Origin of the sequence: Cellulosimicrobium composti (genome assembly GCF_010287905.1) — a bacterium.
Lineage (GTDB): Bacteria > Actinomycetota > Actinomycetes > Actinomycetales > Cellulomonadaceae > Cellulosimicrobium > Cellulosimicrobium composti.
On sequence record NZ_JAAFAN010000019.1, the window covers coordinates 1 to 55,950 of the forward strand.

52 protein-coding genes (1 of these 52 only partly in view) are annotated in these 55,950 nt (G+C 74.7%); 26 read left to right on the forward strand and 26 right to left on the reverse strand.

Annotation, left to right across the window (positions count from 1 at the left end; genetic code table 11):
• The first annotated feature begins 180 nt into the window (after positions 1–180).
• Positions 181–486, forward strand: a complete 306-nt coding sequence (locus GYH36_RS07465) for a DUF6221 family protein (RefSeq protein ID WP_024839778.1) — start codon at positions 181–183, stop codon at positions 484–486.
• Between the two features lie 189 nt (positions 487–675).
• Positions 676–891, forward strand: coding sequence for a hypothetical protein (locus GYH36_RS07470; protein WP_024839779.1), 216 nt, complete (start codon positions 676–678; stop codon positions 889–891).
• 133 nt (positions 892–1,024) lie between these two features.
• On the opposite strand, the gene GYH36_RS07475 is transcribed toward GYH36_RS07470, so the two are convergent.
• The 5 genes from GYH36_RS07475 to GYH36_RS07495 all read right to left on the reverse strand — a co-directional run bounded on the left by GYH36_RS07475 (position 1,025) and on the right by GYH36_RS07495 (position 7,203).
• Positions 1,025–2,401, reverse strand: coding sequence for a site-specific integrase (locus tag GYH36_RS07475; protein WP_024839780.1), 1,377 nt, complete (start codon positions 2,399–2,401; stop codon positions 1,025–1,027).
• A 37-nt stretch (positions 2,402–2,438) separates the two neighbouring features.
• Positions 2,439–2,765, reverse strand: a complete 327-nt coding sequence (locus GYH36_RS07480) for a helix-turn-helix domain-containing protein (protein WP_024839781.1) — start codon at positions 2,763–2,765, stop codon at positions 2,439–2,441.
• Positions 2,762–3,850, reverse strand: a complete 1,089-nt coding sequence (locus tag GYH36_RS07485) for a tyrosine-type recombinase/integrase (protein WP_312028548.1) — start codon at positions 3,848–3,850, stop codon at positions 2,762–2,764. The genes GYH36_RS07480 and GYH36_RS07485 overlap by 4 nt, the downstream gene beginning before the upstream one ends.
• A 334-nt stretch (positions 3,851–4,184) precedes the next feature.
• On the reverse strand, positions 4,185–6,266 hold the full coding sequence (locus GYH36_RS07490) for an elongation factor G (protein ID WP_312028549.1): 2,082 nt from the start codon (positions 6,264–6,266) through the stop codon (positions 4,185–4,187).
• A 103-nt stretch (positions 6,267–6,369) separates the two neighbouring features.
• Positions 6,370–7,203, reverse strand: a complete 834-nt coding sequence (locus GYH36_RS07495) for a MerR family transcriptional regulator (RefSeq protein WP_162289528.1) — start codon at positions 7,201–7,203, stop codon at positions 6,370–6,372.
• Positions 7,204–7,389: 186 nt separating this feature from the next.
• Here GYH36_RS07495 and GYH36_RS07500 point away from each other — a divergent pair, with 186 nt between their 5' ends.
• Complete coding sequence (locus GYH36_RS07500; RefSeq protein WP_162289529.1) at positions 7,390–8,175, forward strand: SAM-dependent methyltransferase; 786 nt, start codon at positions 7,390–7,392, stop codon at positions 8,173–8,175.
• A 19-nt stretch (positions 8,176–8,194) separates the two neighbouring features.
• On the opposite strand, the gene GYH36_RS07505 is transcribed toward GYH36_RS07500, so the two are convergent.
• From GYH36_RS07505 to GYH36_RS07520, 4 genes are all read right to left on the reverse strand, one after another.
• The gene (locus GYH36_RS07505) at positions 8,195–8,743 is read right to left on the reverse strand and encodes an HAD family hydrolase (protein ID WP_312028552.1); all 549 of its coding nucleotides are present in this window, start codon (positions 8,741–8,743) and stop codon (positions 8,195–8,197) included.
• 184 nt (positions 8,744–8,927) lie between these two features.
• Positions 8,928–9,458 carry a DinB family protein gene (locus GYH36_RS07510; protein ID WP_051471512.1) on the reverse strand — a complete coding sequence of 177 codons (531 nt, stop codon included), beginning with the start codon at positions 9,456–9,458 and terminating at the stop codon, positions 8,928–8,930.
• A gap of 107 nt (positions 9,459–9,565) precedes the next feature.
• Positions 9,566–9,967 (reverse strand): four-helix bundle copper-binding protein, encoded by a 402-nt coding sequence (locus GYH36_RS07515; RefSeq protein WP_115941770.1) that lies wholly within the window; start codon positions 9,965–9,967, stop codon positions 9,566–9,568.
• Positions 9,968–10,050: 83 nt separating this feature from the next.
• Positions 10,051–10,824, reverse strand: coding sequence for a YwiC-like family protein (locus GYH36_RS07520; protein WP_312028550.1), 774 nt, complete (start codon positions 10,822–10,824; stop codon positions 10,051–10,053).
• 254 nt (positions 10,825–11,078) lie between these two features.
• Between GYH36_RS07520 and nrdD the strand changes: the two genes are divergently transcribed.
• The 3 genes from nrdD (at position 11,079) to GYH36_RS07535 (ending at position 15,003) form a co-directional block, all read left to right on the forward strand.
• Positions 11,079–13,280, forward strand: a complete 2,202-nt coding sequence (gene nrdD, locus GYH36_RS07525; protein WP_162289530.1) for an anaerobic ribonucleoside-triphosphate reductase — start codon at positions 11,079–11,081, stop codon at positions 13,278–13,280.
• A gap of 2 nt (positions 13,281–13,282) precedes the next feature.
• Complete coding sequence (gene nrdG, locus GYH36_RS07530) at positions 13,283–13,855, forward strand: anaerobic ribonucleoside-triphosphate reductase activating protein (protein WP_162289531.1); 573 nt, start codon at positions 13,283–13,285, stop codon at positions 13,853–13,855.
• A gap of 128 nt (positions 13,856–13,983) precedes the next feature.
• Positions 13,984–15,003 (forward strand): Abi family protein, encoded by a 1,020-nt coding sequence (locus GYH36_RS07535; protein ID WP_162289532.1) that lies wholly within the window; start codon positions 13,984–13,986, stop codon positions 15,001–15,003.
• A gap of 170 nt (positions 15,004–15,173) precedes the next feature.
• Here GYH36_RS07535 and GYH36_RS07540 read toward each other — a convergent pair whose 3' ends face one another.
• On the reverse strand, positions 15,174–16,037 hold the full coding sequence (locus GYH36_RS07540; RefSeq protein WP_115941767.1) for an ABC transporter permease: 864 nt from the start codon (positions 16,035–16,037) through the stop codon (positions 15,174–15,176).
• Positions 16,034–17,059, reverse strand: coding sequence for an ABC transporter ATP-binding protein (locus GYH36_RS07545; protein ID WP_115943489.1), 1,026 nt, complete (start codon positions 17,057–17,059; stop codon positions 16,034–16,036). Before GYH36_RS07545 ends, GYH36_RS07540 begins: the two co-directional genes overlap by 4 nt.
• A gap of 111 nt (positions 17,060–17,170) precedes the next feature.
• Between GYH36_RS07545 and GYH36_RS07550 the strand changes: the two genes are divergently transcribed.
• On the forward strand, positions 17,171–18,118 hold the full coding sequence (locus tag GYH36_RS07550) for a TetR/AcrR family transcriptional regulator (RefSeq protein WP_155098639.1): 948 nt from the start codon (positions 17,171–17,173) through the stop codon (positions 18,116–18,118).
• 33 nt (positions 18,119–18,151) lie between these two features.
• A complete protein-coding gene (pgm, locus tag GYH36_RS07555; protein WP_162289533.1) occupies positions 18,152–19,846 on the forward strand; it encodes a phosphoglucomutase (alpha-D-glucose-1,6-bisphosphate-dependent) in 1,695 nt (564 codons plus the stop codon).
• A gap of 105 nt (positions 19,847–19,951) precedes the next feature.
• Here the strand turns inward: pgm and GYH36_RS07560 are convergent, their stop codons facing one another.
• Positions 19,952–21,367, reverse strand: a complete 1,416-nt coding sequence (locus GYH36_RS07560) for an MFS transporter (protein ID WP_115941764.1) — start codon at positions 21,365–21,367, stop codon at positions 19,952–19,954.
• A gap of 117 nt (positions 21,368–21,484) precedes the next feature.
• Between GYH36_RS07560 and soxR the strand changes: the two genes are divergently transcribed.
• A complete protein-coding gene (soxR, locus tag GYH36_RS07565) occupies positions 21,485–21,925 on the forward strand; it encodes a redox-sensitive transcriptional activator SoxR (protein WP_115941763.1) in 441 nt (146 codons plus the stop codon).
• Positions 21,926–22,007: 82 nt separating this feature from the next.
• Here soxR and GYH36_RS07570 read toward each other — a convergent pair whose 3' ends face one another.
• Together GYH36_RS07570 and GYH36_RS07575 are read right to left on the reverse strand one after the other, a co-directional pair.
• Complete coding sequence (locus tag GYH36_RS07570) at positions 22,008–22,865, reverse strand: 2Fe-2S iron-sulfur cluster-binding protein (protein ID WP_115941762.1); 858 nt, start codon at positions 22,863–22,865, stop codon at positions 22,008–22,010.
• On the reverse strand, positions 22,862–24,739 hold the full coding sequence (locus GYH36_RS07575; protein ID WP_162289534.1) for an FAD-binding protein: 1,878 nt from the start codon (positions 24,737–24,739) through the stop codon (positions 22,862–22,864). The genes GYH36_RS07570 and GYH36_RS07575 overlap by 4 nt, the downstream gene beginning before the upstream one ends.
• 232 nt (positions 24,740–24,971) lie before the next feature.
• Between GYH36_RS07575 and GYH36_RS07580 the strand changes: the two genes are divergently transcribed.
• On the forward strand, positions 24,972–25,703 hold the full coding sequence (locus GYH36_RS07580) for a hypothetical protein (protein ID WP_162289535.1): 732 nt from the start codon (positions 24,972–24,974) through the stop codon (positions 25,701–25,703).
• Between the two features lie 55 nt (positions 25,704–25,758).
• Here the strand turns inward: GYH36_RS07580 and GYH36_RS07585 are convergent, their stop codons facing one another.
• Entirely contained in the window at positions 25,759–26,064 is a 306-nt protein-coding gene (locus GYH36_RS07585; protein ID WP_115941759.1) for a GNAT family N-acetyltransferase, read from the reverse strand.
• Positions 26,065–26,182: 118 nt separating this feature from the next.
• Between GYH36_RS07585 and GYH36_RS07590 the strand changes: the two genes are divergently transcribed.
• Complete coding sequence (locus tag GYH36_RS07590; protein ID WP_376739812.1) at positions 26,183–27,502, forward strand: MFS transporter; 1,320 nt, start codon at positions 26,183–26,185, stop codon at positions 27,500–27,502.
• A 54-nt stretch (positions 27,503–27,556) separates the two neighbouring features.
• Here GYH36_RS07590 and GYH36_RS07595 read toward each other — a convergent pair whose 3' ends face one another.
• Positions 27,557–28,132: a helix-turn-helix domain-containing protein gene (locus GYH36_RS07595; protein WP_162289536.1), complete on the reverse strand. Its 576-nt coding sequence runs from the start codon at positions 28,130–28,132 to the stop codon at positions 27,557–27,559.
• Positions 28,133–28,179: 47 nt separating this feature from the next.
• Here GYH36_RS07595 and GYH36_RS07600 point away from each other — a divergent pair, with 47 nt between their 5' ends.
• From GYH36_RS07600 to GYH36_RS07625, 6 genes are all read left to right on the forward strand, one after another.
• Positions 28,180–29,067 (forward strand): class I SAM-dependent methyltransferase, encoded by an 888-nt coding sequence (locus tag GYH36_RS07600; RefSeq protein WP_162289537.1) that lies wholly within the window; start codon positions 28,180–28,182, stop codon positions 29,065–29,067.
• Between the two features lie 27 nt (positions 29,068–29,094).
• Positions 29,095–30,090: an NAD(P)/FAD-dependent oxidoreductase gene (locus tag GYH36_RS07605; RefSeq protein WP_162289538.1), complete on the forward strand. Its 996-nt coding sequence runs from the start codon at positions 29,095–29,097 to the stop codon at positions 30,088–30,090.
• Between the two features lie 154 nt (positions 30,091–30,244).
• Positions 30,245–32,053 carry a pyruvate dehydrogenase gene (locus GYH36_RS07610; RefSeq protein WP_162289539.1) on the forward strand — a complete coding sequence of 603 codons (1,809 nt, stop codon included), beginning with the start codon at positions 30,245–30,247 and terminating at the stop codon, positions 32,051–32,053.
• Positions 32,050–33,660: a RecQ family ATP-dependent DNA helicase gene (locus GYH36_RS07615; RefSeq protein ID WP_115941756.1), complete on the forward strand. Its 1,611-nt coding sequence runs from the start codon at positions 32,050–32,052 to the stop codon at positions 33,658–33,660. Before GYH36_RS07610 ends, GYH36_RS07615 begins: the two co-directional genes overlap by 4 nt.
• A gap of 191 nt (positions 33,661–33,851) precedes the next feature.
• Positions 33,852–34,322 carry an NfeD family protein gene (locus GYH36_RS07620; RefSeq protein WP_024839808.1) on the forward strand — a complete coding sequence of 157 codons (471 nt, stop codon included), beginning with the start codon at positions 33,852–33,854 and terminating at the stop codon, positions 34,320–34,322.
• Positions 34,323–34,492: 170 nt separating this feature from the next.
• Positions 34,493–35,962: a flotillin family protein gene (locus GYH36_RS07625; protein ID WP_162289540.1), complete on the forward strand. Its 1,470-nt coding sequence runs from the start codon at positions 34,493–34,495 to the stop codon at positions 35,960–35,962.
• 85 nt (positions 35,963–36,047) lie between these two features.
• Here the strand turns inward: GYH36_RS07625 and GYH36_RS07630 are convergent, their stop codons facing one another.
• Entirely contained in the window at positions 36,048–36,941 is an 894-nt protein-coding gene (locus GYH36_RS07630) for a GAP family protein (protein WP_162289541.1), read from the reverse strand.
• Between the two features lie 149 nt (positions 36,942–37,090).
• On the opposite strand from GYH36_RS07630, the gene GYH36_RS20305 reads away from it, so the two are divergent.
• The gene (locus GYH36_RS20305) at positions 37,091–38,425 is read left to right on the forward strand and encodes a sensor histidine kinase (RefSeq protein WP_162289542.1); all 1,335 of its coding nucleotides are present in this window, start codon (positions 37,091–37,093) and stop codon (positions 38,423–38,425) included.
• Positions 38,422–39,135 carry a response regulator gene (locus tag GYH36_RS07640; RefSeq protein WP_162289543.1) on the forward strand — a complete coding sequence of 238 codons (714 nt, stop codon included), beginning with the start codon at positions 38,422–38,424 and terminating at the stop codon, positions 39,133–39,135. Before GYH36_RS20305 ends, GYH36_RS07640 begins: the two co-directional genes overlap by 4 nt.
• 33 nt (positions 39,136–39,168) lie before the next feature.
• On the opposite strand, the gene GYH36_RS07645 is transcribed toward GYH36_RS07640, so the two are convergent.
• Positions 39,169–39,762 carry a TetR/AcrR family transcriptional regulator gene (locus tag GYH36_RS07645; protein WP_115941751.1) on the reverse strand — a complete coding sequence of 198 codons (594 nt, stop codon included), beginning with the start codon at positions 39,760–39,762 and terminating at the stop codon, positions 39,169–39,171.
• Between the two features lie 89 nt (positions 39,763–39,851).
• Between GYH36_RS07645 and GYH36_RS07650 the strand changes: the two genes are divergently transcribed.
• Positions 39,852–40,922 carry a hypothetical protein gene (locus GYH36_RS07650; RefSeq protein WP_162289544.1) on the forward strand — a complete coding sequence of 357 codons (1,071 nt, stop codon included), beginning with the start codon at positions 39,852–39,854 and terminating at the stop codon, positions 40,920–40,922.
• Between the two features lie 10 nt (positions 40,923–40,932).
• Here GYH36_RS07650 and GYH36_RS07655 read toward each other — a convergent pair whose 3' ends face one another.
• The 4 genes from GYH36_RS07655 to GYH36_RS07670 are packed head-to-tail and all read right to left on the reverse strand — an operon-like array spanning position 40,933 to position 44,401.
• Complete coding sequence (locus GYH36_RS07655; protein WP_162289545.1) at positions 40,933–41,829, reverse strand: carbohydrate kinase family protein; 897 nt, start codon at positions 41,827–41,829, stop codon at positions 40,933–40,935.
• A gap of 44 nt (positions 41,830–41,873) precedes the next feature.
• Positions 41,874–42,539 (reverse strand): pentapeptide repeat-containing protein, encoded by a 666-nt coding sequence (locus GYH36_RS20310; protein WP_162289546.1) that lies wholly within the window; start codon positions 42,537–42,539, stop codon positions 41,874–41,876.
• A 9-nt stretch (positions 42,540–42,548) separates the two neighbouring features.
• Positions 42,549–43,493 (reverse strand): NAD(P)-dependent oxidoreductase, encoded by a 945-nt coding sequence (locus tag GYH36_RS07665; protein WP_162289547.1) that lies wholly within the window; start codon positions 43,491–43,493, stop codon positions 42,549–42,551.
• The gene (locus GYH36_RS07670; protein ID WP_162289548.1) at positions 43,490–44,401 is read right to left on the reverse strand and encodes an NAD(P)-dependent oxidoreductase; all 912 of its coding nucleotides are present in this window, start codon (positions 44,399–44,401) and stop codon (positions 43,490–43,492) included. The genes GYH36_RS07665 and GYH36_RS07670 overlap by 4 nt, the downstream gene beginning before the upstream one ends.
• Before the next feature lie 204 nt (positions 44,402–44,605).
• On the opposite strand from GYH36_RS07670, the gene GYH36_RS07675 reads away from it, so the two are divergent.
• Positions 44,606–45,001, forward strand: a complete 396-nt coding sequence (locus GYH36_RS07675) for a winged helix-turn-helix transcriptional regulator (protein ID WP_162289549.1) — start codon at positions 44,606–44,608, stop codon at positions 44,999–45,001.
• Positions 45,002–45,041: 40 nt separating this feature from the next.
• Here GYH36_RS07675 and GYH36_RS07680 read toward each other — a convergent pair whose 3' ends face one another.
• Positions 45,042–46,361, reverse strand: a complete 1,320-nt coding sequence (locus GYH36_RS07680) for an MFS transporter (protein ID WP_115941746.1) — start codon at positions 46,359–46,361, stop codon at positions 45,042–45,044.
• A 28-nt stretch (positions 46,362–46,389) separates the two neighbouring features.
• Complete coding sequence (locus GYH36_RS07685) at positions 46,390–47,340, reverse strand: sugar phosphate isomerase/epimerase family protein (RefSeq protein ID WP_162289550.1); 951 nt, start codon at positions 47,338–47,340, stop codon at positions 46,390–46,392.
• 87 nt (positions 47,341–47,427) lie between these two features.
• Here GYH36_RS07685 and GYH36_RS07690 point away from each other — a divergent pair, with 87 nt between their 5' ends.
• The 3 genes from GYH36_RS07690 to GYH36_RS07700 all read left to right on the forward strand — a co-directional run bounded on the left by GYH36_RS07690 (position 47,428) and on the right by GYH36_RS07700 (position 51,437).
• Positions 47,428–48,333, forward strand: a complete 906-nt coding sequence (locus tag GYH36_RS07690) for a pyruvate, water dikinase regulatory protein (RefSeq protein ID WP_115941745.1) — start codon at positions 47,428–47,430, stop codon at positions 48,331–48,333.
• Positions 48,330–51,071, forward strand: a complete 2,742-nt coding sequence (gene ppdK, locus GYH36_RS07695) for a pyruvate, phosphate dikinase (protein WP_162289551.1) — start codon at positions 48,330–48,332, stop codon at positions 51,069–51,071. Before GYH36_RS07690 ends, ppdK begins: the two co-directional genes overlap by 4 nt.
• 96 nt (positions 51,072–51,167) lie before the next feature.
• Entirely contained in the window at positions 51,168–51,437 is a 270-nt protein-coding gene (locus tag GYH36_RS07700; RefSeq protein WP_115941743.1) for an HPr family phosphocarrier protein, read from the forward strand.
• 85 nt (positions 51,438–51,522) lie between these two features.
• Here the strand turns inward: GYH36_RS07700 and ptsP are convergent, their stop codons facing one another.
• Both ptsP and GYH36_RS07710 read right to left on the reverse strand, forming a co-directional pair.
• Positions 51,523–53,202, reverse strand: coding sequence for a phosphoenolpyruvate--protein phosphotransferase (gene ptsP, locus GYH36_RS07705; RefSeq protein ID WP_162289557.1), 1,680 nt, complete (start codon positions 53,200–53,202; stop codon positions 51,523–51,525).
• Between the two features lie 50 nt (positions 53,203–53,252).
• Positions 53,253–54,653, reverse strand: a complete 1,401-nt coding sequence (locus tag GYH36_RS07710; protein WP_162289552.1) for a PTS transporter subunit EIIC — start codon at positions 54,651–54,653, stop codon at positions 53,253–53,255.
• 368 nt (positions 54,654–55,021) lie between these two features.
• Between GYH36_RS07710 and GYH36_RS07715 the strand changes: the two genes are divergently transcribed.
• Together GYH36_RS07715 and GYH36_RS07720 are read left to right on the forward strand one after the other, a co-directional pair.
• Positions 55,022–55,876, forward strand: a complete 855-nt coding sequence (locus tag GYH36_RS07715; protein ID WP_162289553.1) for a GntR family transcriptional regulator — start codon at positions 55,022–55,024, stop codon at positions 55,874–55,876.
• A protein-coding gene (locus tag GYH36_RS07720) for a PTS sugar transporter subunit IIB (protein ID WP_024839826.1) crosses the window boundary here: on the forward strand, positions 55,873–55,950 show its 5' end (the start). Its footprint extends 168 nt past the window's final position; only the first 78 of its 246 coding nucleotides appear in the window; the start codon lies at positions 55,873–55,875; its stop codon lies beyond the right edge, outside the window. The genes GYH36_RS07715 and GYH36_RS07720 overlap by 4 nt, the downstream gene beginning before the upstream one ends.

The following is a 55,950-nucleotide window of genomic DNA, read 5'->3' on the forward strand; positions in this document are numbered from 1 at the left end:
TCCCATCGCGCGCCCGAGGTGTCCTCGTCCGGGGCATCCATCTCGCCCGGCGTCCGAGAGCCATCTCGATCGGCGTCACGTGGGCCGATCCGGCGATCAACCACACTTCGACACTACACCGGCAAGGGTTGCTCGCAGCGTGCGCCAGGGTCGTCGAGCAGCGGGTGGGAGGATGGGCCGATGGCGCTGACCGAGTTCCTGCTCGCCCGGATCGACGAGGACGAAGCAGCGTGCGCGAGCCTCGAGGACGAGTCGGGACCACCGACGCCGTGGTCACGGTCGCGGCTGCTGACCGAGTGCGCGGTGAAACGGCGCATCATCACCCTCGCGTACGAGGCCACCGGGTACGACATGACCGCCGACCTCGAGCGGGACAGCAACGACCGCGCCGAGAGCGGCATCGCCTTCGTCGGCGACCGCATCCTGCGGGCACTCGCCACGCCCTACGCCCAGCACCCGGACTTCGACCCTGCCTGGCGCACCTGACGACTCACCCACCGACCCCGACCCCCTTCGCGTGGCGAGCGGGCCCCGCACGGCGCATCGTCGGTAGCGCGGCCACGTGTCGCGGGGAATGCCGGTCGTGAAGCAGCCCGCTACCGGCGTGCCTCCCGACCCGGACGACGTACCGCGACCGCCAAGGGTCGAGAAGACAAGCCGAGAGCGTGGTCCGCCATGACCGTCATCGAGAAGTGGATCACCGTCTACTGCCCAGGCTGCGGCGGCCCCGCTCGCGCCCGCGTGCTGCACATCGTCGCCTGGGGCTCGATCCCGGGAACCCGGATCCCGCACCGGGTCAGCATCCTGTGCCAGTACCACTGCTCGGTCACGCGTGACGAGGCAGCATCGGCCGTGCTGGTCTGCCCCGAGTGTCGGTCGCACGTCGCCTAGATCTCCCCGCAGCCGGGCGCTGGTGAGGTCGAGAGCGCGGGGGTGCGATCCTGTCGCGCCGCTCAGTGCTGGCCGCCACAGACCAGGTCCATACGGACATACAGGTAGCAGTACGTATCGCGTTGGTGCGAGTTCATCGTTCTGGGGGGTAGGCAGCCCAGATGGTGCCAGCGTCGCGCGCGTGGCGTTCGGTGGTGGTGTAGGCGTAGCCGAGGGTGTCTGCGGCGATGGCTGGTGGCATGTCGAGGACGAGTTGTCGTAGGGCTGCGTTGCGTGCGCCGCGGAGGTCGATGCCGGCGCCGCGGAGTTTGCCCATGAGGTAGTTCGGGTCCAGGGGACGTGCGGGGCGGTAGCCGACGAAGATCCAGGGTGAGTTCTTACCGGTCGTGGTGTGGGTGTTGGGGCGGTCGGCGAGGTGCTCGCGGGCGAGGGCTGCGACGGGGCCGGGCAGGATGGCGGGGTCGTCGCCGAAGGTGATGGTGGGCGGGTCCGCTTCGAGGTCGACGTCGCCGGTGGTGAGCTGGGTGATGCGGGCGATGGGCTGGGCGTAGAGGAGCAGCAGGACGGCTGCGAGGCGGACCGTGGTCGACCTGGTGGTGTCGTGCAGGTCCCGGGCGAGCAGGGTGAGGCGTTCGTCCTGGGTCAGCACGGGCGCGGTCTTGGCGAGGCGGCGGGGAAAGTCCAGGTCGGGCATGTGGTGGTTGCGGATCGCCCAGTGGGCGAAGTTGCGCGCGACGTATCGGGTGCTGGGGCCGGGCGCGAGCCAGGTATCGATGTGACCTTGCGTCGCTTCGGGCAGGGTCGCGCCGTGGTCGGCGAGGTGGGCGAGGAACTGTGCGGCGACGGTGATCTCCTGCTTGGCGCTGTTCGCCGCGCCCGGCTTGAGGGTTCCGGTGTTGGCTCGCTGGCGCATGCGTCGCAGGTGGTGCCAGGTCGCGAAGCGTTCCAGGAGCTGGGTGTGCTCGGGCGGGTAGGCAGGGAGCCGGGTCGCGAGCCAGCGCTCGAACGTGGCGATCGTGGTGTCGCGTTCGGGCAGGATGTGCAGCTGCGTCAGGAGCGCGTCGAGGTGGTTCGCGGTCGCGCGGACGGGCTCGGCGTCCAGGCTGGCGTGCGACAAGGCCGTGGTGCCGTCGGCGAGGGCTCGCAGGATGCGTGTCACGTCGGGGTTGCGCAGCCAGATGAAGGCGTTGCGGGGCCGGTCCTGGGAGCACAGGGCGTCGATCAGCGGGACGAGCTCGGTACGGGGTTGTCCGGTGCCGTCGTCGAGCAGGGTGGTGAGGTCGTCACGCAGGACGCAGCGTGCGCACTGGTGGTCGCGGCGGTGCTCGTCCTCGGCGCCGCACCGGGTGCAGGTGAAGTCGTAGTCGATGCCGGCGCAGGGCGCGCAGACGGGATCGCCATCGCGCAGGCCGGGCAGAAGGCGTTCGGTGTGGCAGGCGGGGCAGGTTCCGTGGTGGCGGGTGGCACGTTGGAAGCAGCGGCGGCAGACGAACCCTTCGGGCCAGCGCATCCCTCGAGGAGAGCCGGTGCGCTGGCAGCGTGCGCACTCAGGCATCGGGGCGTATCCGTGCCCGGCGTGGGCGTCCGACGGCGGCCATGTCGAGCACGGGCGCGCCGACGGCGACCTGTTCGGTGCGGGTCTGGACGTCGGTGGGGATGAGGTCGGCGGGGGTGCACTCGAGGATGTCGCACAGTGCGGCCAGGACGGTGAGGTTGAGCCGTTCGGGGGTCTGGGTGACCAGGCGGTGCACCTGGGACGCGGAGAGTTCGATGCCGCGCTCGGTCAGCAGCGGCACGAGTGCGGTGGTGGTGAACAGGCCGTGGGCGGCCATGAGCTCGCGCAGGCGCCAGCGGTAGGTCGGCACGCGGGTCATCGTTCCTCCAGGGTCGAGGGCAGCTGGTCCAGTGTCTTGGTCAGCGCCCTGGTCAGGGTACGAGTGCGGAAGTCCGAGGAGACGCAGGTGTAGAGCGAGGTCGTGGAGGCGTGCTCGTGCCCGACCTGCTGCTGCACGAACAGAGCGTCGAAGCCCGACTCGATCAGGTGGGTCACGTACGACCGGCGCAGGGAGTGCATGTCCAGCCCGTCGGACAGGCCCAGTTCGCGACGGTAGCGGGCGAAAGTGCGGTTCAGCCCGGACAAGCCGATGCGTTCGCCGCGCTCGGACGGGAACAGCGCCCGGTCCCGCGGACCGGGGCGGTATGCGGGGCGGATCTCGTGGATCCACTCGGCCAGTACCTCGCTCGTCCAGTCCCACACCGTCAGCACGCTGCGCCGCTTGGGCGGGGCGCCGCGCATCGCCTTGCCGTGCCGGACATAGGCCACACCGAACGCCCCGAAGCCGGGGCCGTGCGGGTTCGCCCCGAAATCGGTGACGTCGAGCATCCGGACCTCGTTGCGTCGCAGACCGTAGGAGTAGGCGATCTTGAACACGACCGCGTCCCGGTAGGCAGCGAGCCACCCCTTGCGGCCCAGCGTCTGGGCGCGCAGCACCTGCTCGTCCGCGTGGTCCAGGAAGTCCTGCAGCTCGGCGTGGGTGAACGCGCGCTTGGTAGGCCGCGACTCGTTCGCCTGCACGTGTGCCACCGCGTTCGCCTCGGTCACGACCTGCACCGGGTGCGTCCCGAACCGCGCCTCGCACTCTGCCGCCCAGCCGTAGGTCGGGTCGGTGACGTACCAGCAGAACTGGCGCAGAGCACCCTGCACCGACCGCAGCGTCGAGTGCGCCACCCGGCGGTGTACCCGCAAGTCCGTGAACCACTCATCCGCCAGCACCATCGTCCACACCCACGGCCACTCGTTGCAGTACCCCTGAAATCGGCGCACCACCTGCTCACGCGCCGAGATCGTCGAGAACGCCAACCCACGCGCCAGCTGCTGCGACCGCCACCCGTCCAGCATCGCCTCGAACGTCGTCAACGCCGGATCGCGCACCACACGACCGGCCACTACCGGCAGCACGACGACGTTCCCACCCGGCCCCATCCGACCTCCACGACTCGCACCTGTCGCGAGATACTCGCATCAGATGCGATGAGAGGCAAGAGTCTGCAGGTCACAGGGTTGCGCGCCGCACACTCTGCCAACCCATCTGTGCGCCGTGCGACCCCATCGCGATGCGCGAGTCGTGCCGTTGCCGCAAGTCAAGCGGCAGAATTGGGCCTCGCGACCGGGGAAGTCCCAGCAGGGAAGAATGTCGCATCTGATGCGATACGCACTGCTTACTGTGACATAAGGTATCTTATCGGCGCAGAACTGGTGATGGTCGCACCGCGACTCGCCGAGGTGAACACCCCTAGCGACTCGCCCCGACGCCGCCGGGCAGGACCTCGTAGCGGTCGGGGACGGCCGTGAACGACCCGCGCCCGCCGGTGAGGGAGCGCAGGTCGAGGACGTAGCGCGTGAGCTCGGCCTCGGGGACGAGCGCGTCGACGCGCACGCGGCCGTCGGGCAGGGAGTCGGTCGCGGTGATGTGGCCGCGGCGTGCGGAGAGGTCGCCCATGACGTCGCCCTGCGCGTCGGGAGGGACGGTCACGGACACCGCGGAGACGGGTTCGAGCACGACGGTCCCTGCCGCGGCGAGGGCCTCGCGCACGCCGAGGCCGCCTGCGGTGCGGAACGCCATGTCGGACGAGTCGACGGAGTGCGCCTTGCCGTCGAGGACCTCGACGCGCAGGTCGACGACGGGGTAGCCGTGGGGCCCGCCGTGCTCCATGGCCTCGCGCGCCCCGCGCTCGACGGCGGGCAGGTACTGGCGCGGCACCGAGCCTCCGACGACGGAGCTGACGAACGCGAACCCTTCGCCGCGCGGGAGCGGGGAGACGCGGAGCTGCACGACGGCGAACTGCCCGTGACCGCCGGACTGCTTCTTCACGCGGCCCTCGACCTCGACGGCGCGCGTGATCGTCTCCCGGTAGGCGACCTGGACGGGCTCCGTCGTGACGCGCACGCCGAACGACCGTTCGAGCCGCTCGACGGCGACGGCGAGGTGCGTGTCGCCGAGGCCGCCGAGCACGGCCTGGGAGCCGTTGAGGTCGACGTGCAGCGTCGGGTCCTCGACGCGCAGGCGCGCGAGCGCGGCGGAGAGCTTGTCGTCGTCGGACTGCGAGACGGGCCGCAGCGCGAGCGCGTAGACGGGTGGCCGCGCGGGCAGGTCGGGCGCCGCCACGGGCGTGCGCCGCCCGGCGAGCAGGGTCCCGGTCGCGGCGGCGGAGAGCTTCGCGACGGCGGCGACGTCGCCCGCCACGACGCGCTCGACCGCGACGTGCTCGCGCCCGCGCAGGCGGAACAGCGCGTGCACGCGGTCCTCGGCGCCGGTCGTGGTGCTCACGAGCCGGTCGCCCGTCGCGACGGTGCCGGACAGCACCTTGAACACGGACACCTGCCCGACGAACGGGTCGACGACGGTGCGGAACACGTGCAGCAGCGCGTCCCCCGCCGGGTCCGCGACGACCTCGGACGTCGCGGCGTCGGCCCCCGAGCCGTCGGGCAGCACGAGGACGGCCGGGCGGTCCGCGGGCGACGGCCCGAGCTCGCACACGAGGTCGAGCACGCGGTCCACGCCCACGCCCGTGACGGCGGACGCGAGCAGCACCGGCACGGCCTCGCTCGTGAGGACCTCGTGCGCGAGCGTGCGCTCGAGGTCGGCCGCGCCGGGCTCGTCGCCCGCGAGGTACGCCTCGAGCTGGTCGTCGTCGTGCGTGACGATCTCCTCGACGACCTCGTCGTGCAGCGCGTGCTCCTCGTCGCGCACGTCCTCGGGGACGTCGTCGTCGTGGCCCTTCCCGTCGCCGTCGTACTCCCGCGCGCGCTCCGTCAGGACGTCGGCCACGCCGTGCAGGGCCTGCTCCTCGCCGAGCGGGAGCTCGAGCGGCACGAACGGCGCGTCGAGGGTCTCGCGCAGCGCGCCGAGGACGGTGCGGAAGCTGGCTCGCGCGCGGTCCTCCTGGGAGACGACGACGAGACGGGGGATCCCCGCCTCGTCGCAGCGTCGCCAGACCTCGAGCGTGCCCGCCTGCACCCCGTCGACGGCGCTCACCACCACCACCGCGAGGTCGGCGACGGCGAGCGCCGCGTCGACGCATCCCGCGAAGTCCGGGGAGCCGGGGGTGTCGAGCAGCGTCACCTGGTACGTCGTGCCGTCCGGCGCGCGCCAGTCGAGGTGTGCGACGCCGAGGCCCACAGAGATGCCGCGCGCCACCTCCTCGGGCTCGTGGTCGCACACGGTCGTGCCCTCGGCCACGGAGCCGGCCCGCGGGATCGCGCCCGCGCGATGGAGGAACGCCTCCGCGAGCGTGGTCTTGCCCGACCCGCTGTGCCCCACGAGGGCGACGTTGCGGGTCGTGGCCGGGCCGGTGGACGACGACGTCATGGCCATGGCTGCCTCCTGGCACGCGGCGGGGCGCCGTGTCCCGCCACGGTCCAGGCTAGTGACGTCGCGCGGTTCGTGCCCGGGCCGGAGGTCCCGGCCCGGGCACCGACTACAGGTGGGCGTCCGCGTAGGCGCGCAGGGCGTCGCGCACGAACGTGGCGCCCTCGACCCCGCCGTAGCTCTTCGCGAACCGCTCGTCCGCGACGTACATCTCGCCGAGGCCGACGACGTACTCCTTGACCGGAGCCGCGCCGGCACCCGGCGTGCCGGGGATGCCGCCGAGCCACTCGACGTGGCGACGCGCCAGCGCCTGCGCCTCCTCGGACTCCGGGGCGACCCCCCGGGCGGCCGCGGCCGCCCAGTCCTCGCCGAGCTCGCGCGTGCGGGCGAGCCAGGCCGTGCGGTCGTCGTCGGACATCTCGCGCCACCACGCGTCGCCGCGCGCGTACGCGTCCTTGCCCCAGCGGTCCTCGACCTCGTCCTTGTACTGCGTGTGGTCGAACCCGTCGAACATGTCGTCCGCCATGAGCTCGCCACCTCCTTCCATCGTGGTGATCGTCCGTTCGACCGACGCGATCTGCCGCGCCAGCCGCTGCCGCTCCGCCCGCAGCCACTCCAGGTGGCCGCGCAGCGCCCGCACCTGGGCGGCGCGCCCTGCCGTGCCCGACGCCGTCCCGTCGCCGGGGCCGTCCGGCGTCCCGTCGAGCGCCTCGCGGATCGCGGGGAGCCCGAGCCCGAGGTCCCGCAGGAGCAGAATCCGCTGGAGCCTCACGAGCGCGTCGGCGTCGTAGTGGCGGTAGCCGTTGGCCGCGACCCGGGTGGGCGGCAGCAGCCCGACCGCGTCGTAGTGACGCAGCGTGCGGCTCGTCGTCCCCGCGAGGCGCGCGACCTCCTGGATGGACCAGTCGGCCGAGCGCCCGCGCGTCGCGCTCGTGGTGGGCACGGGCGTGTCTCCTTCCCGGTCTTCGCGTCGCGGGTGCGACGACGTGGACCACGCTAGAAGTTGACGCTACGTCAAGGTCAACCGGTCTCTCTCGGTGCGGCGTGGCGGAGCGGGCGACCCTGCGAGGCCGGGCGTACCGTCGAGGAGGAAGACCCGGTCGGGCGCGCGACGAGCACGGAGGCCGCCATGGCCACGACGGAGCAGGTCCGGCGGCTCTACGCCGGACGAGACCTCGCGGCGAGGATCCTCGCCGCCGCGGGCGCTGGTGCGGGCCCGGTGGACGTCGACGCGCTCACGCCGTACGACCAGCTCCACGCGGGGGGCGCCCCGGCCACCACGGCGCTGCTCGACCTGCTCGGGCTCACCGCGGGGATCGTCCTCCTGGACGTCGGCTGCGGGCTCGGGGGTCCGGCGCGCCTCGCCGCGCGGCGGCACGGCTGCCACGTCACCGGCGTCGACGTCAGCCCGGACTTCGTCGACGCGGCGCGCGAGCTCACCGACCGGACCGGTCTCACCGACCTCGTGACCGTCGAGCTCGGCGACGGCGAGCGGCTGCCCTGCGCCGACGCGTCGCACGACCGCGCGATGCAGCTCCACGTGGGCATGAACGTCCCGGACAAGGCGGCGCTGTTCGCCGAGGTGCACCGCGTCGTGCGCCCCGGTGCGCCGTTCGCGCTGCTCGACCAGATGCGCGTCGGCGAGGGCGACCTGCCGTTCCCCCAGCCGTGGGCGACCACCCCGGACGCGTCGTTCGTCGAGACCCCCGACGCCTACCAGGACGCGCTCGCGCACGCCGGGTTCGACGTGCTGCGCGTCGAGGACCGCCGGCCCGCGCTCGCCGCGTCCGGGGGGCCGCGCCAGGAGGGCCTCGTCGTCGTGTTCGGCGACGACTTCGCCGCGCGCCTCGCCAACAGCGTCGCCGCGACCCGCGCGGGCCTCCTCGCCCCCGTCCTCGTGCTCGCGCGCGCCTGAGCGCCGCAGCGCTAGGGAGCTACTCGCCCACGAGCGCCGCCGTGAGCTCGGCGGGCGTCCCGACGACGGCGGCCGCGCCCGCGGCGGCGAGCTCGCCCGGGCGCGCGTAGCCCCACGCGACCCCGACGCACGCCACGCCGTGCGCCGCGGCCCCGAGCACGTCGTGCTCGCGGTCGCCGACCATGACGACCCGTCCGGCGCGCGAGAGCGCAGCCGCGTCGAGGGACGCGAGCGCGTGCGCGACGACGTCGCCCTTCGTGCTGCGCGCGCCGTCGAACGTCGCCCCGAAGACGTCGTCGAGGCCGCGGTCCAGGTGCTCGTGGAGACCGAGGTGCTCGACGACCCGGCGCGCCGTCGGCTCGGGCTTGGACGTCGCGACGGCGAGGCGGGACCCGGCCGCGCGGACGGCCGCGAGGCACCCGGGGACGCCGGGGAAGACGGCGTTGTCGAAGAGGTTGCCCGCCCCGTACACCTCCCGGTACGCGGCGACGGCGTCGGCGACGAGGTCGGGCGGCACGCCGTGCGTCGCGAACGACTCCGCGAGGGGCGGGCCGACGAACCCGCGCAGATCCGGCTCGGCGGGCGCCGCGACCCCGAGCGCCGCGTAGGCGTGCGCACCGACGCGAGGATGCCTGGCGCCGAGTCGGCGAGCGTCCCGTCGAGGTCGAGCAGGACGAGGTCGTAGCGCGCGCTCACGAGGTCGCCGAGGCGTCGTCGCCGGACCCGGACGGCGCGGGACCGGCCACGGGCGCTTACTCGCCGACCGTGCCGTCGACGGCCTCGCGGAGCAGGTCGGCGTGGCCGTTGTGCCGGGCGTACTCCTCGATCATGTGGACGAGGATCCACCGCAGGGTCCAGCGCTCGCCCGTCTGGCTGCTCGCGCGGGCGCTGAGCCGGTCGAGCCCGCCGTCGGCGAGCGCGGCGTCGAGGATCGCGTCGGAGGCCGCGACGGCGCGGTCGAAGAGCATGCGCAGCTCCACGGCCGTGTCGCCCGCGGCGGACGTCCAGTCCCAGTCGCGGTCCTCGGCCCAGTCGGCGGTGTCGAACGGGGCCATGAGCGGCTCGCCGAGCAGCACCTGGGAGAACCACTGGGACTCGACGAACGCGAGGTGCTTGAGCAGGCCGCCGAGCGTCATCGACGACGGCGGGAGCCGGTGGGCGAGCTCGGCCGCGTCGAGGCCCGACGTCTTCCACCGCAGCGTGTCGCGGTGGAAGTCGAGGAAGCCCCGCAGCGTGGCCACCTCGTCGGCGCTGACGGGCGGGTCGGTGCGGTGGTCGGTCACGGCGCCCACCCTAGCGACCGGGCCGACCGGACGGGCGGGTCCTCGTCGGCGCAATCGGCCTCCCCACGAGCCGGCCCCGCACGTCCTCGCGCGCCGCGGCCCGGCCCTCAGGCGATCGACGCGAGCAGCTCCCGGCAGGCCTCCTCGCACGTGCGGCACGCCTCGCCGCACACGCGGCAGTGCTCGTGCATCCCGGCGTGCTGCTCGCACTCGGCCGCGCACACGCCGCACGCCGCGACGCACGCCTGGAGCTGGCCGCGCGTGACCGCCGCGTCGTACCCGGTGTGCCGGGACAGGACCCTGAGGGTCGCGGTGCAGACGTCCGCGCAGTTCAGGTCCGTCGTGATGCACCGGCGCAGGTCGGCCACCATGTCCTCGGCGAGGCACGCGTCGGCGCACGCGGTGCACGCCTGCGCGCACGTGGCGAGCGCGTCGAGCGCGCGGGTCAGCAGGTCGTGGTCGAGGTCGACGTCGCCCGGGTAGGAGCGCAGCATCGCGTCCGCCCTCATGGTGGCCTCCAAGGCTGGGCGGCGCCCGGCGCGCCGCGGGTCTCTCGACGCTACGAGCGGCGCCCGCGGGTCGCACGCGGGACCTACCGGACGACGAGCGCGACCGCGGCGAGCAGCAGCGTCGCGACGATCTCCCCGATCCCCACGGCTCGCGGGCTCAGCGCCCGACCGGGCAGCACGGCGGCGCGGGCCGTCGCCGCGGCGAGGAACGCCGTCGCCCACCACCACGACGGGTCGTGCACGACGGCGAGCACGGCCGCCGCGACGGTGACCGCCGCGTGGTACGCGACCGACGCGACGACGTACGCGCGCACGCCGCGCTCGCGGATCATCGTCTTGACGTAGAGCACGGTGCCGAACAGGTAGGCGAGCAGCAGCCCGGCGACGAGCCAGACGACGCCCGGGACGACGAGCACCGGCGCCCCAGGGACCCGGCACGCCACATATGCGACGACCGTCATGAGGGACGCGGCGACGGTCATCGCCCCGCCCGCCGCGACGGAGCGCTCCGTCCGCTGCGCCGACGCCCACAGGCCGAGCGCGAGGAACGGCAGGAAGGTGGGCGCCCACACCGCGAGCGGCGGGTCGAGCAGGAGCACGACCAGCCCGAGCGCCGCGGCGACCGCGGCGTACGTGAGCATCGGGCGCCGGTAGCGCGGACGGCGGCGCGACTTCAGCCAGAGCCCGCCGGCGAAGTACGCGAGGTAGCCGACGAGCCACAGGGCGCCGAGCGCGAGCGTGACGGGCCGGAACCCGGCGTCCTGCACACCGCGCACCGTGCCGACCACGAACGGCAGCAGCAGCATGGGCCACGCGCCGTGCTGGTTCGGCACCCAGCCGGGCGGACGTCGGGACACCCCTCGACGCTATCGCCGCGGCGCGCGCGCCCGGCCGCGGGAGGTCCCGCCGCGGCACGGTCCTCCGGCCCGTCCGGCCGGGACGTTCGTCCCGACCTGTCCCGTGTGCCGCGCCACGCCGGACCTCGGCGCCGCCTGCACCTCGACGACTAGATATGGTGGCGCAGCCGTGATCCAGGCCCCACATGTTGGGGTGCGGGCCGTCGCGCATCCCCGCGCGGCGGCGAGTCCGGTGGGCAGAGAGAACGGGTCCGATGAGCACCGTCGAGCTCGACCAGGAAGCACCGACCACCACGACGACCGCGCCGCTGGAGGTCCTCAAGCGGGACGGGCGGCGCCGCCCGTTCGACGACGCCCGCATCCGCGCCGCCGTCACCAAGGCGTTCGCGGCCGTCCACGGCGACCTCGACGCGACGCACCGGCGCCGCGTCGACGAGGTCGTCGCACGCGTGGACGCGGAGATCGCGGCGCGGTTCGACGCGACCGTGACGATCGACGAGATCCAGGGCGTCGTCGAGCACGTGCTGCTCGAGTCGCACGAGTACGTCGTCGCACGCGCCTACATCGACTACCGCGTGCAGCGCGACGTCGCGCGCAGCCGGGCGACCGACCTCGACCAGGCGATCGTGCGGCTGCTGGACAAGGAGTCCACGGTCGTCAACGAGAACGCGAACAAGGACAGCGAGGTCTTCAACACGCAGCGCGACCTCACGGCCGGGGCCGTGGGCAAGGCGATCGGGCTGCGGATGCTGCCGCCGCACGTGGCGAACGCGCACCAGAAGGGCGACCTGCACTACCACGACCTCGACTACCACCCGTACGCCCCCATGACGAACTGCTGCCTCATCGACTTCCGGTCGATGCTGTCGAGCGGGTTCCGGATCGGGAACGCGCAGGTGGAGCCGCCGCGCTCGATCCAGACCGCGACGGCGCAGATCAGCCAGATCATCGCGAACGTGTCGTCCAGCCAGTACGGCGGCTGCTCGGTCAACCGCATCGACGAGCTCCTCGCCCCGTACGCCGCGCGCAACCTCGAGAAGCACCTCGCTGACGCGCGCCGCTGGATCCCCGACGAGTCCGTGCACGAGGAGTACGCGCGCGCCAAGACGTCCAAGGACATCGAGGACGCGATGCAGTCGCTGGAGTACGAGATCAACACCCTGTTCACGTCGAACGGGCAGACGCCGTTCACGACGGTCGGGTTCGGGCTCGGCACCGGCTGGCTCGAGCGCGAGATCCAGCGCGCGATCCTGCGGATCCGTATCCGCGGGCTCGGCAGCGAGGGCCGCACCGCGATCTTCCCCAAGCTCGTCCTCACCCTGCGCCGCGGCGTGAACCTCGACCCCGGCGACCCGAACTACGACCTCAAGCAGCTCGCCGTCGAGTGCGCGACGAAGCGCATGTACCCGGACGTGCTGTCGTACGACAAGATCGTCGAGCTCACCGGGTCGTTCAAGGTGCCCATGGGCTGCCGGTCGTTCCTCCAGGGCTGGCAGGACGAGCACGGCCAGGACGTCTCCGAGGGCCGCATGAACCTGGGCGTCGTGACGCTCAACCTCCCGCGCATCGCGCTCGAGGCGGACGGCGACCTGGACGCGTTCTGGCGCCTGCTCGACGAGCGCCTGGAGACCGTGCACGACGCGCTCGTCTTCCGCATCGAGCGCTGCAAGGAGGCGACGCCGGGCAACGCGCCGATCCTCTACGTCCACGGGGCGTTCGGGGAGCGCCTCGCTCCCGGCGACGACGTCGACCGGCTCTTCCGCGACGGCCGCGCCACGGTGTCGCTCGGGTACATCGGGCTGTACGAGGTCGCGGCCGCGTTCTACGGCGGCGCCTGGGAGCACGACCCGCGGGCCAAGGAGCTCACGCTCGACGTGCTGCGGTCCCTGCACGCGCACGCCGCCGGGTGGACCGCGCGGCTCGGGTACCGGATCAGCGTCTACGCGACGCCGAGCGAGAGCCTCACCGACCGGTTCTGCCGCCTCGACCGGGAGCGGTTCGGCGCGGTGCCCGACATCACCGACAAGGACTACTACACGAACAGCTTCCACTACGACGTCCGCAAGAGCCCGACGCCGTTCGAGAAGCTCGACTTCGAGGCCGAGTACGCGCGGTACACCTCGGGCGGGTTCATCCACTACTGCGAGTACCCCGTGCTCCAGCAGAACCCGCGGGCGCTGGAGGCCGTGTGGGACTACGCGTACGACCGCGTGGGCTACCTCGGCACGAACACGCCGATCGACCGCTGCTACGCGTGCGGGTTCACGGGTGACTTCGACCCGACGGCGCGCGGCTTCGCGTGCCCGTCGTGCGGCAACGCCGACCCGCGCACGTGCGACGTCGTGAAGCGCACGTGCGGGTACCTCGGCAACCCGCAGCAGCGCCCCATGGTGCACGGCCGCCACGCGGAGATCTCCGCGCGCGTGAAGCATCTGCCGGACTCGGCGTCGGCGTGACCGTGGCGCGCACCCCCGGCCCCGGCTGGCGCTCGGACCGCGTCAGCCAGGGGTACGTCGCGGACTACAAGCCGTTCGTCATGGTCGACGGCGAGGGCGTGCGCTGCGCGCTGTACGTGAGCGGGTGCCTGTTCGCGTGCGAGGGCTGCTTCAACGAGGCCGCGTGGAGCTTCCGCTATGGGCAGCCGTACGACGACGCCCTGGAGGACCGCGTCCTGGCCGACCTCGCGCACCCCGCCGTGCAGGGCCTGTCCCTGCTCGGCGGGGAGCCGTTCCTCAACACGGGCGTGTGCCTGCGGCTCGTGCGCCGCGTGCGCGCGGAGCACGGCGACCGCAAGGACGTGTGGTGCTGGACGGGCTACACGCTGGAGGAGCTGCGCGCGGGCCCGGCGGACCAGCGCGCGCTCCTCGCCGAGGTCGACGTGCTCGTGGACGGCCGGTTCGACCTCGCGCGCCGCGACCTCACGCTCGCGTTCCGCGGCAGCACCAACCAGCGCGTCCTCGACGCGCGGGCCTCGCTCGCGACGGGCCACGCCGTCCCCTGGCGACGCCTTCCGCGACACACGGCCCGCTGAGCGTGCAGAGCGGGCGGTCATCCTGCGTACCTGGACAGGCAGAAGCAGCCCCGGCTATCCTGGTCCCATCACGATCAGCCCGTTGCCGTCAGGCAGCGGGCTGATTTTCTTTCGCCGGCTGGGGGGTCATGGGCGACTACACGAAGACGTGGCTCTCGGTCGACGAGCAAGCCACCAAACTCGCTGACCGCGGGGTCGATGTCGAACCGCGTGAGCACACCCTCGCGCTCCTCCGTGGGATCGGCTACTACCGCCTCACGGGCTACCTCTATCCCTTTCGCGACTCCGAGAAGCACACGGACGGAGCAGACGGCAAGACCCGGGTCGAGGTGCTGAGCACGTATCGTCCAGGGGCCTCGACAAAGCACATCGCGCGGGTCATTGACTTCGACCGGCAATTACGGCTGCACGTCCTGGACGGCGTCGAACGCATCGAAGTCGCCGTTCGGATGCGGATCGACTACGTACTCGGGCGCCGGTCCCCTCTGGCGCACCTCGACCCCGACAACTTCCTTCCGGCTTTCACCGCCGCACAGATCGACGACTCGACCGGCTGGCGGACCCAGCCGAGCAAGCACACCGAGTGGCTTCGCCGCGTCGGCGAACGATGCAACGGGTCGGACGAAGCATTCGTCGCCCACTTCAAGGAAAAGTACGACGGCCAGATGCCGATCTGGGCGCTCACGGAGATCCTCGAGCTCGGCCACCTCTCTCATCCGTACCAGGGACTTCACGAGCAGGACGCGCTGGAGATCGCCGCCGCCTTCGGTGTCCCGACCAAACGACTCATGACAAGCTGGCTTGCGAGCGTGAACTACGTCCGGAACGTCGCCGCGCACCACGCACGCCTCTTCAACCGCAAGCTGCAGAACGCGCCGAGCCGCCCGAAAGCCGGGAAGGTGCCCCTCCTGGATCACCTCCGCGCCGAAGACACCGCCAAGAGCACCTTCGGCGTGTACAACGCGTTAGCGGTGATCGCCTACCTCCTGCGGTCGATCGGTGACGACGCCGCTTGGCGCCGGGGACTCGTCGAGCTGCTCGAGTCCTTCCCTTCCGCACCCGGCCTGACCATCGCCGCGGTTGGAGCACCCCAGGGCTGGGCACACCAGGCGTTGTGGAGTGGCACACCGAACCCGACCTCGGTCTAGCCCGTGGAACGCACCGGGAGAGCTCCGACTCCTCGACGCGTGCGGTCCGATGCTCGGCCCGGTGGGCGGTCTCGCGCTCCCTGCACCGCCTGGGAGTTCCTGAACTGCGGGCCGCTCGGCACGCCGTCCGCCCAGGCCGGGGCGAGCGCGCCTCGGCAGAAAGCCGGTGATCAGACGGTCCGGCGGGTCCGGCGGATGCCGACCCACAGCCCGACGGCGCACGTCACGGCTGCGGCGACGAACCCCCACAGCACGTCGGGGTCGGTGAACGACCCGGCGAGCAGGGCGCGCTCGGCGTCGACGACGTAGGTCAGCGGGTTGAACAGCGCGGCGGTGCGCATCCAGGCGGGCCCGGCCTCGAGCGGCAGCATCATCCCGGAGAGGATGAGCAGCGGGAACAGCAGCGACTGCTGCACGCCCCAGAACAGCCACTCGCGGTTCTTCGCGGCGAGCGCGAGCGCGATCGAGAGCGCCCCGACGCCGACGCCGAACAGCCCGAGGAGCAGCAGGCCCACGAGCAGGTGCAGCGGGTGGAGCGTGAACCCGAACGGGACGCACACGAGCGCGATGAGCAGGCCCTGCACGACGAGCGGCGCGAACTCCTTGAGCGAGCGGCCCACGAGGATCGCGGAGCGGTCGAGCGGCGTGGCGAGCACGCGCTCGTAGGAGCCGGTCATCATCTCGTAGAGCAGGTTGGACCCGCTCATCGAGGTGCCGAAGAGCGAGATCATGACGATCACACCCGGGACGAACCACTGCAGGGTGTCGGCGGTGGAGCCGCCCCCGCCGGGCGCGCCGCCCCCGAACCCGCCGACCGCACCCGTGAGCAGCGGCCCGAACAGCCCGAGGAAGATCAGGGGCTGCAGCAGCGAGAAGATCAGCGTGAACGGGTCGCGCAGGACGAGCAGGATCTCGCGCGTGAAGACGGCCCAGGTGTCGCCGACGAACTTCGCGACACCGGTCCGCGGGACCGCGTCCGCGCCCTCCGTGACCGGCGTGGCCCGGTCCCCGGTCAGGTCGGTCCGCGTGCTCATGCCGCCTCCTCTCGCAGGCTGCGCCCGGTGAGGTTGAGGAACACGTCGTCGAGGCTCGCCTGCTGGAGCGCCGCCGAGCGCACGGCGAGCCCGCCGACGCGCAGCGCCTCGATCGCCTCGGGGAGCCGGTCGGCGCCGTGGGTCGTCGAGATCCGCACGGAGACGACGCCGTCGGCGCCGCTCGCGGTCTCGACCTGACCCACGCCCTCGGCGAGGGACGCGCGGACGCGGCCGACGACGTCGGCCACCTCCCCCGGGCGCGCCCCAGGCGCCTCGCCGCCGGTGGCGGGCGCACCGCCCGGCGCGGGGACGACCGCGAGCGTGATGACGTCGTCGGCGTGGTCGCGCTTGAGGGCGTCGGGCGTCGCGTCGGCGATGATCTCGCCGTGGTCGATGACGACGACGCGCTCGGCCATGCTGTCGGCCTCGTCGAGGTAGTGCGTGGTGAGGACGATCGTCATGCCGTAGCGCTCGCGCATCGCGGCGATGTGCTCCCACAGGTTGGCTCGCGCGTGGGGGTCGAGGCCCGTCGTCGGCTCGTCGAGGAACAGCAGCGGCGGGTGGTTCATGAGCCCGAGCGCCACGTCGAGCCGGCGCCGCTGCCCGCCCGAGAGGGACTGCACCGTGCGCTTCTCGAGGCCCTCGAGGTCGAGCGCCGCGACGAGGTCGGCCGCGCGGCGCGCGTACTCCGACGCCGGCAGGCCGTAGAAGCGGCCCTGGTTGTGCAGCTCGTCGAGCACGCGGTAGGAGTACCCGCCGCCGTTGCCCTGGCCGATGAATCCGATGCGCGAGCGCACGCGGGCCGGGTCGCGCGCGACGTCGTAGCCGGCGACCTCGGCGGTCCCGGCGGTCGGTTCGAGGAGGCTCGTGAGCATCCTCAGGGTCGTGGACTTGCCGGCCCCGTTGGGGCCGAGGAACGCGACGAGCTCGCCCTCGCGCACGTCCACGTCGATGCCCTTGACGGCCTCGACGGTCTCTTTCTTGCGGTGGAAGGTCTTGGTCAGGCCACGGGCTCGGATCACCGGGAGCACGCCCCTTCGTACGCCGTACCGAAATGGACGAATCACGCTAGCATACGGTGTACGGGAATAGGCAAGCCTTCGTCCGGGCCGGAAGTCGGGGAGGATACGCACGTGACGACCGACCGCAGCGACGACCGCGAGGACGACCTCGCGGCGTCGGGCACCCCGCAGACCGCCCCGACGAGCCCGGAGCCCGGTGCGCCCGCACGGCCGCGCGGCGTCGTCGCCGCCGCGGACGCGGGCGTCGCGTCGGCCGTGCAGGCCGCCGAGCACGCGCGGGCCCAGTTCACCGAGGTCGTCCGCACGCCCGAGATCACGCGCCGCCTCGCGCTCCTGTGGGACCCGCCCGCACCCGCGACGCGCGGGCGCAAGCCGCGCCTCACGCTCGACGACGTCGTGCGCGCCGGGATCGCCGTCGCGCAGGAGGGCGGCCTCGACGCGCTGTCCATGCGCCGCGTCGCGACCGAGCTGGGCGTCGGCGCCATGTCGCTCTACACGTACGTGCCCGGGCGCACCGAGCTCGTGGACCTCATGATCGACCGCGCCTACGGCGAGCTCGACCTGCCCGCCGCGGGTGCGCCGTGGCGGCCCGCGCTCGCGCAGTACGCGCACGAGATGTGGGGCCTGTACCAGCGCCACCCCTGGATCCTGCAGACCAACATGTGGCGCGCTCCCCTCGCCCCGCACGTGCTCGACGCGCAGGAGGCCGGGCTGCGCACGCTCGTCGACACGGGGCTGTCCGAGGTCCAGGTCGTCGAGACCCTCGGCCTCGTCGACAACTACGTGCAGGGGCTCGCGCGCGCGAACATCGCCGAGACCGCCGACCGTGACGCGACCGGCATCGGCAACGACGAGTACTGGACGACGCTCGGAAGCTTCTGGGAGGACTGGTTCGACGTCGAGCGCTACCCGGTCATGACGCGCATCTACGTCGCGGGCGGGTTCGACGCGCCCCAGGGCCCCCTCGACGCGAGCCTCGACCGCCTCCTCGACGCGGTCGAGATGGCGATCGACCGCGCGAACGCGCAGCGGCCCGCCGAGGACCCCCGCCCCGGCTGACGTGCGGCCGCGTCCCCTGGCAGGATCGACCCCATGGATCCCCGCGCCGGCACGCCCGCCCAGCCCAGCGACCTCATCGACGTCGACGCCGTGGTCGGCGCGTACTACGACCTCACGCCCGACGTCGACGACCCGGCCCAGAAGGTCGTGTTCGGCACGTCCGGCCACCGCGGGTCGAGCCTGGACCACGCGTTCAACGAGGCGCACATCGTCGCGATCACCGCGGCGATCGTCGAGTACCGCCGCTCGCAGGGCACGGACGGTCCGCTGTTCATCGGGCGTGACACCCACGCGCTGTCGCTCCCGGCGTGGCAGACCGCGCTCGAGGTCCTCGTCGCCGCCGGTGTCGAGACGTACGTCGACGCGCGCGACTCGTTCACCCCGACGCCCGCCGTCTCGCAGTCGATCCTCCTGCACAACGAGGCGACGACGGTCGACGGCGTGCGCACCACCGGCCCCGGCCTCGCGGACGGGATCGTCGTCACGCCGTCGCACAACCCGCCGCGCGACGGCGGCTTCAAGTACAACCCGCCGCACGGCGGCCCCGCCGGGTCCGAGGCGACCGGCTGGATCGCGGACCGTGCGAACGAGATCCTGCGCACGGGCATCGCGAGCGTGCCGCGCGTGCCGCTGACCCAGGCACTCACGTCGGAGCACGTGCACAAGCACGACTTCCTCACCACGTACGTCGACGACCTCGCGAACGTCCTCGACCTCGACGCGATCCGCGACTCCGGCGTGCGGATCGGGGCCGACCCGCTGGGCGGCGCGTCCGTCGAGTACTGGGGCGAGATCGGCGAGCGGTACGGGCTCGACCTCACGGTCGTCAACCCGCAGGTCGACCCGCGCTGGGCGTTCATGACGCTCGACTGGGACGGCAAGATCCGCATGGACTGCTCGTCGCCGTACGCGATGGCGTCGCTCGTGGCGGGCATGACCGGCGAGTCGGGGAACGCGGAGGGCGGCGCGCCGTTCGACGTCGCGACCGGGAACGACGCCGACTCCGACCGCCACGGGATCGTCACGCCCGACGCCGGGCTCATGAACCCCAACCACTACCTCGCCGTCGCGATCCAGTACCTCTACGGCGGCGCGCGCGAGGGCTGGCGCGACGACGCGGCGATCGGCAAGACGCTCGTGTCGTCGGCGCTCGTCGACCGGGTCGCGGGCGGGCTGGGTCGCCGGCTCGTCGAGGTCCCCGTCGGGTTCAAGTGGTTCGTGCCCGGCCTGCTCGACGGGACGGTCGGGTTCGGCGGCGAGGAGTCCGCGGGGGCGTCGTTCCTGCGCACGGACGGCCGCGTGTGGTCGACCGACAAGGACGGGCTCCTGCTCGCGCTCCTCGCGTCCGAGATCATCGCGACGACGGGCCGCAGCCCCTCCGAGCACCACCGCGACCTCGTCGAGCGCTACGGCGAGTCCTGGTACGCGCGGGTCGACGCCCCCGCGACGCTCGAGGAGAAGGCGACGCTGGGCGGGCTGTCGCCGGAGCAGGTCACCGCGACCGAGCTCGCGGGCGAGCCGATCACCGCGAAGCTCACCAACGCGCCCGGCAACGACGCCCCGATCGGCGGGCTCAAGGTGACGACCGAGAACGCGTGGTTCGCGGCCCGGCCGTCGGGCACGGAGAACGTCTACAAGATCTACGCCGAGTCGTTCGTCTCCGCAGAGCACCTCACCCAGGTCCAGGCCGAGGCGAAGGACGTCGTCTCCGCCGCCCTCGGAGGCTGACCTCCCTGCCGAGGGAGAACCCTGGTTCTCCCTCGGCGAACCGCGGTTCTCTCTCGGCAGGACCAGGGTTCTCCCTCGGCGCGGTGGGCCGGCTGGCCCACCGCCTCACGCGACCGCCCTGACTCCCGCCGCGGCGCGGCGCGCGACGATCGTCCCGACGAGGGAGACACCGGCGAACGTGAGCATGAGCAGCTGGGCGGACCGGACGAGGTCGGGTGTCCCGAGGTTCACGAGGACGCCGGCGAGGGCGGCGCTCAGCGCCGTCGCGATGAGGAAGACGGTGTTGACCGCGGCCGCGGCCTTGGCACCCTCCTCCTCGCCGACCGTGCTCCCCAGCGCGGCGACCGTCAGGTGCGGGAACCCGAGCCCGATCCCGGCTCCCGCGAGGAAGAGCGTCACGAACCAGAGGGCGATCACCGTGCCCGACGGCCCGTCGTGATGGAGCAACCCGTACGCGGTGAGACCGAGCGCGACCACCAGCGGGCCCACCGTGATCAGGCCCCGCCGCGCCCGGACCGTCGTGGCGTTCGCGGTGACCATCTGGGTCACGGACCAGCCGAGCGAGAGGGCCGCCCCGAGCAGTCCCGCGACGAGCGGACCGAGTCCTCCGATCTCCTGCCCGAAGAGCGGGATGAACGCCTCGGTGCCGATGCCGAACGCGAGGACTGCGACGGTGAGGTAGACCCAGCGCAGCGAGGACCCGTGCGCGAACGTGACCTGGGGCAGGATCCCGCTGCGCCCGCTCCGCTCGTGACGGACGAACCACACGCCGAGCACGACCCCGACGACGAGCGCCGCCGCGGTCGCGACTCCGGAGGGCACGACGCTCGCGACGCCCACCGCTGCGACGGCGCTCGCGAGCAGCACGAGCGACGCCCACGGCACCGACTCGCTGGAGCGGCTCCGCGCCGTCCGCGGCATCGAGCGGACGACGAGCACGCACACGAGCGCCGCGACGACCGCGAGGCTGACGAACGCGGCGCGCCAGGCGCCGACCTGCCCGAACCCGCCTCCCACGACCGGCCCGACGATGTTCCCGACGCCCCACATGGCCGAGACGAGCGCCGCGGCGCGGGCCCAGAGCCGCGCGGGCAAGGCTCGTTGGATCAGGGCGTACCCCAGGCCGGCCAGCAGCCCTCCGCCGAGCCCTTGCACCGTGCGGCCGAGCAGCAGGACGAGCATCGACGGGCTGGCCGCGCACAGCAGCGACCCCAGCGCGAACAGCCCGAGCGCGAGCAGGTACGCCCGGACGGCGCCCTGCTGCGTGAGGACCCTGCTGACGAGCATGGAGGTGACGACGGAGGCCAGCAGGAAGGTCGTCATCGTCCAGGCGTAGAACTCGGCACCGCCGATCTCGGCGACGATCGTCGGGAGCAGGCTCGTCGTGAGGTAGACGTTGCTCGCCTCCAGCAGGACGCCGCCCGCGAGCACCGCCGCGACGGGGGCGTACCGCCCGCCCAGCAGCTCGCGCCACGTGCCTGCCGTCCCCGTGTCCTGCCGGTCCTGCTCGGTCTGGGTCATCTCGGGCCGTCCTCTCGCCACGTCCGGTCGGGGCGTACGCCCCCCTGCGGGCGCCCCGGTGGACGACCCGCCGCGACGCTAATACCTCGAGTAAACTTGAGGTCAAGGGAGGTATCCGTGTCGCTCGAACCCGACGATCTCCTCGCTGTCGGCGAGGTCGCGCGCCGCACGGGCGTCGCCGTGTCAGCGCTGCACTACTACGAGCAGCTCGGCCTCATCGCCTCGACCCGCACGGCCGGCAACCAGCGCCGCTACCCCCGGCACATGCTCCGGCGCATCTCGCTCGTCGTCGTCGCGAAACGGCTCGGCATACCCCTCGCCGACGTCCAGGAGGTCTTCACCAGCCTCCCGCTGGACCACCCGCCGTCGCAGCGCGACTGGCGGCGCGTGGCCAAGCTCTGGAACGACCAGCTCGAGCTGCGGCGCACCCAGATCGACCACCTGCAGCGCGAGCTGACCGGCTGCATCGGTTGCGGCTGCCTCTCGCTCAAGGCGTGCCGCCTGCTCAACCCCGAGGACGCACTCGGCTCGGACGGTCCGGGGCCCCGGCGCATCTGAGCGTCCGGGAGCACCGGGTCCACGGCCCTGAACCATGCGCCGCACCGGTCGAGCGGTGCGGCCGACGGTCGCGCCGGGCGACTCACCCGCGCCGACTGCGAGCGTCCCACGTCTCGGTCGCGACGCGCTGGGCGTCGCGGAGCGCGCGGGCCGGGTCGACGCCCTTGGGGCAGACCTGGGTGCACGCGCCGACCTGGATGCAGGGCCAGGCGCCGAACTCGGTGTCGAGGACGTCGGCGCGGTCGAGCTCGCCCGCGTCGCGCGAGTCCTCGTCCCAGCGGCGCGCCGTCGCGACGACGGCCGGGCCGAGGAAGTCCGGCGCCACGTCGAGCTGCGGGCACGCGGCGTAGCAGAGCATGCAGTCGATGCACTCGGCGAAGCCCTTGAACGCGGCGAGCTCGCCCGGCGTCTGCCGGTGGCCCGACGCCGGTCCGTGCGCCCGCAGCGCGTCGCTGTCGTCCGCCGTCGCTGGGTCCGCGGCGTCGTCGCCGGCGCCCGACCCGGCTACGGGCGCGGGCGCGTCGACGAGTGGGAGGCGCGTGGCGCCGTCGGGCACGAGCCAGGGCTGGACGGTGGCGAGCTTGCCGAGGAAGGCGTCGGTGTCGACGACGAGGTCGCGGAGCACCTCGGCGTGCGCGAGCGGCTCGACGACGAGGCCGGACGTGCGGTAGCCGCGCACGAACGTCTCGCACCCGAGCACCGGGCGGCCGTTCACCATGACGCCGCAGCTCCCGCAGACCGCCATCTTGCACGACCACCGGAACGTCAGCGTGGGGTCCGCGTGGTCCTTGACCCACTGCAGCGCGTCGAGCACGGACGTGCGGTCGTCGTAGGGCACGTCGAACACGTCGCGCCGCCCCGTGTCGGCGCCATCGACCGACGTCCGCGCGACCTCCAGCCGCACCGTCCGCGCCTCCACCGGCAGGTCTGCCTCGCTCACGAACCCGCTCCCCTCTCCGCCGAGAACGACATGGGGGTCGTTATCGGTCTCTTTCCGGCGCTCATGTCGTGTTCGGCGCCCACGGGGACGTGCGCCACCTCGATCGTTCCGCCCGCGTCCAGCCGGACCTCCGAGTGGCGCGGCACGTCGTCGACGTCCGGGAAGTCGAGGCGCTGGTGCGCGCCGCGGGACTCCTCGCGCGCGAGCGCGGCGGCGACGGTCGCGTGCGCGACGAGCAGGGTCGCGCCGAGCTCGACGGTCGTGGCCCAGTCGGTGTTGAGCACGGCGCTCGTGTCGACGACGCGCACGGCGGCGTACCGCGCGCGCAGGTCCTCGACGGTCGCGAGCGCCCGCCGCAGCCCGTCGGCGTCGCGGTAGATCCCGGCGTCGGCGTCGAGCACGCGGCCGAGCTCGGCCCGGATCGCGGCCGGCGGCTCGGTGCCGCGCCCACGCATCGCGAGGTAGCCGTCGGCGATCTCGGCGGCGCGGTCGACGACCTGGCCGTCCGCGGACGCCGGGCCGACGCCGGCCCCCGCGCCGGCCGCGCCGCCGTCGGCCCCGAGGTGCCCGGCCTCGCGTGACCACGCGAGCGCGGCCTCCCCCGCCGCGCGCCCGACGACGAGCGTCTCGACGAGCGAGTTGGAGCCGAGCCGGTTGGCGCCGTGCAGGCCGGTGGACGCGCACTCCCCCGCCGCGAACAGCCCGGCGACGGAGGTGGCGCCGCGCGCGTCGGTGCGGACGCCGCCCATCGTGTAGTGGGCCGTGGGGCGCACGGGCACGGGCTCGGTCGCGGGGTCGACGCCCGCGAACTGCTTCGCGAGGCCCGTGACGAGCGGGAGCCGCTCCGCGAGCCGCGCGGCGCCGAGGTGCCGCAGGTCGAGGAGCACGACGCCGCCGTCGGGCGTGGGGATCGTGCGGCCGTCGCGGTCGGCGTGCCAGAACGCCTGCGACAGCCGGTCGCGCGGCCCGAGCTCCATCGTGCGCGGCACGGGCGCCCCGACGGGCGTCTCGGGCCCGAGGCCGTAGTCGGCGAGGTAGCGGCGACCCTCGGCGTCGAGCAGCACCCCGCCCTCGCCGCGCGCGGCCTCCGTGAGCAGGATGCCGCTGCCCGGCAGGCCGGTCGGGTGGAACTGGAGGAACTCGGTGTCGCGCAGCGGCACGCCCGCCCGCAGCGCCATCGCCGTGCCGTCCCCGGTACAGATGCCCGCGTTCGTGCTCGTCCCCCACGCGCGCGCCGAGCCGCCCGTCGCGAGCACCACGGCGGGCGCCGCGAGGAGCAGCGGCTCGCCGCGGTGCTGGTCGTGCACGACGACGCCGCGCACCCGCGCGTCCGGCCCGCCCGGGTCGTCGACCACGAGGTCGAGCACGTGGTGCTCGTCGTACCGGCGCACGGGGCCGTCGGGACCGGAGTACCGCAGCGACGTCTGGAACAGGGTGTGCAGCAGGTGGAAGCCCGTCTTGTCCGCGGCGAACCACGTCCGCGCGCGGCTCATGCCGCCGAACCGGCGCACCGCCACGTCGCCGTCGTCGGTGCGCGACCACGGCAGGCCCCACCGCTCCAGCCGGTACAGCTCGCCCGCCGCGCGCTCGACGACGAACCGCACGGCGTCCTCCTCGCACAGCCCCGCCCCGCCGGCCACGGTGTCCGCGACGTGCTGCTCGAGCGAGTCGTCGTCGCCCACGACCCCGGCCGCGCCACCCTCGGCGGCGACGGTGTGCGAGCGCAGGGGGTAGACCTTCGACACGAGCGCGACGACGGGCGCGCGCCCCTTGTCGCGGGCCGCCGCCTCGGCGACCGCGAGCGCCGCGCTGAGCCCGGCGGCGCCCCCGCCCACGACGACCACGTCGGCGCGCTCGACGCGCAGCGCGCTCACCGGCTCCGCTCCCGGCGTCGCGCCGCGGGGCGGGCCGGTCCGGTGCGCGCGGGCGTGGCCGGGGAGAGGGTGCGGCGAGGCATACGGGAAGGGTCCTCGCGCCCGGACCCTCGCGCAACAGGCGAAGGTCCCGCGTCCGGGCGCGGTCATGGGCACCCCTCCCCATCGTGCGCGGCGCGCGCGTCCGGGTATGGTCCGTGCGGCACCCCTCCCCGAACTTCCCGGAGTACTCATGCGTCCCGCCCGTTCCGCCGCCCGCCTGACCGCCGCCGCCGCGCTCGCGCTCGGCCTCACCGCGTGCACGATCAACGTGGGTGGGGGCTCGCCCGAGACGCCGGCGCCGGAGGAGACGACGGCGGCCGAGGAGACGGCCCCGGTCGAGGACGCGGAGGAGGTCGACGACGAGGCGGCGGGCGACGCCGGTGCGAGCGGCGAGCTGCCCGACTGGGCGAACCCCGTGACGGACCCGGGCGAGCAGATCTCGACCTTCACGGTCGGCGGCGTCCGCGTCGACGTCTACCAGGTGGGCGTCACGCAGGCGTCGAAGGACGGCCTGTTCGTCGACCCCGAGAACAACGAGCCGATCATCGCCGAGGGCGACGACATCGTGTTCGTCAACTACGTCATCACCAACGAGGGCGCGCCGATCGACCTGGGATCGAGCCTCGTGAGCATCGACGAGCGCTACGACGACTGGCCGTACATGCAGGGCATGGACACGATCGTCGACGACGCGCTGTACGAGGCGCAGGGCGTGCACGCGGACGCGATGCACGACCAGGCGTACCGCGAGCCGACGGTGTACCCGTTCGCGACCGGCCAGTCCTACTCGTACGCGACGAACTTCCGCTACCAGCCGGGCTCGCCGATCACGTTCGACGCGGTGGTCACGCCCGTCGACGCCGAGGGCGAGCTCCTGCACGACGAGCGCATGGAGGGCGAGGGCACCGGCACGATCTCCTGACGCCGCACGCCCCCACCGGGAGCCCTGGTCCTGCGGGACCGGGGCTCCCGGTCGTTCAGCGCGTCGTGAGGTCCTGGTACTCCGGGTGGCGACGGATGTAGGCCCGGACGAACGGGCACAGCGCGACGACGCGCTCGCCCGACGCCCGCACCGCGTCGAGCGCTCCCGCCGCGAGCGCCGACCCGACCCCGCGCCCCTCGAACGCGGGGTCGACCTCCGTGTGCGTGAAGATCACCGTGCCCGGGGTGCGCTCGTAGGCGGCGAACCCGGCCACCGTGCCGTCGTCGGTCCGGGCCTCGAACCGGTCGCCCTCGTCGCTCACGGTGACGGTCGAGGCGCTCGGCGCGCTGCTGTCGCTCATGGCGCCCATCGTCGCCGCCGCGCGCCGCGAGGACAACAGCGCGAGACGGTCGTCACACGACCTGCGGCGCGGGCAATTCGCTACCGGTCGGACGGGTTCTCGGTGGGACACTGGGACGGTGGTCCAGGACTCCCCGTCGCGCTCCGGCGACCCCGAGCACCCCGAGCCCCGGCGGGACGACCTGACGACCGAGGAGACGCCGCCCGGCACCGCCCGAGCGACCTCGCGCAACCCCTACCGCGACGTCCTCTCGCTGCCGGGCGCGTGGCGGTTCTCCGCCGCCGCGCTCGTCGCGCGCCTGCCCATGTCGATGGTCGGCATCGGCACGATCCTCATGATCCAGGGGATCTACGGCCAGTACGCGCTCGCCGGCCGGGTCGCGGCCGCGCTCGTCGTCGCGCAGGCGATCGTCTCGCCGCAGATCGCGCGCCTCGTCGACCGCACCGGGCAGCGCGCCGTCATGCTGCCGATGCTCGCGGCCACCACCCTCGGGCTCGGCGGTCTCATCCTGTGCGCGGTGCTCCGCGCTCCCGAGTGGACGCTCTACGTGTTCGCCGCGCTGACCGGCGGGACGTCGGGCTCGTACGGCTCGATGGTCCGCGCGCGGTGGACGCACGTCGTGCCCGACGCGCGGCGCCTGCACACCGCGTACTCGCTCGAGTCCGCGCTCGACGAGCTCGTGTTCGTCGTCGGGCCGGTGCTGGCCACGGTCCTCGCGACGAGCGTGTCCCCGTCGGCCGGGCTCCTCGTGCCGCTCGTCGCCGCCGTCGTGGGGGGCCTGTGGTTCCTCTCGCAGCGCGCGACCGAGCCGCCCGTCGTCGTGCCGGAGGCGGGCGTGAAGCAGCGCTCGGCGATGCGCTCCACGGGGATGGTCGTGCTCGCGGTGATCTTCGTCGCGATGGGCATCGTGTTCGGCGCGACCGACGTGTCGACCATCGCGTTCGCCGAGGAGCAGGGCCAGAAGGGCGCGGCGGGCGTCATCCTCGCGGTGTTCGCCATGGGCTCGCTCATCTCGGGGCTCGTCTACGGCGCGCGCCACTGGGTCTCGCCGCTGTGGCGCCGGTTCGTCCTCGGGATCCTCGCGCTCGCCGCGGGCGTGTCGCTGTTCTTCTTCGTCACGTCGGTCCCGGTCCTCGCGGCGGTCATGTTCGTGACCGGCTTCGCGATCGCGCCCACGCTCATCAACGGCAACAACCTCGTGCAGAACCTCGTGGCGCCCAACCAGCTCACCGAGGGGCTCGCGTGGGTGGGGACGTCGCTCGGCGTCGGGGTGTCGATCGGGTCGTCGGTCGCGGGGTCGCGCGTCGACGCGGGCGGCGCGCACGCCGGGTTCGAGGTCGTCGTGGCCGCCGCTGTGCTCGCCGTCGTGCTCGTGCTCGCCGCGCTCCGGTCGCTGCGCCGCAGCGCCGACCGCGAGGACGTCGCGCCCGCGCACTGACGAGGACGTCGCGCCCGCGCCCTGACGCGCCCGGGCCCCGGGGGCGCGGCCCCGTCAGGCCGGGTCGGCGCCCGAGAGGTGCGCGCGCTCGCCCTCCTGGTCGAAGATCGTGAGGATCTCGACCGGGCCGTCGTGCGCGCCGAACGAGTGCGGCACCATCGTCGAGAACTCCGCCGCCTGCCCCTCGTGCACGAGGATCCGGCGGTCGGCGAGGTAGACGACGGCCGTCCCCGACAGCACGGTGAACCACTCGTGGCCGGGGTGCACGCGCTGGTGCTCGGGGCCGACGGCGCGCTCGGGCGTGATCCGCATCTTCGCGACCATCGTCCCCGGGCGGTCGCGCGACAGGAGCCACGTCGTCTCGCCCGGGCGACGCTGCGGCTCGGGCCGGATCACGACGTCCTCGTCGTCGACCGGCTCCACGAGCTGGTCGAGCGTCGTGCCGAGCGCCCGCGCGATGGGCACGAGCTGGTCGAGCGCGATGCGCCGGTGCCCGGTCTCGATCCGGCTGAGCGTCGAGGCGCTGAGGAAGCAGCGCGCGGCGAGCGCGTCGAGGGTCCAGCCCCGTGCGAGCCGGAGGCCGCGGATGCGCTGGCGGACGACCGCGTCGAGATCGAGTTCTTGCGTCATGAGCAAGATCCTATGTCTTGAGCGCATGAGCGTCCTACGGTGGACGCATGACCTCCCTCCCCGCGCACCCCACCGGGACGCCCCACCACGACCACACCCACGACGGCACCGGGTGCGCCGACGTGCTCGACCTCGACGCGCAGGTGTTCGGCGGCCTCCTCGACGCTGCCGTCGCGGTCGCGGTGGAGCACGCGCCGGACGCGGTGCGCACCGTCGTCGACCTCGGCGCGGGCACCGGCACCGGCACGCGGGCGCTCGCGCGCGCCTTCCCTCGTGCCGACGTCGTCGCGGTCGACGCGGACGCCGCGATGCTCGACCGGCTGCGCGCCGGACTCGTCGGCACGGGCCTCGCGGACCGCGTGCGCACGGTCGAGGCCGACCTCGACGCAGGCTGGCCCGAGGTCGGCACGGCGGACGTCGTGTGGGCGTCGGCCTCGCTGCACCACGTCGCGGACCCGGCGCGCGTGCTGCGCGACGCCCGCGACGCCCTCGTGCCCGGCGGGCTCCTCGTCGTCGTCGAGATGACCGCGACCTCGCCGGTCCTGCCCGACGACGCGGCGCACGCCGACCTCGCCGCGCACCTCGACAGCGCCGCCGCCCAGGCGGGCTGGAACCGCTACCCGGACTGGACACCCTTCCTGACCGACGCGGGGCTGGAGGTCGTGGACCGGCGCGAGCCGACCGCCGTCGTGCCGCCCGGCCCCGCCGCGTCGCGCTGGGCGCACGCCACGGCCGCGCGCCAGCGCGCGCACCTCGCGGACCGACTCGGCCCCGACGGCCTCGCGGCGCTCGACGCCGTGCTCGCCGCGACCACCCCGACCGTCCCGACCGACCCCACCACGACCCACCCCGCCGCCCCGGGTCGCGCGCCGGGCGAGCACACGGTCGCCGCGCGCGGCGGCCGCATCGTCTGGGCCGCCCGCCGGCCGCGCTGAGACCCCCGAACCCTGCCGAGGAGAACCATGACCGCCACCCCTGCCATCCCCACCCCCGACGCCCCGTACGACGTCGCCGTCGTCGGCGGCGGCCCCGCCGGGCTGAGCGCCGCGGTGACGCTCGCGCGGTCGCTGCGCTCCGTCGTCGTGCTCGACGCCGGCGAACCGCGCAACGCGCCCGCCGAGGGCGCGCACAACCTGCTCGGCCGCGAGGGCGTCCCGCCGCGCGAGCTGCTCGCCACCGGTCGCGCCGAGGCCGCGGGCTACGGCGCCGAGGTCCGCGACGCGCGCGTGGTCCGCGCCGACGGCGACGTCCGGTCCGGCTTCAGCCTCGCGCTCGACGACGGCGGGACGGTCCGCGCGCGCCGCGTGCTGCTCGCGACGGGCCTCGTCGACGAGCTGCCCGACGTCCCCGGCGTGCGGGAGGGCTGGGGGTCGAGCGTGCTGCACTGCCCGTTCTGCCACGGGTGGGAGGTGCGGGGGCAGCGGATCGCGGTGCTCGCGACCGGTCCCGCCGCGGCGCACCAGGTGCTGCTGTTCCGCCAGCTCACGCCGCACGTCACGCTGTTCCACCACACCGCGCCGGAGCTCGACGACGCCACGTGGGAGCAGCTCTCGGCGCTCGGCGTGCGCGTGGTCGAGGGCGAGGTCGCGCGCCTCGACGTCGAGGGCCGGTCCGTGCGGTCGGTCGTGCTCGCGGACGGGACGTCGTTCGGCGTGGACGCCGTCGTCGTCGGGCCGCGGTTCGTCGCGCGCGGCGAGCTGTTCGAGCAGCTCGGCGGGACGCTCGAGGAGCACCCGGCGGGTCGGTTCGTGCCCGCCGACCCGCGCGGTGCGACCGCCGTGCCGGGCGTGTGGGCCGCGGGCAACTCGAGCGACCTCATGGCGCAGGTCGGCGCGTCCGCCGCGGCCGGGGTCATGGCCGGCGCGGGGATCCACGGCGAGCTCGCGCAGGCCGACGCCGCGGCGGCCGTCGCGCAGCGCCGGACGCCGTTCGCCGCGCACGCCGAGCCCGCGGTCTGAGGCGGCGGCCCGAGGCACCGGGCCGGGCCCGCGGCCGGGAACGACCGCGGGCCCGTCGGCCGGAGGGTGACGCACGAGACGCCCGCTCACGCTGCGCCCCCGGACGACCCGGCGCACGATGGAGGACGACCCCAGCCACCCGTGGAGGTACGTCATGCCGTTCGGAATCGGTCGCTCCCCGCAGGACAAGCGCAACCGCACGGTCGCCGACCTGCTCGTCGCGCAGCTCGTCGAGGCGGGGGTGCGCCGGATCTACGGCATCGTCGGCGACAGCCTCAACCCCGTCGTCGACGCGGTGCACCGCTCCAACGTCGGCGAGAACGCCGGCAAGGGCATCGAGTGGATCCACGTGCGCCACGAGGAGGCGGCCGCGTTCGCCGCGGCCGCGGAGGCCGAGGTGACGGGCAGCCTCGCGGTGTGCGCCGGGTCGTGCGGGCCGGGCAACCTCCACCTCATCAACGGCCTCTACGACGCCAACCGGTCCCGCGTCCCGGTCCTCGCGATCGCGAGCCACATCCCGAGCAAGCAGATCGGCACCGGGTTCTTCCAGGAGACCCACCCCGACCGCCTGTTCACCGAGTGCTCCGTGTACTCCGAGATGATCTCCAGCGCCGAGCAGGCGCCGCGCGTCATCAACTCCGCGATCCACCACGCCTACGGCGCCCGCGGCGTCTCCGTCCTCACGCTCCCGGGCGACGTCGCCGACCTCGACGCCCCGGCGGCCGTGCCCGACGTCGCGTGCCGGCCCGCTCCCCCGCGCGTCGTGCCCGACGCGGCCGCCGTCCAGCAGCTCGCGGACGCGATCGACGCCGCGAAGAAGGTGACGATCTTCGCCGGGGCGGGCGTGCGCGGCGCGCACGACGACGTCCTCGCGCTCGCCGACAGGATCGCCGCGCCCGTGGGCCACTCGCTGCGCGGCAAGGAGTTCATCCAGTACGACAACCCGTTCGACGTCGGCATGTCCGGCCTCCTCGGCTACGGCGCCGCGTTCGACGCCATGCACGACTGCGACCTGCTGGTGCTGCTCGGCACCGACTTCCCGTACGACCAGTTCCTCCCGGAGTCGGTCCGCACGGCGCAGGTCGACGTCGACCCGACCCACCTCGGTCGCCGCACGCGCCTCGACCTCGCCGTCGTGGGCGACGTGGGCGAGACGGTCCGCGCGCTCCTGCCGCTCGTGAAGAAGGCGCGGTCGCGCAAGTTCCTCGACTCCATGGTCGCCAAGCACGAGAAGGCGATGAACGGCGTCGTCGGGGCGTACACGAAGAAAGTCGAGCGCACGACGCCGATCCACCCCGAGTACGTGGCCGACACGCTCGACCAGCTCGCCGCCGACGACGCGGTGTTCACGGTCGACACGGGCATGTGCAACGTGTGGGCCGCGCGGTACATCACGCCCAACGGGAAGCGGCGCGTCATCGGGTCGTTCATCCACGGGTCGATGGCGAACGCGCTGCCGCACGCGATCGGCGCCGCGGCCGCCGCGCGCGACGCCGGCCGGGGCCGCCAGGTCGTCGCCATGGCCGGCGACGGCGGCCTGTCGATGCTGCTCGGCGAGCTCGTGACGCTCAAGCAGTACGACCTGCCCGTGAAGGTCGTCCTGTTCGACAACGCGAGCCTCGGCATGGTGCGCCTCGAGATGCTCGTCGACGGCCTGCCGATGTTCGGCACCGAGTCGCCGCAGGTGGACTACGCGGCGGTCGCGAACGCGATCGGCATCCCCGCGGTGCGCGTCGAGAAGCCGAAGGACCTGCGCCGCGCGCTCGCCGACGCCCTCAACCGGCCCGGGCCCGCGCTCGTCGACGTCGTGACCGACCCGCGCGCGCTCTCGATCCCGCCGACGATCACCGCGGGACAGGTGCGCGGGTTCGCGGTCGCGATGAGCAAGGAGGTCCTCGGCGGCGGCATGGGCGAGGTCGTCTCGATGGCCCGCGCCAACCTGCGCAACGTGCCCCGCCCGTGACGGACGAGCCCACCCTCGCCGACGTCCGCGACACCGCCCGGGAGGTCTTCGGCTACCGCGACCTGCGCCCCGGGCAGCGCGAGGCGATCACCGCGCTCCTCGACGGCCGCGACGTCCTGCTCGTGCTCCCCACGGGCGCCGGCAAGTCCGCCGTGTACCAGGTGCCGGGCCTCGAGCTGCCCGGGCCGACGCTCGTCGTCTCGCCGCTCATCGCGCTCCAGCAGGACCAGGTGCGCTCGCTGCTCGAGCTCGGGGACGACGACGCGCGGGCCGCGGCCGTGAGCTCGGCGGTACCCGCGGCCGAGCGCCGCGCCGCCCTGGAGGCCGCCGCGGCGGGCGACCTCGAGTTCCTCTTCCTGTCGCCCGAGCAGCTCGCGAACGACGAGGTCCTGGACGCCGTCCGCGCGGCCCGGCCGAGTCTCGTCGCGGTCGACGAGGCGCACTGCGTCTCGACGTGGGGCCACGACTTCCGGCCCGAGTACCTGCGGGTGGGCGAGCGCCTCGACACCCTGGACCCGCGGCCGCCCGTGCTCGCGCTCACCGCGACGGCGTCGCCGCCCGTGCGCGAGGACGTCGCCGAGCGCCTGCACCTGCGCGACCCCGCCGTGATCGTGCGCGGGTTCGCGCGTCCGGGGATCGCGCTCGAGGTCGTGCGCGCGGTCGAGGCCGAGGACAAGGACCGCGCGGTCGTCGAGCGCGTGCGGACCGAGGCGGAGCAGGGCACGGGGATCGTCTACGTCGCCACCCGGCGCCGCACGGGCGAGATCGCGGACGCGCTCGCGCAGGCCGGGCTGCGGTCGGCGGCCTACCACGGCGGGCTGCGCCGGGCAGAGCGCGACGAGGCCCAGCGGCGCTTCACCGAGGACGAGCTGGACGTCGTCGTCGCGACGTCCGCGTTCGGCATGGGCATCGACAAGCCGGACGTGCGGTTCGTCGTGCACGCCGACGTGCCCGGTTCCCCCGACTCGTACTACCAGGAGGTCGGGCGCGCGGGCCGCGACGGCGAGCCGGCGGTCGCTGTGCTCTTCTACCGGCCGGAGGACCTCGGCCTCCAGCGCTTCTTCGCGGTGAGCGTTCCCGACCGCGACGACCTGCGCGCGGTCGCGCGCGCCCTCGGGCCGGGCGCCGCCGCGTCCGACGACGGCCGCACCCGCCTGCCGCGACGCCTCGCCCGCCTGCGCGCGCTCGTCGAGGACGCCCGGGCGCTCGCCGGGGACGACGCGCGGCCCGCCGCGGTGGCCGACGCCGCGCGCGAGCTCGCGCAGGCCCGTCGCCGCGTCGACGACTCGCGCCTGGAGATGATGCGCGCGTACGCCGAGACGGAGCAGTGCCGCCGGCAGTTCCTGCTCGCCTACCTCGGCGAGGACCTGCCCGAGCCGTGCGGGCGCTGCGACACCTGCTGGGCGGGCACCGCGGCCGAGCGCGCCGCGGACGACACGGCCGCGCCGTGGTCGACCGGCACGACCGTGCGGCACCCGGAGTTCGGCGAGGGCACGGTCATGGGGTACGAGGGCGAGGACCGCGTGACCGTGCTCTTCGAGGCGTACGGGTACCGCACGCTGAGCCTCGACGCGGTCGCCGAGAACGGCCTCCTCACGCCGGGCTGAGGCCGCCCGCGGCCTCGCGCGACGCCCGGTCGGCCCCGTTCCGCCCCCGGCGCGGCGTGGGGAGTCCTCCCCATGTGACGTATCTCCAGATCGCCCCACGGCATGGTCGGCTCACGGTAAGGTGTGCGTACGTTCACGACAACTCCACACGCCACTTCCGTGCCGTGGCCCGCCGCCCGAGGGGACCTCGCATGATCGCGTTCATCGTCATCGGCATCGCCGGACTCGCCCTCCTGCTCCTCTCGCTGCTCGTCGGCGAGATCGTCGACCTGGGCGACGGCGCGGTGTCGGGCACGACGCTCGGCGTGGGTGGCGTGGTCTTCGGAGCCGTCGGCGTGATCGTCGCGTCCAACGACCTGCCGACGTGGCTCGCGTACGTGGGCTCGCTCGTCGTCGCGCTCGTCGTGATGGTCCTCGTCCAGTCGCTCGTCAAGCACCTGCGCGCGTCGGAGGACGGCGTGCCCGCGTCCCTCGTCGGCGTGCAGGGCACCGCGACGACCGCGATCGACCCGGCCCGCGGCGAGGTCTCGCTCGACGCGGCGCACGAGCTCGAGCGCCGCCTCGCGTGGTCCGACGAGCCCATCCCGGAGGGCGCGCGCGTCGTCGTGCTCGAGCAGTCCGGGAGCCGCGTGCGCGTCCAGCGCCACTACCCGAACGACTGAGGACCGCCGGGCGCGCCCGTCGCGCACCGACGCAGGGTGCCCCGTGCACCCGCACCGCTCCACCGGCCCGGACCGGCCGGGCGCTCGACGCCGGTCGGACCGGCCCGCTCGACCGCCGCACGTCCTGACCTGCCCGCACCCACGGAAGGAGACGCGCTCCGGCGCGGACCATGTTCGACGACACGAACCTCATCACGACCTTGGCGATCGTCGCCCTGGTCATCGCGTTCTTCGCGGTGGTCATCTTCATCAGCAAGCGCATCCGCCGCGTCCCGCCGAACGAGGCCCTGGTCATCGTCGGCCGCGGCGCGGGCCGCAAGGAGGCCGCGGGCAGCGGGCAGAAGGTCGTCGTCGGCGGCCGCACGTTCGTGTGGCCGATCCTCCAGCAGGGCTTCTCGATCTCGCTCGAGCAGCGCCAGATCGGCATCACCGTCGAGGGCGTCGACAAGAACCGCATCAAGATCGCCATCAAGGCGTCGATCAACTTCAAGGTCCGGGGCGACGAGGAGGGCGTGCGCCGCGCGGCCCAGCGCTTCCTGTCCCAGCAGGGCACGCTGACCGAGATCATCAAGGAGTCGCTCGAGGGCTCGCTGCGCTCCATCGTCGGCGACATGACGATCGAGCAGATCATCTCCGACCGCAAGGGCCTGTCCGACCGCGTCGTCGAGTCCACCAAGGCCGACCTCTCGGAGCAGGGCCTCCAGGTCGACCTGCTCAACATCTCCGACATCTCGACGCCGGGCTCGGACTACCTCGCCAACCTCGGTCGCGCCGAGTCGGCCCGCGCACGCCAGGTCGCCGAGGTCTCCGAGGCCGAGGCGCAGCGCGCGTCCGAGTTCGCCGTCATCGAGGCGGCCGAGCAGATCGCCGAGCGCCAGAAGGCCCTCGACCTCAAGCGCGCCGCGATCAAGGCCGACACCGACCGCGCGAACGCCGAGGCCGAGGCCGCGGGTCAGCTCGCGCGCGCCGAGCAGGACCGCCTCGTCGCGCAGCAGGAGCGCGAGGCGCTCGCCGAGCAGGCGCGCGTCACGCAGGAGCGCCTCGACATCGAGATCCGCAAGCCCGCCGAGGCCAAGGCGTACGCCGAGGTCCAGGAGGCGAACGCGCGTCGTGACGCCGCGAACGCCGCCACCGAGGCCGACGCGTACAAGCGCACCGTCATCGCCGAGGCGAACAAGACCGCAGCGATCCAGGACGCCGAGGCGTCCGCGCAGGCCGTGCGCCGCGCCGGTGAGGCCGAGCGCGACCGCCAGGTCGCCCTCGCGGCCGGTATCAAGGCCGAGGGTGAGGCCCGCGCCGCGGCGATCGAGGCCGAGGGTCGCGCCGAGGCCGCGGCGACCGACGCCAAGGCCGACGCCCTGCAGAAGTACGGCGAGGCCGCGCTCGTCCAGGAGCTCATCGAGCGCCTGCCCGAGATCGTGCGCGCCGCCGCCGAGCCGATCGGCAACATCCAGGGCATGACCGTCGTCTCGACCGACGGCGCGTCCGCGGTGACGAAGAACGTCGCGTCGGTCCTCGGCGAGGGCCAGGGCGTCATCAAGCAGCTCACGGGCGTGGACATCAACCAGCTCATCGCGAACCTCGCGGGCACGCAGCTCGCGGGGTCCGGCGAGTCGTCGACGAACGGCACCTCGCACTGACCCACCTGCCGAGCATGCGGCTGTGGCCCGTCCGGACGTCCGGGCGGGCCACAGCCGCATGCTCGGCGGATGCGGGGGGAATCCGTCAGGTCCAGCCGAGGCGGCCGAACGCGTCGAGCGCGAGCAGCACGCCGAGGATCCCCAGCACCCACCCCGTCATGTCGGTCGCGTTGCGCGTCAGCCACCCGTCCAGGCGCCGCAGCAGCGGGTCCACCGCGCGCGCCGCGACGAGCCGACCGAGCAGCAGCAGGAGCGCGGGCGCGACCATGACGACGCAGTACGCGGCGAGGACCCCGGCGCTCGCGGGCCAGCCGACGTCCGACGTCGTGATGATCCCGATCGCCGCGAGGTACGGCAGCATCGTCCCGACCTCGACCGCGACCGCCCCGAGCGCGAGGCCCAGGAGCGGCAGCACCGACGCGCGCGTACGGACCGCGCCCGCGCCGGCCGCGTCCGCCTCGATCCCCAGGGCGCGCTCGCGCCAGCGCGCCAGCCGTCCCGGTCGCGCGGGGCCCGGCGCCGGACCCGCACCCGCGTCGCCCGGCTCGCCGCCCGTCCCGCCCGGGACGCGGTCGGCGCGCTCCGGATCCCCGTCGGCCGGGACGCCGTCGCGGGCGGCACGCCGTGCGGCGCGCTTGCTGTCGAAGCGGAAGCTCAGCGCGAACAGCCCGATCCCGAGCAGGAGCTGCACGATCGTCGCGGCCCGCGAGTCGAGCGCGTCGCCGAACCGGTCGAGGAACGCGCCCGCCCCGAGCATGACGACGACCCCGACGGCGAGGTAGGCGACGGCGACCGTCGCGAGGTACGCGAGCACGCGCCCGGCGCGGAGCCGGCCGGGCGCGAGCAGCAGCCACACCGGGACGAGGAGCGTGCCGAAGCTCGTGGAGTCGACGAGCGCGAGCACCACGAGCACGCCCGCCAGGGCGGCGAGGCCCAGGCCCGGTCCTCCGGCGGCGTCGAGGTCGAAGGGGATGTCCATGCCGACGAGCCTCGCGCGCGGCGGGCACCGCGTCGTCGGGCGAACGACCGATCCCGGGCCCCCGGTGCCGCGCCGCACGGGCCGGGCGCGGCGCCGTCGTACACCGTTCGGCCGATCCGCCGGTGGCGATGCTGTGCTGGGATGGGGTCGTGAGCACGTCGGACGGCAGGGCGGGCGCGTCGCGGTCGCTGCGCCACGTGTGGCGCATCGAGGACCGCCGCAACGACGTGCTCTCCGCCGTCATGACGTTCGTCCTCGGCTGGCTCCTGATCGAGGTGGGCCTCGTGGGCCTCGTCCGGGCGCCGTTCGTCGTCGAGCCGGGCGCGCCGTGGTGGCGCGTCGCGCTGCTCGCCGCGGGGTGCCTGCTCATCCTCGTCAAGCGCGCGCACCCCGTCCTCGCGCTCCTGGGCGGCGTGCTCGTCACGGCCGTCGACCTGTGGTGGGGCGGCAGCCTCGCGATCACCCTCGTCCTGTGGGACCTGCTCTACGCGGCCGCCCTGTGGTCGGGCCCGCGGGCCCGCGCCTGGCTCTGGGGCGTCGCGGTGACGGTCGCGGTCGTCGGGTCGGTCGCCGCGGGCGAGGCCGCTCGCGACGTGCGCCAGTTCGTGTACGTCGCGCTGCAGCTCGGGGCGGTGCTGCTCGTGCCGATGTGGTGGGCCACGAACGTCCGGACGAAGAGCGAGCTCGCCGAGCTCGCGGACGAGCGTGCGGACCTCGCGGCGCGCGAGGCCGAGGCGGCGGCCCGCACCGCCGAGCTCGAGCGGCAGCGCGCGCACGACCTGGAGCGCATCGCCGAGCTCGACCGGCACGAGGCGGTCCGGGCCGAGCGCGCCGCCATGGCGCGCGACCTGCACGACGTCATCGCGTCGCACCTGTCGACGATCGCGATCCACTCGGGGGCGGCGCTCGCGCACCCGCCCGACGCGGCGCAGGACCGGGCGGCGCTCGAGCAGGTGCGCGCCAGCGCGGTCGCGTCGCTCGACGAGATGCGCTCGATGATCCTGCTGCTGCGCACGGAGGGCCGGCGCGACGGCGCGGGCTCCCTCGACGCGGTCGCCGCGCCGGGCCGGCTCGCGGGCCTCGACACGCTGCTCGACGCCGCGCGCGCGACGACCGCCGTCACGCTCGACGACCCCGACGGCGTCGCGGGGTCCGCGCTGCCCGCGGCCGCGGACCAGGCCCTGTTCCGCATCGCGCAGGAGGCCGTGACGAACGCCCTCAAGCACGCGCCGGGCTCTCCCGTGACCGTGCGCCTCGCACGCGACGGCGCGGCCGTCGTGCTCGAGGTGCACGACGACGGGGCGCGCGGCACCCCGGCCCCGGTCGACGGCCCGCTGAGCGCGGGGACGGGGCTGCTGACGATGCGCGAGCGGGCGGACGGCCTGGGCGGCGCGCTCGCCGCCGGGCCGGGCCCCGGCGGCGGGTGGACGGTGCGCGCGCGGGTGCCCGTCGGTGAGCACGCGACGGCGACGGAGGACGCATGACGGCACGACCGGTCCGGGTGCTGCTGGCCGACGACCACGCCGCGATCCGCGCCGGGCTGCGGCTCCTGCTCGATGCCGCGCCCGACGTCGAGGTGGTCGGCGAGGCCGCGGACGGCACCGCCGCGGTCACGAACGCGCGGGCGCTGCGGCCCGACGTGGTGCTCATGGACCTGCGCATGCCCGGCGTCGACGGCATCGAGGCGACGCGCACGATCACCGCGGAGGGGCTCGCCGAGGTCCTCGTGCTCACGTCGTTCGACCTCGACGAGTACGTGGACGGCGCGCTGCGGGCCGGTGCCGCGGGCTTCCTGCTCAAGTCCGCGGAGCCGAGCGCCCTGATCGACGCGGTGCGCCGCGTCGCGGACGGCGACGGGGTGCTCGCGCCCGAGGTCACGCGCCGTCTCCTCGCGGCCTTCGCGCGCGGCCCGGAGACGGCGCCGGGGACGCGGGCCACGGCGGGTCCGGCAGGTGCGACGGCGGACGGCGCCTCCGGTGCGCCCGGCACCGACCCGCGACTCGCGGACCTGACGCCCCGCGAGGTCGACGTGCTCGCGGCGCTGGGTCGCGGGCTGTCCAACCAGGGGATCGCCGCCGACCTGTTCATCACCGAGGCGACGGCCAAGACCCACGTCTCGCGCGTGCTCGCGAAGCTCGGGGTCTCGACCCGCATGCAGGCCGCGATCGTCGCGCGCGACACGGGCCTCGCCTGAGCCCGCCGGACGGCGTCCCGGTGCGCGCCGGGATCAGCGCGGCAGGTGCCGCGTCACGTCGTCGAGGTAGGCGTCGGCGTCGAAGTCGTCGAGCAGCGCGCTCTGCAGGACGAACCCCTGGCATGCGGCGAGGAAGAGCGGCGCCTGCTCGGCGCCGAGCGCGGCGGCGTCCTGCGGGTCGAGCCCGTGCTCCTGCTCGTGCCACCGGGCGACGTACCCGGCGAAGACGGTGCGGAGCTGCACGAGGACGTCGGCCGCGAAGCCGAGCATGCGCGGGTCGGTCACCGCCTCGCCCCAGAGCTGGACGAGGATCCCCGTGCTCCCGATCTCGCGGACGGCGCCGCGCAGGAGCACGCCGACGAGCTCGGACGGCGGGGGCAGCGGGTCCTGCTCGGCGATGCGCTCGACGTCGGCGATGCGGCCCCCGACCACGCGCGCCGCGACGTCGTGCACGATCGCCGTCTTGGAGTCGTAGTAGCCGTAGATCGCGCCGGCGGACAGCCCGGACTCCGCGATGATCTCGGCCATCGACGTCGCGGTGAAGCCCTTGCGCCGGAACACGCGCAGGGCGGCCTCCGCGATCTCGTCGCGGCGGCGCGTGCGGTACTCCTCGCTGACCCGGGGCACGCCCCCACCCTAAACCGAACGAACGTTCTTGACAGCGGGCTCGCACGGGTCGACCTTAAGAGAACGAACATTCGTTTTAGGAGGCCACCATGACCGCCGTCCGCACCACCCCGCAGACCCGCTGGCCACGCGTCGCCGCGACCGCGGTCGGCCTCGTCGCCGTCGTCGCGGTCGTCGTCCTCGCGTTCCTCTGGCCGTCCGTCACCGCCGAGCCGCGGGACCTGCCCGTCGCCGTGGCGGCCGAGCCGGCCGTCGTCGCACAGGTCCAGGCGGGCCTCGAGGGAAGGGCGCCCGGCGCCGTCGAGCTCGTCCCGGTGGCCGACCGCGCCGCCGCCGTCGACCTCGTCGAGGCCCGCGACGCCTACGGGGCGCTCGTGCTCGGGCCGGAGCCCGAGGTGCTCACGGCGTCGGCCGCGAGCCCCGCCGTCGCCCAGCTCCTCGCCGGTCTCCAGCCCGCGCTGCAGGCGCAGGTCGACGCCACCGCGGCCGCTCAGGGCGCTCCCGCCGACGCCGTGCCGACCGTCGCGGTCACCGACGTCGTGCCGCTGTCCGCCGACGACGCCCGGGGCACCACGCTCGCCGCGGCCTCCTTCCCGCTCGTCCTCGGCGGTCTGGTCGGCGGCGTCGTGGTGTCGCTCACCGTCGCCGGGACGTGGCGCCGGGTCACCGCGATCGTCGTCTACGCGGCGCTGGGCGGGCCCGCCGTCGCCGGGCTCCTCCACGGGCTCGGCGGCCTCCACGGCGCGTACCTCGCCGACTCGCTCGCCGTGGGGCTCGCGCTGCTCGGCATCGGCGCCACGATCGTCGGGGCGGTCGGCCTCCTCGGACGCCCGGGCCTCGCCGCCGGGCTGGTGCTGTTCCTGCTCGTCGCCAACCCGCTGTCCGCCGCGGCCGTACCCGTCGAGTTCCTGCTCTCCCCGTGGGGCGCCGTCGGCCAGTGGTTCCCGCCGGGCGCGTCCGCGACCCTGCTGCGCGACCTGTCCTACTTCCCCGGCGCCGACACCACGTTCCCGTGGCTCGTGCTCACCGGGTGGGCCGCGCTCGGTCTCACGCTCTCGCTCGCCGGGCGCGCCCGCGACCGCGGGGCCGCGACGTCGCCCGCGCTGCGCGGGGCGGAGGTCGTCTCCCCCGTGCCTGCGCCGGCACCGTCCGCACGCTGACCGGGACCCGTCAGGCGGGCACGAGGTCCGGGCTCTGCACGACGAGCGCGGCGTGCCGGGCGCCGGCCCGCATCGCCTCGCGGACGTCCGCGCCGCGCAGGTGCGCGTCGAGGAACCCGGCGAAGAAGCCGTCGCCCGCGCCGTTCGTGTCCACGACACGCGGTACCGGCTCCGCCGGGACCTCGACGAACCCTCCGTCGGGCGTCAGCGCGACGGCGCCGCGCGACCCGTGCGTGCACACGGCGAGCCGCGCGCCCGCGTCGACCCGGGCGCGCAGGAAGCCGCGCCAGTCCGGCAGCCGGTCCCCGCTGACGAAGACGTGCGTGCCGGCCTCGACCCACGGCCGGTGGAACGCCGACCCGCCGTCGTAGTCGTGCAGGTCGACCCAGACGTCGCGCCCGCGTGCCACCGCGAGGTCGAGCACCGGGAGCGCCGGGACCGCGAGGTCCACGACGACGGCGGCCGCGGCGTCGAGAGCCGCGGTCGTCACGTCCCACGAGGCGCCGGTCGCGGGGACCTCGCCCGGGGCGCGCAGGTAGACGGAGACCCGCCCGCCGTCGTCGTCGAGGAGGTTGAGGTGGCTCTCGGTGCGCCCGTCCGGCGACGGCTCCTCGACGACGCGCACGCCCTCGCGCGCGAGCACCGACCGCACGTGCTCCGCCTCGTCGTCGGACCCGAGCACGGTGCGCAGCAGCACCGTGCGCCCGAGCCGCGCGAGGTTGAGCGCCTTGCCGGCCGACGTCCCGCCCACGGCGTGGTGGGACGAGCGCGCGAAGACCGTGTGCGGCGTCGGGGCGGGCAGCTCGTCGAGCCGGACGAGCAGGTTCCACGACGCGGGGCCCGCGACGAGCACCTCGGTGCCCGCGGGGTCGGGCGGTGCGGCGTGCGGGCGGGGCGCGGCGGTCACGCGCCGCACCTTATCCCCCGCCTCTCGCACGCGGCATCGCGGCGTCAGTCCTCGACGGTGACGCCGAGGCTGTGCGCGAACGTCGCGGCGAGCCGCGCGAGCTGGGCGGAGTCGATCGTCGCGCCGCGCAGCGACCCGACCCCGCTCAGCTCGTCGAGCTCCGCGCCACGCAGGTCGACGTGCGCGAGCGTGGACGACTGCACGTCGAGGCGGCGCACGCGCGTGCCGTCGAACGCGACGCGCAGCGCGTCGGCCGCGACGAGGTCGAGCTCGTCGACCGTGCAGTCGGTGAACCGCACGTCCCGCAGCGTCGCCCCGCGGAGGTTGACGAAGCCGAGCTTGCACCCGACGAACCGGACCCCGCTCCACGACGACTCGTGGAGCTCGGCCGAGCCGATCCGCGCACCGCGCACCTCGACGTCGCGCCACCGGCCCCGCGTCCCGCGCAGCGCGGGCACGTCGAGGCGCTCCAGCACGACCTCCGTGAACGTCACCGCGCCCAGGTCGGCCTCGTCGGCCCGCACCTGGTCGAGCCGCGAGGCGAACACGCTCGCGCCGTGCAGGTCGAGCCGGTCGAGCCGGAGGTCGGCGATCTCGAACCCCTCGAGGTCGGCCTCCGGCTCGAGGTCGTACGCGTCGCCGCGCTGCAGGTCGTCGAGCACGACGGGGTCGATCACGGGGGGCTCGGTCGTCGGCGTCGCGGGTGCCACGCGTCGAGACTATGCCGTGGTGCCGACGCCCTGCGCGGTGGCCTCGACCCGTCCGGAGGGGACGTCGTCCGCCTCCCGCGGGGCCCGGACGACCTCGAAGATCGCGGTCCAGTCGTCGCGTCCGTGCCCGGCCGCGAGCGCCGCCTCGTAGTGGGGCAGGACGGCGCGCGGCAGCGCCGTGTCGACGCCGAGCTCCTCGCTCGCCCCGAGGACGTGCGCCGCGGTCGCGCCCATCATGGTGGCGGTGCTCGGGGTTCCGGGGTGGACCCCGGTCTCGAACGCCTCGCCGACCGCGCCGCCGCTCTCGACCGTCGCGGGCGTGTCGGCCAGCGTGCGCAGCGCCTCGGGGACGAACCGCGTGGGCGGCACCCCGGCCGCCTCCGCGAGCGCCGCGGCGTGCGCGACGCCCGAGAGCGCGGTGAGGAAGACGTCGAGCTGCGCCTGGTAGAGGAGCTGCGCGAGCCCGGGGTCCTCGCCGAGGTAGCGGGGCGCGCCGAGGGTCGCGAGCGTGCGCTCGTGCGCGCGGAACGCGGCCTCCGGGCCGCTGTAGTAGACGTACGCGGCGGCCGTCCCGACGAGCGGCGCGGGCACCATGATCCCGCCGACGACGAGCGTCGCCCCGTGGTCGGCCACCCAGTGCGCCGCGCGGCGCGTCGTCCCGGGGGTGTCGGAGCTGAGGTTGACGACCGTGCGGCCGGGCAGGACGTCGGCCGCCGCGGCGAGGACGGCGTCGGCCGCGGCGTAGTCGGTGAGGCTGAGCACGACGAGGTCGCTCGCCGCGACCGCCTCCGCGGGGGTCGCGACGCGCGTCGCGCCCTCGGCGACGAGCGCGTCGGCGCGGGAGGGGGTGCGGTTCCACACGGTGACGGGGTGACCCGCGGCCAGGAGCGTGCGGACCATGGCCTGGCCCATCGGGCCGAGGCCGATCAGGGTGACGGGGGTGGGGGTGCTCATCCTTCTCCTCCGGGTGCGGTGGCGGGTGCTGGGGTACGGATGCTCTCGACGACGCGCGCGAAGCCGTGGGCGCCGTGGCCGGCGTCGACCTGGCGGCGGACCAGCGCCTGGACCGCGTCGACGACGTCGGTCGCGAGGCCGGCCTCCTCGCTCGCCCGGACCAGGTCGGCGAGGTCGGAGAACGCGAGGCTCTGCTGGCCGGGGCCGGCGTAGTCGCGCCGGTCGACGACGTCCGCGTACTCGGCGAGCGCGGACGTCATCGCGGCGAGCCAGGGCGCCGCGCGGCGCGCGAAGTCGCCCGCGCTCACCCCGGCGGTCCCGACCATCGCGACGCCGTGGAAGAAGCCCGCGAACATCGCGTACATGCCCGCGAGGAGCGCCAGGTCGTACAGCGGCGCGAGCCCGGGGTCCTCGCCGAACCAGGTGCTCGCGCCCCACGCGTCGAGCAGGGGACGGGCGCCGTCGAACGCGGCGCGCGACCCGCTGTACAGGATCTCGGAGCCCGGGCCGCCGATCGTCGCGGGGACGGCCATGACGCCGCCGTCGAGGTGCACGACGTCGTGGTCGGCCGCCCAGGCCGCGAGCTCGCGCGACTGCTCGGGCGTCGTCGTGGTGAGGTTGACGAGCGTCCGCCCGGCGAGCGCGTCGGCGACCGGGTCGAGCACGGCGTGCACCGCCTCGTGGTCGAGCAGGACGCTGACGACGAGGGGCGACGCGGTGACGGCGTCGCGCGCCGTCCTCGCCTCGCGGGCGCCGGCCGCGACGAGCGCGCCGGCGCGTCCCGGCGTCCGGTTCCAGACGGTGGTCGGGTGGCCGGCGGCGACGGCCGCGACGGCGAGCGCGCTGCCCAGGGCGCCGAGACCGAGGACGGTGACGGGCTGCGGTGCGGCGGGCGGGTGGTCGGGCATCGGTCCTCCGGGTCGGGTGCTGGTCGGCGGGGCGGCATGCCCTCGCGGTCCACCCTCCCCGGCATCCGGTCGGCCGGGAAGAACGCACGTCGAGGTGGGGTTCTCACCTCCAGGTGAGCGTGCAGGTCACGCGGGTCGCGCCCGCGGGTCGGGCACGGACGTGCACGGGCCTCCCCGGCCCGTGCGGCGACGAAGGAGCGAGCGATGACGACGACCACCAGGACCGCCGCCGTCCGTGAGCGCGCGGAGGGACCCCCGCCGCGCCGCGGCCCCTACGTGTGCGGCCTCGACGCCGCGATGGACGTGGTCAGCGGCAAGTGGAAGTCGCTCGTCCTGTGGGAGCTCGCCGCCCACGGCGTGCGGCGGTACGCCGAGCTCAAGCGCGGCCTGCCCGGGGTGAGCGACAAGGTGCTCGCCCAGCAGCTCCGCGAGATGGAGGCGGACGGCCTGCTCGTGCGCGAGGTCTTCCCCGAGGTGCCGCCGCGCGTCGAGTACTCCCTCACCGAGCACGGCAGGGCGCTCAACACGGCGCTGGAGTCCCTGGGCGCGTGGGGCAGCGAGCGCATCGCGCGGCTCGGTGCCGCGGTGGTCGAGCCGTGACACGGCGCCTGGCGGCTCCGCCCGCCCCCGCCCGTGCGGGCTACGGCTCGGGGTGCAGCGCGTCGTAGCGCCAGAACCGGCGGTGCGCGCGCACCACGAGCCACAGCACGACGACGCACGCGACGCCCCCGGCGACGGCGGCCCACGCCTCCCCCACCCAGGTGGCCTGCGCGCCGAGCACGAGCTCGCCGAGGCGGGGACCGCCCGCGACGACGACGATGAACACGCCCTGGAGGCGGCCGCGCATGTCGTCGGGCGTCGCGGTCTGCAGGATGGTCTGGCGGAACACGGCGCTCACGGCGTCGGACGCGCCCGCGAGCGCGAGCGCGACGCTCGCCGCGACGAGGCCGCCCACGAGGACCGTCGTCGGGGTGGTGGGGCCCACGCCGACGAGCACGAGCCCGAACAGCACGATCGACAGGCCGTACGCCGTGATCGCCCACACGATGACGCGGCCCTGCCACCGCACGCGCGAGAGCCCTCCCGAGAACACGCCCGCGAGCACGGCGCCCACGGCGAACGCCGCGGTGAGCACGCCGGTCGTCGCCTCCCCGCCCCCGAGGAACACGACGCCCGCCGCGGGCAGGAGCACGCGCGGCGACGCGAGCACCATCGCGGCGAGGTCGACGAGGAACGTCGTGCGGACGTTGGGCTGGGTCGCGAGGTAGCGCAGGCCGTCGACGACGGACCGCCACCCCACGACGCGGCGCCGGCGGGCCGCGGGGGCGGGCTCCGGCGCGTCGTCGGCGGACAGCGGCGGGATGTCCGGCAGGCGCCACACCGCCCACAGCGCGGCCGTGAAGAGCACGGCGTCGATCGTGTACGCGACCTGGTAGCCCCACAGCGCGACGAGGAACGCGCCGCCCAGCGGGCCCACGGTGAGCGCGACGTTCCACGCGATCGTCTGCAGCGCGTTCGCCGCGGGGAGGAGCCGCGGCTCGACGAGGCGCGGGATGATCGCCGACCGCGCCGGGTTGTTGATGGCGAACGCCGCGGACTGCGCGGCGACCAGCGCGTAGAGCACGCCGACCGAGTCGAGGTGCAGCCACGCCTGGAGGGCGATGAGTGCCGTGACCACCCACAGGGCGGTCGACGCCGCGAGCGCGACCTTGCGGCGGTCGTAGGCGTCGACGAGCGCCCCGCCGTAGAGGCCGAGCACGACGAGCGGCACGAGCGCGCAGATCCCGAGCACGCCGACGGCGAGCGACGAGCCGGTGAGCGCGTAGACCTGCAGCCCGACGGCGACGACCGTGAGCTGCGAGCCGAGGTTGGAGATCCCGAGCCCCCACCACAGGCGGCGGAACGGCGGGGAGGTGCGCAACGGCGTCGTGTCGGCGAGGAGACCGTTGACGCGAGCCACGACCGTCGAGCCTACGGCAGGTCGGGCGTCACACCGGACCGGGCGCGTCCGCGGCGGCGTCGGCCGCCTCGTCGCGCGCGTCCTCCTCGCCCCACGCGTCGGCGTGGCGGTGCGGGTGCCCGGGCGGCGGCGCGTAGCCCGGGTGCGGCCCGGGCGTGAGGTACGTGCGCGCGAAGAACAGCGACGCGGCGAGGTCCTCGCGGCGCTCCGCGGCCGTGCGGGCGCGGCGCGTCGAGATCTCGACGACGACGTCCCCCGACCAGCCGCGCCGCACGAGCTCGCCGAGCACCCGGTCGCACGGCTGGTCGCCGCGCCCCGGGACGAGGTGCTCGTCGGTGATCGACGACGACCCGTCGGCGAGGTGCACGTGCGCGAGCCGGCCGTCGAACACGTCGAGGAGCTCGAGCGCGTCCTGCTGCGCGACGGCGGCGTGGGACAGGTCGAGCGTGACGTGCTCGTACCCGTGCTCGGACGGGTCCCAGCCCGGCAGGTACGCCTGCATCTCGCGCTTGCGGCTGCGCCACGGGTACATGTTCTCGACGGCGATGGTCACGCCCTCGGTCTCGTCGAGCTCGCCGACGAGGTCCTCGAACTCGCGCGCGTAGCGGTACTGCCACCGGAAGGGCGGGTGCACGACGACCGTGCTCGCCCCTACCTCCTGCGCGAGCTCGACGGAGCGTCGCAGCTTGGGCCCGGGCGAGCGGCCCCACACGCGCTGGCTCACGAGCAGCGTGGGCGCGTGGATGCTGCGGATCGGGACGTCGTGCTCGGCGGAGAGCCGGCGCAGCGCCGCGGCGTCCTGCGTCGTCTCGTCGGACCACACCATGACCTCGACGCCGTCGTACCCGAGGTCGGCCGCCGCCTCGAACGCGTACGGGGCCTTGCGCGGGTAGACGCTCGCCGTGGAGAGCGTGACGTGGATGCGCGGCGGCTCCCCCGGTGCCGGGGAGGCCGCGCGCGGCGTCGTCGCGTCTGACATGCCGGTCACCCTAGACCCGTCGGCTGTGGCCCACACCCAGCGGGCGTTCGGCTGGGGGGAACCGGCCGGGCGCCCTAGCCTGGGGCCATGGCGGCGACGGCGCGCGTCATCGACATCCACGTGGTCGCGGACTCGACGGGAGACACCGGGACCCGCGTCGCGCGTGCCACGCAGGCCCAGTTCCCCGGCCACGACGTCCGGGTCGTCCGGCACCCTCGCCTGCACACGCCGCAGGGCGTGGACGACGTCGTCGCGCAGCTCCGTACCGACCCGGCGGCGGCCGTGGTGTTCTGCACGGTCGTGGACGACGCGCTGCGCTCGCGCGTGCTCGACGCGTGCGCGGCGCTCGACGTCCCGTGCGCCGACCTCCTCGCCCCCGCGCTCGACGCGTTCACGGCGCGCACGGGCGCGCAGCCGGCACGCGTGGTGCAGCCGGTCGGCCTCGCGGCGGACTACTTCGACCGGATCCACGCGATGGAGTTCGCCGTCGCGAACGACGACGGCCACCTCACCGACGGGCTCGACGAGGCGCAGGTCGTCCTCGTCGGGGCGTCGCGCACGGGCAAGACGCCGCTGTCCATGTACCTCGGGTACCTCGGCTACCCGACCGCGAACATCCCGCTCGTCCCCGGGGTGGCGCCGCCGCGCGAGCTGTTCGAGGTGGAGCGCTGGAAGGTCGTGGGCCTGACGATCGACCCCGAGCGGCTCCTGGAGATCCGGCGCCGGCGCGTGCACGCGATGGGCGCGGCGGGGCTGTCCGGGTACGCCGACCTCGCGCGCATCCACGACGAGCTCGACGAGGTCTCGCGCCTCCAGCGCCGCCTGGGGTGCCCCGTCCTCGACACGACGGCGCTCGCGCTCGAGGAGGCCGCGGGGCGGGTCGTCGAGCTCGTCGCCGCGCGCCGCCGCGCCCTCGCCCCCGACGCCGACCCCGGCACCACGGACCGTGCGACCGCCGACCCTGCGGCCACCGACCACGAGGAGGAGCCATGAGCGACCGGTACGTCTACGACCTCGCGGAGGGCCGCGCCGACATGCGCGCCCTGCTCGGCGGCAAGGGCGCGGGCGTCGCGGAGATGCGGCGCATCGGCGTGCCCGTCCCGGACGGCTTCACCGTGACGACGGCGGCGTGCGTCGCGGCGATGCAGCGCGGCGGGTCGTGGCCCGAGGGGCTGTGGGACGAGGTGCTCGCGCACCTCGACGCGCTGGAGCAGCGCACCGGCCGGCGCCTGGGCGCGCGCGAGCGCCCGCTGCTCGTGTCGGTGCGGTCGGGCGCGGTGGTGTCGATGCCCGGGATGATGGACACGATCCTCAACCTCGGGATCTCGGACGAGTCCGTCGAGGGGCTCGCCGCGGAGTCGGGCAACCCGCGCTTCGCGTGGGACTCGTACCGCCGGTTCGTGCAGATGTACGGCGAGGTCGTCGAGGGCGTGCCCGCGCACGCGTTCGCGGACGAGCTCGACGCGCTCAAGGCGCGCCGCGGCGTCGCGCAGGACACGGACCTCGACGCGGACGATCTGCGGGGGCTCGTCGCGACGTTCCGCGCGGTCGCGCGGCAGCACACGGGCGAGGACCTGCCGACGGACCCGCGCGAGCAGCTCCGCCGGTCGGTCGACGCGGTGTTCGCGTCGTGGGGCAACCCGCGCGCGGCGGTGTACCGGAAGGCGAACGGCATCCCCGACGACCTCGGCACCGCCGTCAACGTCATGCAGATGGTGTTCGGCAACAAGGGCGCGACGTCCGCCACGGGCGTGTGCTTCACGCGGAACCCCGCGACCGGCGCCAAGGAGCTCTACGGCGAGTTCCTCGTGGACGCGCAGGGCGAGGACGTCGTCGCGGGCATCCGCACGCCCCGGCCGCTGGCCGAGATGGAGACCGTGCTGCCCGACGCGTTCCGTGAGCTGCGCGCCACGATGGACCGGCTCGAGCAGCACTACGGCGACATGCAGGACATCGAGTTCACGGTCGACGACGGCGCCCTCTACCTCCTGCAGACCCGCACCGGGAAGCGCACCGCACAGGCGGCGCTGCGCGTGGCGCGCGAGCTCGTCGACGAGGGCGTGATCGACCGGGAGACCGCGCTGCGGCGGCTCGACCCCGCCCAGCTCGACCAGCTCCTGCACCCGGCGCTCGACCCCGGCCACGGCGCGACCCCGCTGACGCGCGGGCTCAACGCGTCGCCGGGGGCCGCCGTCGGGCGCGTCGTGCTCGACGCCGAGACGGCGGCCGAGCGCGGGAAGGCCGGGGAGGCGGTCGTGCTCGTGCGGTGGGAGACGAACCCGGACGACATCGCGGGCGTCATCGCCGCGCAGGGCGTGCTCACGGCGCACGGCGGCATGACGTCGCACGCGGCCGTCGTGGCGCGCGGCATGGGCAAGCCGTGCGTCGCGGGGGCGGGCGCGCTGCGGATCGACGCGGACGCGCGCCGCGTCATGGTCGGCCACCACGTGCTCGCCGAGGGCGACACGATCACGCTCGACGGGACGACGGGCGACGTCTACCTCGGCGCGCTGCCGCTCGTGCCGCCGCAGGTCACGGACGACTTCCGCGCCGTGCTCGGCTGGGCGGACGACGTGCGCCGCCTCGGCGTGCGGGCGAACGCGGACACGGGCGAGGACGCCGCGAAGGCGCGCGAGCTCGGCGCGGAGGGCATCGGCCTGTGCCGCACGGAGCACATGTTCATGGCGCCGGACCGCCTGCCCGTGGTGCGCGAGATGATCCTCGCGGAGTCCGACGCCGAGCGCGCCGCCGCGCTCGACCGCCTGCTCCCCATGCAGCAGGCCGACTTCGAGGAGATCCTCACCGCGATGTCGGGCCTGCCCGTGACGATCCGCCTGCTCGACCCGCCGCTGCACGAGTTCCTGCCCGACCTCGTCGAGCAGTCGCTCGTGGTCCAGCGGCTCGAGGACGAGGTCGGGGACACGGGTGCCCCGCTGCACGGGACGGACGCCGTCTTCGAGGGCTGGGCCGCCGCGGCCGGCGGGGGCGAGACGACGGCCCGGCTCGCCGCGGCGCGCCGCCTCCTCGCCCAGGTGCGGCGGCTGAGCGAGATGAACCCCATGCTCGGTACGCGCGGCGTGCGGCTCGCGCTCCTGCATCCCCCGATCGCGGCGATGCAGGTGCGGGCGGTCGCGCGCGCCGCGCTCGCCGTGCGTGCCGCGGGGCACGACCCGCGCGTGGAGATCATGGTGCCGCTCGTCGGGTTCGCCGAGGAGCTGCGGCGCATGCGCGAGGTCGTCGACGCGACGATGGCCGAGGAGCTCGCGGGCGCGGACGAGCCGCTGCCGTACGCGGTGGGGACGATGATCGAGCTGCCGCGCGCGGCGCTCGTCGCGGACCGGGTCGCGGAGCACGCGGAGTTCTTCTCGTTCGGCACCAACGACCTCACGCAGACGACGCTCGGCATCTCGCGCGACGACGCGGAGGGGTCGTTCCTCACCGCCTACCTGGAGTCCGGGGTCGTGGACGCGAACCCGTTCGCGACGGTCGACCGCGACGGGGTCGGCGAGCTCGTGCAGATCGGGCTGGAGCGCGGGCGTCGCGCCCGCCCGGGGCTCCACGCCGGGGTCTGCGGCGAGCACGGCGGCGACCCGGCGTCCGTCGCGCTGTTCGACGAGATCGGCCTCGACTACGTGTCGTGCTCGCCGTACCGCGTGCCGATCGCGCGGCTCGCGGCGGCGCGGTCGACGCTCGACCGCCGGGGCGGCGTCCGGGTCGCGCGCGACGTGTGAGGTCCGGGGAGGTCCGGGCCCCGTGACCCTCCCCTTCCGGCGCTCGATCCCCTAGGATGCACTGGTCCAGACCACTTGTCTGCCCAAGGAGCACCCATGGACCGTGCCGTCGTCGTCGCGATCACCGAAGGTCTTCACGCCCGACCCGCCGCCCTCTTCGTCAAGGCGGCCGCCGCCCAGCCGGCGCCCGTGCGCATCGCCAAGCCCGGGGCGGAGCCCGTCGAGGCGGCCAGCATCCTCGGCGTCATGACGCTGGGCGTGAGCGCCGGGGACGAGGTCGTGCTCTCGACCGACTCCGACGGCGACGACGCGAGCGCGTCGATCGACGCGCTCGCGACCTTCCTGGAGCAGACCGAGGTCGCCTGACGGCGACGCCCGCCCCACGGCGTGCGCACGGCGCTGCCGGTGCGCACGGCGCGGGGCGGGCACCCCGGTCCGGCGTCGACGGTCGTCAGAGGCCGAGCTCGTCCAGGACGGGGAGCCGCGCGCGCACCGCCGCGCGCGCGGCGTCGGGCGTGGGCTGCTGGAGCGCGAGGAACGCGAGCTCCTCGCACTCCTGCGACGTCGTCGCCGCGAGCACCGCCGCGACGTCCGCGAGCGCGCGCGGCGTCATCGACAGCGACGTCACGCCCAGCCCCACGAGCACCGGCGCGAGGACCGGGTCCGCCGCGGCCTCGCCGCACACGCCGAGCGGGCGACCGTTGAGCGCCGCCCCGGACCCGGTGGCCCCGACGAGCGCGAGCACCGTCGGCTGCCACGCCGTCGAGAGCCGCGCGAGGTCGGAGACCTCGCGGTCCGCGGCCATCGTGTACTGCGTGAGGTCGTTTGTGCCGATGCTCGCGAACACCGCCCTGGCGAGCACCCACCGCGCGCCGAGCGCCGCCGCGGGCACCTCGACCATGACGCCCGCCGTGGCGAGGCCGTGGTCCGCGCACAGCGCGACGAACGCCTCCGCCTCGTCCGGCGTCGCGATCATGGGCGCCATGACCCAGACGTCGGCCGCCTCGGCCTCGGCGGCGCGCGCGATCGCGGTGAGCTGCCGGTCGAGCACCTCGGGGTGCCGGCGCGCCGTTCGCAGGCCCCGCACGCCGAGCGCCGGGTTCGGCTCGGCGTCCGGCGTGACGAACGGGAGCGGCTTGTCCGCGCCCGCGTCGAGCGTGCGGACCACGACCTTGCGGCCGGGGAACGCGGCAAGCACGTCGCGGTAGGCCGCGACCTGCTCGTCGACGGTCGGCTCGACGGTCCGGCCGAGGAAGCACACCTCGGTCCGGAACAGGCCCACGCCCTCGGCGCCGGCGGCCGCGGCGTCGCGCGCGTCCTGCCCGGACGCCACGTTCGCGAGCAGCTCGACGCGGCGGCCGTCCGCCGTGCGCCCCTCGCCGTCGAACCGGCGCCGCTCCGCCCGGGCGCCGCGGGCCGCGCGGGCGGCGGCCACGTCCGCGGGCGACGGGTCGCGCTCGACCGTGCCGCGACCGCCGTCCACGAGGACGGTCTCGCCGTCGCGCAGCGCGAGCGCGCCCTCGACCGCGACGACCGCCGGGATGCCGAGGGCGCGCGCCAGGATCGCGGTGTGCGACGTCGGGCCGCCGCCCCGCGTGACGACGGCGAGCACGTGCGCGGGGTCGAGCTGCGCGGTGTCCGCGGGCGCGAGGTCGTCCGCGACGAGGACGAACCCGTGCCCGGGGTCGGGCACTCCGGGAGCGGGCAGGCCGAGCAGCGTCGCGACGATGCGGTCGCGCACGTCGCGCACGTCGCGCGCACGCTCGGCCATGAGCCCGCCCAGCGCCTCCAGCCGGCCCACCACGACGCCCGCCGCGTCCCACACGGCGCGCGCGGGCGTGGACCGCTGCTCGCGCACGCGCCCGACGGCGTCGCGCGCCAGGGCGGGGTCCGCCGCCATCGCGGCCGTCACCCCGAGCACCTCCGCCGCGGTCCCCTCGGCGCGCGCGGCGCGCGCGGTGAGGTCCTCCTGGACGGTCGTGACCGCGGCGAGCACCTGCGTCACCGCGAGGTCGACGTCGGCGTCCGAGGCGTCGGCGGCGAGCGGTGCCGGGTCGGGCTCGGGCACCGGGTCGGGCATCCGCACGACGGCGCCCGCGCCCCGCCCGGGGCTGACCGGCACGCCGGTCAGCCCCGGGTCGGAGACCCGCGCGGGTGCGCGCGTCGCGCCGTCGGCGACGGTCACGCGGCGCCCCCGCCGGACGCGCCGGCCCGGCTCGGTGTGCCGGGCTCCGCGGCGTCCGTGGTCGCGACGTCGCCGGTCGCGGGCTCCGGCCGGTCGGACGCCGGGGTGTCGGCCGCACCCGCGGCCCCGGTACCGGCGCCCTCCGCGCCCGCGGCGGTGCCGTCCGTGTCGTCCTCGCGCCCGGGCGTCCGCAGGTTCCACCGGGTGATGACGAACCGGAAGAGCACGTAGTAGACCACCGCGTAGCCGAGCCCGATGGGGATGAGCAGGAGCGGCATCTCGGCGATGCGGAAGTTCAGCAGGTAGTCGATGGCTCCCGCGGAGAAGCCGAACCCGTCGCGGATCCCGAGCGCGTTGACGAGGGCGAGCGACGTGCCGGTGAGGATCGCGTGGATGACGTACAGCGGGTAGGCGACGAAGACGAACGCGAACTCGAGGGGCTCGGTGACGCCCGTGACGACCGAGACGAGCGCGGCCGAGCCCATGATGCCCGCGACGACCTTGCGCTGGGCCGGCTTGGCGGTGTGGACGATCGCGAGGGCCGCGGCCGGGAGGGCGAACATCATGATGGGGAAGAACCCGGTGAGGAACGTGCCCGCGGTGGGGTCACCCGCGAGGAACCGGAAGATGTCGCCGTGCGCGACGTTCCCGTCGGCCGTCGTGTACTCGCCGAACTGGAACCAGGGCAGCGAGTTGAGCAGGTGGTGCAGGCCGATCGGCAGGAGCAGGCGGTTGAGCGTGCCGAAGATGAACGCGCCGAGGATCGTCGAGCCGGTGACGAACCCGCCGATCTGCTCGTTGATGAGCCAGTCGAAGGCCGGGTAGACCAGGGCGCCGACCACGGCGATGAGCACCGAGGCACCGGCCGTCACGATCGGCACGAACCGCCGGCCGCCGAAGAACGCGAGGTACGGGGGCAGCTTGATCCGGTAGTACCTCTGGTACAGCAGGGCGGCCGTGAGGCCGATGACGATGCCGCCGAGCACGCCGTAGTTGATGAGCTCCTGCGTCTCGCCCTCGGCGGCCTTCCCGAGCACGTACGGGGAGAGGGAGTCGCTGACGCCCGAGAACACGAGGTAGCCGATGAGGGCCGCGAGACCCGTGGTCCCGTCGGCCTTCTTCGCGTACCCGACGGCGACGCCGAGCGCGAAGATGATCGGCAGGTTGTTGAAGAGCGCGCTGCCCGCGGCGTTGAGCACGTCGGCGACGGGCTGCATCCACGCGAACGTGCCGGCCACGCCGTCCGCGCCGAGCATGTCGGGCTGCCCGAGCCGCAGCAGGAGCGCGGCGGCGGGCAAGGACGCGATGGGCAGCATGAGCGAGCGCCCGACGCGCTGGAGCTGCGCGAAGCCGGGCACCCCCCGCTTCGTCCTCGTCGGTTCGGCGACGGTGGTCATGTCGGTCTCCTCCTGGGTGGGCCTGGGGCGCAGGCCGAGGTGCGTCGTGACGGCTGTGGCGCGACGTCGTACGGGCGGCGTCGTTGCCGGTCTCCGGGCGCGACGAGGTCGACTGGGAACGGCCGTGGGCCGTCGCTCCGGAGTCCCGGTCCAGGTTGTCTGGACCACTTGCAGGAAGAGTGGTCTAGACCTCATGATGTGTCAACCCCCGGAGGTGACGGGGGACACACGGGCGGCTTCGCGCCTGCGTCGTCGCAGGTCGCACGGCGGAGAATGCACGCGTGGACAACGAGGCACCGGAGCAGGGCGGCCGACGACGGCCGGGCACGACCACAGGACCGACGACAGGACGAGGACGCGGCACGACGATGAGCAGGTCACGATCCCGGGCGAGCGAGCACAAGTACCTCACGGTGCGCGCGTACCTCGCCGACCTCGTGGCGAGCGAGCTGTCCGTGGGCGACGCGGTCCCGTCCGAGCGCAGCCTCACCGAGAAGTTCGGCGTCTCGCGCATGACCGTGCGCCAGGCGATCGACGCGCTCGTCACCGAGGGCCTGCTCGAGCGCGCGCAGGGGCGGGGCACCTTCGTCGCGCCGCCACGCGCGGACTTCGAGATGCGCCTGACGACGTTCGGCGAGGAGGCCCGACGCCGCGGCATGGAGCCGGGCGCGGAGGTCCTGGAGGCCGGCACCGTGCCGGCGCCCGCGTCGGTCGCCGAGTCGCTCGGCCGCGCCACGGGCGACCCCATGCACCACGTGGTGCGACTGCGCACGGCCGACGGCTCGCCCATGAGCGTCGAGGAGGCGTGGATCCCCGTCGACCTCGCGCCCGACCTGCTCGACGACGGCGTGCCCGAGAGCCTGTACGGGGCGCTGCGCGAGCGCGGGCTGGCGCCGACCTGGGGCGAGGACACCATCACGGCGTCGGACGCGACGGTCCAGGAGCTCAAGCTGCTCGACCTGCGCGCGTCGCGCGCCGTCATGCGCACCGTGCGCCGCACGTTCGCGGGCGACGCGCCGCTCATGTACTCCCGGTCGAGCTACCGCGGCGACCGGTACAGCGTGTTCGTGCCGCTGCGCGAGGCCCGCCCCACGCTCGTGCCGCGCTCCGCCGCGAGCGACCCGACCCCCGCGACCGCCGCGCAGACCCCCGAGACCGCGCCGACCGACCACCTCGCCCCCGTGCCCGTCCCGGCACGGGCGACCGAAGGGAACGACCGATGACACAGTCCGACGCGGAGCGCGCCGCGACGATCCTGGCCGGGCTCGGCGGGGTCGCGAACATCGACGAGATCGAC

What these genes read in the sequence shown, in the direction of transcription:
- GYH36_RS07465 (WP_024839778.1), top strand. Translation starts at nt 181, where the DNA reads ATGGCGCTGACCGAGTTCCTGCTCGCCCGGATCGACGAGGACGAAGCA.
- GYH36_RS07470 (WP_024839779.1), top strand. Translation starts at nt 676, where the DNA reads ATGACCGTCATCGAGAAGTGGATCACCGTCTACTGCCCAGGCTGCGGC.
- GYH36_RS07475 (WP_024839780.1), bottom strand. Translation starts at nt 2,401, where the DNA reads ATGCGCTGGCCCGAAGGGTTCGTCTGCCGCCGCTGCTTCCAACGTGCC.
- GYH36_RS07480 (WP_024839781.1), bottom strand. Translation starts at nt 2,765, where the DNA reads ATGACCCGCGTGCCGACCTACCGCTGGCGCCTGCGCGAGCTCATGGCC.
- GYH36_RS07490 (WP_312028549.1), bottom strand. Translation starts at nt 6,266, where the DNA reads ATGGCCATGACGTCGTCGTCCACCGGCCCGGCCACGACCCGCAACGTC.
- GYH36_RS07500 (WP_162289529.1), top strand. Translation starts at nt 7,390, where the DNA reads ATGGCCACGACGGAGCAGGTCCGGCGGCTCTACGCCGGACGAGACCTC.
- GYH36_RS07515 (WP_115941770.1), bottom strand. Translation starts at nt 9,967, where the DNA reads ATGAGGGCGGACGCGATGCTGCGCTCCTACCCGGGCGACGTCGACCTC.
- nrdD (WP_162289530.1), top strand. Translation starts at nt 11,079, where the DNA reads ATGAGCACCGTCGAGCTCGACCAGGAAGCACCGACCACCACGACGACC.
- GYH36_RS07535 (WP_162289532.1), top strand. Translation starts at nt 13,984, where the DNA reads ATGGGCGACTACACGAAGACGTGGCTCTCGGTCGACGAGCAAGCCACC.
- GYH36_RS07540 (WP_115941767.1), bottom strand. Translation starts at nt 16,037, where the DNA reads ATGAGCACGCGGACCGACCTGACCGGGGACCGGGCCACGCCGGTCACG.
- pgm (WP_162289533.1), top strand. Translation starts at nt 18,152, where the DNA reads ATGGATCCCCGCGCCGGCACGCCCGCCCAGCCCAGCGACCTCATCGAC.
- GYH36_RS07560 (WP_115941764.1), bottom strand. Translation starts at nt 21,367, where the DNA reads ATGACCCAGACCGAGCAGGACCGGCAGGACACGGGGACGGCAGGCACG.
- GYH36_RS07580 (WP_162289535.1), top strand. Translation starts at nt 24,972, where the DNA reads ATGCGTCCCGCCCGTTCCGCCGCCCGCCTGACCGCCGCCGCCGCGCTC.
- GYH36_RS07585 (WP_115941759.1), bottom strand. Translation starts at nt 26,064, where the DNA reads ATGAGCGACAGCAGCGCGCCGAGCGCCTCGACCGTCACCGTGAGCGAC.
- GYH36_RS07595 (WP_162289536.1), bottom strand. Translation starts at nt 28,132, where the DNA reads ATGACGCAAGAACTCGATCTCGACGCGGTCGTCCGCCAGCGCATCCGC.
- GYH36_RS07600 (WP_162289537.1), top strand. Translation starts at nt 28,180, where the DNA reads ATGACCTCCCTCCCCGCGCACCCCACCGGGACGCCCCACCACGACCAC.
- GYH36_RS07605 (WP_162289538.1), top strand. Translation starts at nt 29,095, where the DNA reads ATGACCGCCACCCCTGCCATCCCCACCCCCGACGCCCCGTACGACGTC.
- GYH36_RS07610 (WP_162289539.1), top strand. Translation starts at nt 30,245, where the DNA reads ATGCCGTTCGGAATCGGTCGCTCCCCGCAGGACAAGCGCAACCGCACG.
- GYH36_RS07620 (WP_024839808.1), top strand. Translation starts at nt 33,852, where the DNA reads ATGATCGCGTTCATCGTCATCGGCATCGCCGGACTCGCCCTCCTGCTC.
- GYH36_RS07625 (WP_162289540.1), top strand. Translation starts at nt 34,493, where the DNA reads ATGTTCGACGACACGAACCTCATCACGACCTTGGCGATCGTCGCCCTG.
- GYH36_RS07630 (WP_162289541.1), bottom strand. Translation starts at nt 36,941, where the DNA reads ATGGACATCCCCTTCGACCTCGACGCCGCCGGAGGACCGGGCCTGGGC.
- GYH36_RS07640 (WP_162289543.1), top strand. Translation starts at nt 38,422, where the DNA reads ATGACGGCACGACCGGTCCGGGTGCTGCTGGCCGACGACCACGCCGCG.
- GYH36_RS07650 (WP_162289544.1), top strand. Translation starts at nt 39,852, where the DNA reads ATGACCGCCGTCCGCACCACCCCGCAGACCCGCTGGCCACGCGTCGCC.
- GYH36_RS07665 (WP_162289547.1), bottom strand. Translation starts at nt 43,493, where the DNA reads ATGAGCACCCCCACCCCCGTCACCCTGATCGGCCTCGGCCCGATGGGC.
- GYH36_RS07670 (WP_162289548.1), bottom strand. Translation starts at nt 44,401, where the DNA reads ATGCCCGACCACCCGCCCGCCGCACCGCAGCCCGTCACCGTCCTCGGT.
- GYH36_RS07675 (WP_162289549.1), top strand. Translation starts at nt 44,606, where the DNA reads ATGACGACGACCACCAGGACCGCCGCCGTCCGTGAGCGCGCGGAGGGA.
- GYH36_RS07685 (WP_162289550.1), bottom strand. Translation starts at nt 47,340, where the DNA reads ATGTCAGACGCGACGACGCCGCGCGCGGCCTCCCCGGCACCGGGGGAG.
- GYH36_RS07690 (WP_115941745.1), top strand. Translation starts at nt 47,428, where the DNA reads ATGGCGGCGACGGCGCGCGTCATCGACATCCACGTGGTCGCGGACTCG.
- ppdK (WP_162289551.1), top strand. Translation starts at nt 48,330, where the DNA reads ATGAGCGACCGGTACGTCTACGACCTCGCGGAGGGCCGCGCCGACATG.
- GYH36_RS07700 (WP_115941743.1), top strand. Translation starts at nt 51,168, where the DNA reads ATGGACCGTGCCGTCGTCGTCGCGATCACCGAAGGTCTTCACGCCCGA.
- GYH36_RS07710 (WP_162289552.1), bottom strand. Translation starts at nt 54,653, where the DNA reads ATGACCACCGTCGCCGAACCGACGAGGACGAAGCGGGGGGTGCCCGGC.
- GYH36_RS07715 (WP_162289553.1), top strand. Translation starts at nt 55,022, where the DNA reads ATGAGCAGGTCACGATCCCGGGCGAGCGAGCACAAGTACCTCACGGTG.